This is a genomic window from Geomicrobium sp. JCM 19038, assembly GCF_000698125.1.
Taxonomy (GTDB): domain Bacteria; phylum Bacillota; class Bacilli; order Bacillales; family Marinococcaceae; genus Geomicrobium_A.
This window is the reverse complement of sequence record NZ_BAXA01000005.1, coordinates 1-57,671: the sequence shown is the minus strand read 5'-3', so window position 1 is coordinate 57,671 and position 57,671 is coordinate 1. Positions and strand designations below refer to the sequence as shown.

Annotated in this window: 62 protein-coding genes and 3 pseudogenes (1 of these 65 running past the window's edge); 15 read left to right on the top strand and 50 right to left on the bottom strand. The window is 42.2% G+C overall.

Annotated features, from left to right (window positions below):
• Window position 1: a 1-nt sliver of a cation diffusion facilitator family transporter gene (locus tag JCM19038_RS07950; protein ID WP_042416470.1), read on the bottom strand. It extends 875 nt beyond the left edge of the window; a 1-nt sliver of its 876-nt coding sequence is all that appears in the window; only part of the start codon is in view: it crosses the left edge, with 1 base visible at window position 1; the stop codon falls past the left edge of the window.
• Window positions 2-252: 251 nt separating this feature from the next.
• Here JCM19038_RS07950 and JCM19038_RS07945 point away from each other — a divergent pair, with 251 nt between their 5' ends.
• A complete protein-coding gene (locus JCM19038_RS07945) occupies window positions 253-450 on the top strand; it encodes a hypothetical protein (RefSeq protein ID WP_042416468.1) in 198 nt (65 codons plus the stop codon).
• 28 nt (window positions 451-478) lie between these two features.
• Here JCM19038_RS07945 and JCM19038_RS07940 read toward each other — a convergent pair whose 3' ends face one another.
• Together JCM19038_RS07940 and JCM19038_RS24985 are read right to left on the bottom strand one after the other, a co-directional pair.
• Entirely contained in the window at window positions 479-1,504 is a 1,026-nt protein-coding gene (locus tag JCM19038_RS07940) for an APC family permease (protein WP_307189994.1), read from the bottom strand.
• Window positions 1,492-1,881, bottom strand: coding sequence for an APC family permease (locus JCM19038_RS24985; protein ID WP_307189993.1), 390 nt, complete (start codon window positions 1,879-1,881; stop codon window positions 1,492-1,494). Before JCM19038_RS24985 ends, JCM19038_RS07940 begins: the two co-directional genes overlap by 13 nt.
• Before the next feature lie 120 nt (window positions 1,882-2,001).
• Here JCM19038_RS24985 and JCM19038_RS07935 point away from each other — a divergent pair, with 120 nt between their 5' ends.
• Together JCM19038_RS07935 and JCM19038_RS07930 are read left to right on the top strand one after the other, a co-directional pair.
• Window positions 2,002-2,640 (top strand): FusB/FusC family EF-G-binding protein, encoded by a 639-nt coding sequence (locus tag JCM19038_RS07935; RefSeq protein WP_193745080.1) that lies wholly within the window; start codon window positions 2,002-2,004, stop codon window positions 2,638-2,640.
• A gap of 286 nt (window positions 2,641-2,926) precedes the next feature.
• Window positions 2,927-4,267, top strand: a complete 1,341-nt coding sequence (locus tag JCM19038_RS07930) for an alkaline phosphatase (RefSeq protein WP_052361262.1) — start codon at window positions 2,927-2,929, stop codon at window positions 4,265-4,267.
• A gap of 98 nt (window positions 4,268-4,365) precedes the next feature.
• Here the strand turns inward: JCM19038_RS07930 and JCM19038_RS24980 are convergent, their stop codons facing one another.
• Complete coding sequence (locus JCM19038_RS24980; protein WP_307190000.1) at window positions 4,366-4,944, bottom strand: nucleoside hydrolase; 579 nt, start codon at window positions 4,942-4,944, stop codon at window positions 4,366-4,368.
• A 53-nt stretch (window positions 4,945-4,997) separates the two neighbouring features.
• Window positions 4,998-5,297: a nucleoside hydrolase gene (locus tag JCM19038_RS24975; protein ID WP_307189992.1), complete on the bottom strand. Its 300-nt coding sequence runs from the start codon at window positions 5,295-5,297 to the stop codon at window positions 4,998-5,000.
• Between the two features lie 270 nt (window positions 5,298-5,567).
• On the opposite strand from JCM19038_RS24975, the gene JCM19038_RS07920 reads away from it, so the two are divergent.
• Window positions 5,568-5,996: a hypothetical protein gene (locus JCM19038_RS07920; protein WP_042416463.1), complete on the top strand. Its 429-nt coding sequence runs from the start codon at window positions 5,568-5,570 to the stop codon at window positions 5,994-5,996.
• Between the two features lie 37 nt (window positions 5,997-6,033).
• Here JCM19038_RS07920 and JCM19038_RS07915 read toward each other — a convergent pair whose 3' ends face one another.
• From JCM19038_RS07915 to JCM19038_RS22720, 6 genes are all read right to left on the bottom strand, one after another.
• The gene (locus JCM19038_RS07915; protein WP_042360460.1) at window positions 6,034-6,417 is read right to left on the bottom strand and encodes a cytochrome c; all 384 of its coding nucleotides are present in this window, start codon (window positions 6,415-6,417) and stop codon (window positions 6,034-6,036) included.
• Window positions 6,418-6,729: 312 nt separating this feature from the next.
• Entirely contained in the window at window positions 6,730-6,879 is a 150-nt protein-coding gene (locus JCM19038_RS22725) for a hypothetical protein (protein ID WP_193745079.1), read from the bottom strand.
• 224 nt (window positions 6,880-7,103) lie between these two features.
• A complete protein-coding gene (locus JCM19038_RS07910; protein WP_042416461.1) occupies window positions 7,104-8,468 on the bottom strand; it encodes a hydantoinase/oxoprolinase N-terminal domain-containing protein in 1,365 nt (454 codons plus the stop codon).
• Window positions 8,469-8,479: 11 nt separating this feature from the next.
• A complete protein-coding gene (locus JCM19038_RS07905; RefSeq protein ID WP_042416458.1) occupies window positions 8,480-9,520 on the bottom strand; it encodes a DUF917 domain-containing protein in 1,041 nt (346 codons plus the stop codon).
• A 193-nt stretch (window positions 9,521-9,713) separates the two neighbouring features.
• The gene (locus tag JCM19038_RS07900) at window positions 9,714-11,318 is read right to left on the bottom strand and encodes a sigma-54-dependent Fis family transcriptional regulator (RefSeq protein ID WP_052361261.1); all 1,605 of its coding nucleotides are present in this window, start codon (window positions 11,316-11,318) and stop codon (window positions 9,714-9,716) included.
• A gap of 202 nt (window positions 11,319-11,520) precedes the next feature.
• Window positions 11,521-11,979: a collagen-like protein gene (locus tag JCM19038_RS22720; RefSeq protein WP_193745078.1), complete on the bottom strand. Its 459-nt coding sequence runs from the start codon at window positions 11,977-11,979 to the stop codon at window positions 11,521-11,523.
• Window positions 11,980-12,106: 127 nt separating this feature from the next.
• Here JCM19038_RS22720 and rbsK point away from each other — a divergent pair, with 127 nt between their 5' ends.
• Window positions 12,107-12,982, top strand: a complete 876-nt coding sequence (rbsK, locus tag JCM19038_RS07890; RefSeq protein WP_042416450.1) for a ribokinase — start codon at window positions 12,107-12,109, stop codon at window positions 12,980-12,982.
• A 191-nt stretch (window positions 12,983-13,173) separates the two neighbouring features.
• On the opposite strand, the pseudogene asnB reads toward rbsK, so the two are convergent.
• A pseudogene (asnB, locus tag JCM19038_RS25395) lies at window positions 13,174-15,061 on the bottom strand (asparagine synthase (glutamine-hydrolyzing)).
• A gap of 518 nt (window positions 15,062-15,579) precedes the next feature.
• Here asnB and JCM19038_RS07880 point away from each other — a divergent pair.
• Window positions 15,580-16,904 (top strand): annotated as a pseudogene (locus JCM19038_RS07880) (amidohydrolase family protein).
• Window positions 16,905-17,087: 183 nt separating this feature from the next.
• Here JCM19038_RS07880 and JCM19038_RS07875 read toward each other — a convergent pair.
• The 16 genes from JCM19038_RS07875 to JCM19038_RS07815 form a co-directional block, all read right to left on the bottom strand.
• Window positions 17,088-17,759, bottom strand: a complete 672-nt coding sequence (locus tag JCM19038_RS07875) for a hypothetical protein (protein ID WP_042416446.1) — start codon at window positions 17,757-17,759, stop codon at window positions 17,088-17,090.
• Between the two features lie 79 nt (window positions 17,760-17,838).
• On the bottom strand, window positions 17,839-18,132 hold the full coding sequence (locus tag JCM19038_RS23090) for a hypothetical protein (RefSeq protein WP_202963045.1): 294 nt from the start codon (window positions 18,130-18,132) through the stop codon (window positions 17,839-17,841).
• Window positions 18,099-19,100 (bottom strand): TRAP transporter large permease subunit, encoded by a 1,002-nt coding sequence (locus JCM19038_RS07870; RefSeq protein WP_202963044.1) that lies wholly within the window; start codon window positions 19,098-19,100, stop codon window positions 18,099-18,101. Before JCM19038_RS07870 ends, JCM19038_RS23090 begins: the two co-directional genes overlap by 34 nt.
• A gap of 23 nt (window positions 19,101-19,123) precedes the next feature.
• Complete coding sequence (locus JCM19038_RS24335; protein WP_193745076.1) at window positions 19,124-19,537, bottom strand: FAD-binding oxidoreductase; 414 nt, start codon at window positions 19,535-19,537, stop codon at window positions 19,124-19,126.
• Window positions 19,468-20,283, bottom strand: coding sequence for an FAD-binding oxidoreductase (locus JCM19038_RS07865; protein WP_052361258.1), 816 nt, complete (start codon window positions 20,281-20,283; stop codon window positions 19,468-19,470). The genes JCM19038_RS24335 and JCM19038_RS07865 overlap by 70 nt, the downstream gene beginning before the upstream one ends.
• The gene (locus tag JCM19038_RS07860) at window positions 20,270-21,493 is read right to left on the bottom strand and encodes an NAD(P)/FAD-dependent oxidoreductase (RefSeq protein WP_042416443.1); all 1,224 of its coding nucleotides are present in this window, start codon (window positions 21,491-21,493) and stop codon (window positions 20,270-20,272) included. The genes JCM19038_RS07865 and JCM19038_RS07860 overlap by 14 nt, the downstream gene beginning before the upstream one ends.
• 4 nt (window positions 21,494-21,497) lie before the next feature.
• Window positions 21,498-21,791: a (2Fe-2S)-binding protein gene (locus JCM19038_RS07855; protein ID WP_042416438.1), complete on the bottom strand. Its 294-nt coding sequence runs from the start codon at window positions 21,789-21,791 to the stop codon at window positions 21,498-21,500.
• A complete protein-coding gene (locus JCM19038_RS07850; RefSeq protein ID WP_042416436.1) occupies window positions 21,778-22,059 on the bottom strand; it encodes a (2Fe-2S)-binding protein in 282 nt (93 codons plus the stop codon). Before JCM19038_RS07850 ends, JCM19038_RS07855 begins: the two co-directional genes overlap by 14 nt.
• A gap of 138 nt (window positions 22,060-22,197) precedes the next feature.
• Window positions 22,198-22,512: a DUF3870 domain-containing protein gene (locus JCM19038_RS07845; protein WP_238554330.1), complete on the bottom strand. Its 315-nt coding sequence runs from the start codon at window positions 22,510-22,512 to the stop codon at window positions 22,198-22,200.
• A 140-nt stretch (window positions 22,513-22,652) separates the two neighbouring features.
• Complete coding sequence (locus JCM19038_RS07840; protein WP_042416433.1) at window positions 22,653-24,617, bottom strand: TRAP transporter permease; 1,965 nt, start codon at window positions 24,615-24,617, stop codon at window positions 22,653-22,655.
• 38 nt (window positions 24,618-24,655) lie between these two features.
• Complete coding sequence (locus tag JCM19038_RS07835) at window positions 24,656-25,651, bottom strand: TAXI family TRAP transporter solute-binding subunit (protein WP_042416430.1); 996 nt, start codon at window positions 25,649-25,651, stop codon at window positions 24,656-24,658.
• 23 nt (window positions 25,652-25,674) lie between these two features.
• Window positions 25,675-26,298 (bottom strand): 3-oxoacid CoA-transferase subunit B, encoded by a 624-nt coding sequence (locus JCM19038_RS07830; protein WP_042416901.1) that lies wholly within the window; start codon window positions 26,296-26,298, stop codon window positions 25,675-25,677.
• A 10-nt stretch (window positions 26,299-26,308) separates the two neighbouring features.
• Window positions 26,309-26,506: a CoA-transferase gene (locus JCM19038_RS24970; RefSeq protein ID WP_307189991.1), complete on the bottom strand. Its 198-nt coding sequence runs from the start codon at window positions 26,504-26,506 to the stop codon at window positions 26,309-26,311.
• The gene (locus JCM19038_RS07825; RefSeq protein WP_307189990.1) at window positions 26,506-27,003 is read right to left on the bottom strand and encodes a CoA transferase subunit A; all 498 of its coding nucleotides are present in this window, start codon (window positions 27,001-27,003) and stop codon (window positions 26,506-26,508) included. The genes JCM19038_RS24970 and JCM19038_RS07825 overlap by 1 nt, the downstream gene beginning before the upstream one ends.
• Before the next feature lie 294 nt (window positions 27,004-27,297).
• Window positions 27,298-28,077, bottom strand: a complete 780-nt coding sequence (locus JCM19038_RS23085; RefSeq protein WP_042416427.1) for a J domain-containing protein — start codon at window positions 28,075-28,077, stop codon at window positions 27,298-27,300.
• Between the two features lie 64 nt (window positions 28,078-28,141).
• On the bottom strand, window positions 28,142-28,528 hold the full coding sequence (locus tag JCM19038_RS07815) for a thioesterase family protein (RefSeq protein ID WP_042416426.1): 387 nt from the start codon (window positions 28,526-28,528) through the stop codon (window positions 28,142-28,144).
• A gap of 118 nt (window positions 28,529-28,646) precedes the next feature.
• Here JCM19038_RS07815 and JCM19038_RS07810 point away from each other — a divergent pair, with 118 nt between their 5' ends.
• From JCM19038_RS07810 to JCM19038_RS07800, 4 genes are all read left to right on the top strand, one after another.
• Entirely contained in the window at window positions 28,647-29,816 is a 1,170-nt protein-coding gene (locus tag JCM19038_RS07810; RefSeq protein WP_042416900.1) for an MFS transporter, read from the top strand.
• 196 nt (window positions 29,817-30,012) lie between these two features.
• The gene (locus JCM19038_RS07805) at window positions 30,013-31,284 is read left to right on the top strand and encodes a metal ABC transporter solute-binding protein, Zn/Mn family (protein ID WP_042416424.1); all 1,272 of its coding nucleotides are present in this window, start codon (window positions 30,013-30,015) and stop codon (window positions 31,282-31,284) included.
• A 207-nt stretch (window positions 31,285-31,491) separates the two neighbouring features.
• Window positions 31,492-31,665 (top strand): hypothetical protein, encoded by a 174-nt coding sequence (locus tag JCM19038_RS22715; RefSeq protein WP_193745075.1) that lies wholly within the window; start codon window positions 31,492-31,494, stop codon window positions 31,663-31,665.
• A 72-nt stretch (window positions 31,666-31,737) separates the two neighbouring features.
• Window positions 31,738-33,387: an FAD-binding dehydrogenase gene (locus JCM19038_RS07800; RefSeq protein ID WP_042416423.1), complete on the top strand. Its 1,650-nt coding sequence runs from the start codon at window positions 31,738-31,740 to the stop codon at window positions 33,385-33,387.
• A gap of 57 nt (window positions 33,388-33,444) precedes the next feature.
• On the opposite strand, the gene JCM19038_RS07795 is transcribed toward JCM19038_RS07800, so the two are convergent.
• The 7 genes and pseudogenes from JCM19038_RS07795 to JCM19038_RS07775 all read right to left on the bottom strand — a co-directional run bounded on the left by JCM19038_RS07795 (window position 33,445) and on the right by JCM19038_RS07775 (window position 39,816).
• Entirely contained in the window at window positions 33,445-34,104 is a 660-nt protein-coding gene (locus JCM19038_RS07795; RefSeq protein WP_042416421.1) for an ABC-2 transporter permease, read from the bottom strand.
• Window positions 34,104-34,957 (bottom strand): annotated as a pseudogene (locus tag JCM19038_RS07790) (ABC transporter ATP-binding protein). The gene JCM19038_RS07795 and the pseudogene JCM19038_RS07790 overlap by 1 nt, the downstream one beginning before the upstream one ends.
• A 255-nt stretch (window positions 34,958-35,212) precedes the next feature.
• Window positions 35,213-36,868: a penicillin-binding transpeptidase domain-containing protein gene (locus JCM19038_RS24330; protein WP_052361257.1), complete on the bottom strand. Its 1,656-nt coding sequence runs from the start codon at window positions 36,866-36,868 to the stop codon at window positions 35,213-35,215.
• Window positions 36,849-37,286 (bottom strand): hypothetical protein, encoded by a 438-nt coding sequence (locus tag JCM19038_RS24325; protein ID WP_052361256.1) that lies wholly within the window; start codon window positions 37,284-37,286, stop codon window positions 36,849-36,851. Before JCM19038_RS24325 ends, JCM19038_RS24330 begins: the two co-directional genes overlap by 20 nt.
• A gap of 326 nt (window positions 37,287-37,612) precedes the next feature.
• Window positions 37,613-38,470 (bottom strand): alpha/beta fold hydrolase, encoded by an 858-nt coding sequence (locus tag JCM19038_RS07780; RefSeq protein ID WP_152549369.1) that lies wholly within the window; start codon window positions 38,468-38,470, stop codon window positions 37,613-37,615.
• A complete protein-coding gene (locus JCM19038_RS22245; RefSeq protein ID WP_152549368.1) occupies window positions 38,433-38,663 on the bottom strand; it encodes a hypothetical protein in 231 nt (76 codons plus the stop codon). The genes JCM19038_RS07780 and JCM19038_RS22245 overlap by 38 nt, the downstream gene beginning before the upstream one ends.
• A gap of 157 nt (window positions 38,664-38,820) precedes the next feature.
• Window positions 38,821-39,816 carry a P1 family peptidase gene (locus JCM19038_RS07775; protein WP_042416417.1) on the bottom strand — a complete coding sequence of 332 codons (996 nt, stop codon included), beginning with the start codon at window positions 39,814-39,816 and terminating at the stop codon, window positions 38,821-38,823.
• A 55-nt stretch (window positions 39,817-39,871) separates the two neighbouring features.
• Between JCM19038_RS07775 and JCM19038_RS07770 the strand changes: the two genes are divergently transcribed.
• Window positions 39,872-40,459: a DUF3298 and DUF4163 domain-containing protein gene (locus JCM19038_RS07770; RefSeq protein ID WP_042416415.1), complete on the top strand. Its 588-nt coding sequence runs from the start codon at window positions 39,872-39,874 to the stop codon at window positions 40,457-40,459.
• 40 nt (window positions 40,460-40,499) lie between these two features.
• Here the strand turns inward: JCM19038_RS07770 and JCM19038_RS07765 are convergent, their stop codons facing one another.
• The 3 genes from JCM19038_RS07765 to glpX form a co-directional block, all read right to left on the bottom strand.
• Entirely contained in the window at window positions 40,500-40,694 is a 195-nt protein-coding gene (locus tag JCM19038_RS07765; protein ID WP_042358299.1) for a hypothetical protein, read from the bottom strand.
• Between the two features lie 91 nt (window positions 40,695-40,785).
• The gene (locus tag JCM19038_RS07760; RefSeq protein ID WP_042416413.1) at window positions 40,786-41,280 is read right to left on the bottom strand and encodes a hypothetical protein; all 495 of its coding nucleotides are present in this window, start codon (window positions 41,278-41,280) and stop codon (window positions 40,786-40,788) included.
• Between the two features lie 114 nt (window positions 41,281-41,394).
• Window positions 41,395-42,372 (bottom strand): class II fructose-bisphosphatase, encoded by a 978-nt coding sequence (glpX, locus tag JCM19038_RS07755; protein ID WP_042416411.1) that lies wholly within the window; start codon window positions 42,370-42,372, stop codon window positions 41,395-41,397.
• A 171-nt stretch (window positions 42,373-42,543) separates the two neighbouring features.
• Between glpX and JCM19038_RS07750 the strand changes: the two genes are divergently transcribed.
• Window positions 42,544-43,998 (top strand): 4-hydroxyphenylacetate 3-hydroxylase family protein, encoded by a 1,455-nt coding sequence (locus tag JCM19038_RS07750; protein WP_042416409.1) that lies wholly within the window; start codon window positions 42,544-42,546, stop codon window positions 43,996-43,998.
• Between the two features lie 28 nt (window positions 43,999-44,026).
• Here the strand turns inward: JCM19038_RS07750 and JCM19038_RS07745 are convergent, their stop codons facing one another.
• From JCM19038_RS07745 to JCM19038_RS07695, 11 genes are all read right to left on the bottom strand, one after another.
• Window positions 44,027-44,611 carry a GNAT family N-acetyltransferase gene (locus tag JCM19038_RS07745; protein WP_042416408.1) on the bottom strand — a complete coding sequence of 195 codons (585 nt, stop codon included), beginning with the start codon at window positions 44,609-44,611 and terminating at the stop codon, window positions 44,027-44,029.
• 106 nt (window positions 44,612-44,717) lie between these two features.
• Window positions 44,718-47,036: a ribonuclease R gene (gene rnr / locus JCM19038_RS07740; protein WP_042416406.1), complete on the bottom strand. Its 2,319-nt coding sequence runs from the start codon at window positions 47,034-47,036 to the stop codon at window positions 44,718-44,720.
• A 20-nt stretch (window positions 47,037-47,056) separates the two neighbouring features.
• On the bottom strand, window positions 47,057-47,806 hold the full coding sequence (locus tag JCM19038_RS07735) for a carboxylesterase (RefSeq protein ID WP_042416404.1): 750 nt from the start codon (window positions 47,804-47,806) through the stop codon (window positions 47,057-47,059).
• A gap of 7 nt (window positions 47,807-47,813) precedes the next feature.
• Complete coding sequence (locus JCM19038_RS07730) at window positions 47,814-48,482, bottom strand: carboxylesterase (protein WP_042416402.1); 669 nt, start codon at window positions 48,480-48,482, stop codon at window positions 47,814-47,816.
• A gap of 97 nt (window positions 48,483-48,579) precedes the next feature.
• Window positions 48,580-48,810, bottom strand: a complete 231-nt coding sequence (gene secG, locus JCM19038_RS07725; protein WP_042358296.1) for a preprotein translocase subunit SecG — start codon at window positions 48,808-48,810, stop codon at window positions 48,580-48,582.
• 158 nt (window positions 48,811-48,968) lie between these two features.
• The gene (gene eno / locus JCM19038_RS07720; RefSeq protein ID WP_042416401.1) at window positions 48,969-50,249 is read right to left on the bottom strand and encodes a phosphopyruvate hydratase; all 1,281 of its coding nucleotides are present in this window, start codon (window positions 50,247-50,249) and stop codon (window positions 48,969-48,971) included.
• Window positions 50,250-50,266: 17 nt separating this feature from the next.
• Complete coding sequence (gene gpmI, locus JCM19038_RS07715) at window positions 50,267-51,787, bottom strand: 2,3-bisphosphoglycerate-independent phosphoglycerate mutase (protein ID WP_042416399.1); 1,521 nt, start codon at window positions 51,785-51,787, stop codon at window positions 50,267-50,269.
• Window positions 51,784-52,542, bottom strand: coding sequence for a triose-phosphate isomerase (gene tpiA, locus JCM19038_RS07710; RefSeq protein ID WP_042416397.1), 759 nt, complete (start codon window positions 52,540-52,542; stop codon window positions 51,784-51,786). The genes gpmI and tpiA overlap by 4 nt, the downstream gene beginning before the upstream one ends.
• 13 nt (window positions 52,543-52,555) lie before the next feature.
• The gene (pgk, locus tag JCM19038_RS07705) at window positions 52,556-53,737 is read right to left on the bottom strand and encodes a phosphoglycerate kinase (protein WP_042416393.1); all 1,182 of its coding nucleotides are present in this window, start codon (window positions 53,735-53,737) and stop codon (window positions 52,556-52,558) included.
• 95 nt (window positions 53,738-53,832) lie between these two features.
• Window positions 53,833-54,840 (bottom strand): type I glyceraldehyde-3-phosphate dehydrogenase, encoded by a 1,008-nt coding sequence (gene gap / locus JCM19038_RS07700; protein ID WP_042358293.1) that lies wholly within the window; start codon window positions 54,838-54,840, stop codon window positions 53,833-53,835.
• Window positions 54,841-55,878, bottom strand: a complete 1,038-nt coding sequence (locus JCM19038_RS07695) for a sugar-binding transcriptional regulator (RefSeq protein ID WP_042416391.1) — start codon at window positions 55,876-55,878, stop codon at window positions 54,841-54,843. It abuts the gene before it with no gap.
• 187 nt (window positions 55,879-56,065) lie between these two features.
• Between JCM19038_RS07695 and JCM19038_RS07690 the strand changes: the two genes are divergently transcribed.
• The 3 genes from JCM19038_RS07690 to JCM19038_RS07680 are packed head-to-tail and all read left to right on the top strand — an operon-like array spanning window position 56,066 to window position 57,433.
• Window positions 56,066-56,395 carry a PadR family transcriptional regulator gene (locus JCM19038_RS07690; RefSeq protein WP_042358292.1) on the top strand — a complete coding sequence of 110 codons (330 nt, stop codon included), beginning with the start codon at window positions 56,066-56,068 and terminating at the stop codon, window positions 56,393-56,395.
• Window positions 56,392-56,811 carry a permease prefix domain 1-containing protein gene (locus JCM19038_RS07685; protein ID WP_042416388.1) on the top strand — a complete coding sequence of 140 codons (420 nt, stop codon included), beginning with the start codon at window positions 56,392-56,394 and terminating at the stop codon, window positions 56,809-56,811. The genes JCM19038_RS07690 and JCM19038_RS07685 overlap by 4 nt, the downstream gene beginning before the upstream one ends.
• A gap of 1 nt (window position 56,812) precedes the next feature.
• On the top strand, window positions 56,813-57,433 hold the full coding sequence (locus tag JCM19038_RS07680) for a hypothetical protein (RefSeq protein WP_042416384.1): 621 nt from the start codon (window positions 56,813-56,815) through the stop codon (window positions 57,431-57,433).
• 27 nt (window positions 57,434-57,460) lie between these two features.
• Here JCM19038_RS07680 and JCM19038_RS07675 read toward each other — a convergent pair.
• Window positions 57,461-57,671: IS3 family transposase (locus JCM19038_RS07675; protein ID WP_152549366.1), on the bottom strand; the 211-nt coding region annotated here is incomplete at its 5' end.

Genomic DNA, 57,671 nt, shown 5'->3' with positions numbered 1-57,671 from the left:
TATTTTTGAGGTTGTATCCCTATTCATTGTTTCTACCTCTATTTCTCATGACTGAATATCAGTCATTTTTTGTGAATAAATAGAGCCACCCCAAGCGGTCAGCGCCCAAGGTGACTGAATATCAATCATTATAGCAGATTTTCTACCCTTTGTCTAAAGTTTGTTAAACATTGAACAAACTAGTTTACATATCATAGTTATTTTGCAATTACAGATGATACAATGAACGTTACTGTTTTAGGAGGTGAGAAGGTGAAAACGATTCTACTTAACATCCCGTTAACTGTATATGTCATAACCTTATTGCTCATCATCTTCATTAGTCTTTTTTTGTCAACGTTAACGTTCATAGGATTAGGGAATTTCAACACAATGACAGTCATTCTACTTCCATTCGCAATGATGGTTGGGATTGCTTACAATTTCAAAAGTAAAAGCATGAGGAACTGACTGATCCCTCATGCTTATTGCAATACGATTAACTAATTCGCTCATCCAAATCATGAATATCATCTTCATACGTCAATGTTTTGTATTGATTGTAACGAGTAATAGCAAAGTATGCCCCGATTATCCACCAACCTAGTAAAATGACCCATTCATGCCACCCAAGACCAGCAGGCATTCCTGGTAGATATTGAACAGCGAAGAAAATACTCATGACGAGTGCCAGCCAACCGAAGATTGAAGAACGACCCGCTTTAAATGGACGAACCATCGCAGGTTCATTTTTACGTAAGAATAAAAACGATACCGCAACCATTAAATACGCAACGACAATCGTAAGACCGCCTGCATCGACAAGCCAACCGAGCATCGGTGCACCGAAAAATGGACTGATCGCCGACAGTATTCCGATAAACCAAATCGCATTGGATGGCGTACCGTATTTCGGGTGAACTTTCGCAAACCATTTAGGCAACATTTTTGTATCCGCCATCGCAAATATGATTCGACTTCCCCCAATAATAAAGGCATTCCAACTTGTCATGATCCCTGCAATCCCGCCTAGAACGAGAATCGTTCCAAATATTTCTCCGCCGAACAAGTTAACCATCGCATCTGCCGTCGGCAACACCGATTGCTCTCGTTCTGCTGAACCTAGACCGAAACCCACAGCATAGATAACTGCTAAGTAAAACACAATCGCACAAATTAAAGAAGCAATAAGTAGCTTTCCAATTGAACGCGGTTTAACGTTCATCTCTTCAGCCGCTTGTGGGATGACATCAAAGCCAACAAAGAGGAATGGCGTCATAATCATAACCGCCAATAGTCCCGTCGTACTCGTTACCCACAATGGATCTGCATTTGCAATGTCCCCATTGACAGCTCCCCCAAAAATTAACAATAAACCAACGAGCACTATCATTAGTGTGAGAATCATCTGTACGAATGAAGCGAATTTAATTCCGATATAATTGATCCAGGCGATAAACAAAGAGCCTGCTACCCCAACTAATACCCAAGTAAAGTACACATCGTATCCCGTCACGCTGTACATGTACCAACTTTATAATTCGGGAATAAGTACTCTACAACGTTAGGTAAAGCAACGGCCTCAAAAGCTACGACCGACACGTACCCAAGCGCAATCGCCCACGAAGCAATAAATGAACCTCTTGGACCTATTCCACGTAGCGCATACGAATGTTCTCCACCAACTTTAGGCATCGATGATGCTAATTCTGAATAAGTAAAACCAACACATAGCACGAGCACCCCACCGATTAAGAATGCGAGCATCGCGCCAATCACGCCGGCATCAGAAACCCAGCCACCAGAAAGGACAACCCATCCCCAACCGATCATTGCACCGAATGATAATACAATGGCATCCGTCTTGCTCAATACTTTTTTTAGTTTTTGCTTTTCTTCCATAATCTTGCCTCCTTTATATCAGTATAATAAATATTCGAAATAATTTGCATGATTATTTGTTGTACATCTATACAAAAAATGCGTTATACTCGCCTCGAATTCTAGAAAGGACGTATGCATATGGAAACTTTCATCCGCAACGATCAGTACAACGAATGGAGATACCAAGTGAACAAGCTTGTCTACAATCAAGCAACCTTAATAGACAACGATGTAATCAAAGCTGTCCAATCTCTAGCGATTGAGCGAATTACTGATCAGTTTGTATCGCTATCCACTGAACAGGAAAGATTAATTACGCTTACTACTCAACTAAACGATGAAGGGGATGCACAACTATTTTTGGACCAATTAGCCTTACTAATCATCCCATTTCCTGCGATTAACAACACACAAATTACGCAGTTATTCCCCAAAGCAAAGCTTGGTCGCATTTCCATTCAAGAGTCAGAACGGAAATTCTCTTCCTACATTAGCTGGGACGACACCGGTCAGCAGAGACGTTATATCATTGCCTATGTTGATCATAAACATGTCGGAATTGAAGGACGTTTACATACACGCATTGTGCACGGAGTCTGTTCAATTTGTAATCACCATGCACCAACACGGCAATTCACCACTTCGTACAAAGAACGTGGTGATGAAGGAAACTATACGTCGTATTCTCAATACGTCTGTTCCGACACGCGCGAATGCAACGAGAACATTCGTGCACTTGACCATTTGTACACGTTCATTTCGAAGATGACTAAATAATCGTAGCGTTTGAGAAACGAGGGGAGTCCTCCTCGTTTTTTCGTTTGAAATTCCTCCGTAAACAGTTGTTTGATGGGATCTCTCCCCCATTAAGAATAAAAACCCCTTAAATCTCCACATACTTGTCATTTGTAACCTTCTTCAAAAACCGTCAACAGATAGACTTCCCACCCCTTTGCATAAGCTAAACAGAGTTATTTTTAACACGGTTCTCATGCAATTCTCATGTTCTCATGCTACATTCATTTCATAATGGAGATTCTAGTTCATCGTGGAGGTGGTTGCTTTGAGATTTTCACTCATAAAAGCAGTAGCTTCACTGGCATTCATCGTAAGTTCCATCATCGGATTATCGTTCTTTCAAACCGATGATCAAGAAACAGAAACGGTTGATAACATTATTCTTATGATCGGAGACGGGATGGGGACAGATCAATTAACCGCTGCTTCGTATACGCTCGGTGATGGTAGTAGCTACGGCGAGCTTGCTGTCGATCAATTTCCTTCTATCGGTCTCGTTCGAACTCATTCCAACGACCATCTTGTCACCGATTCTGCAGCAGCAGGAACGGCACTCGCTACTGGTTATAAAACGGACAATGGTATCATCGGCAAAACACCGACCGAAGAAGGAAATTATGAAGAGGTGTCGTCCATTTTTACAGAAGCTAAATCGAATGGCAAAGCAACTGGAATGGTCACTACTGCACGTCTTACACATGCAACGCCTGCAGCATTTACAGCCCACATTGATCGTCGAAAAAGCGAAGAAGACATTGCACCACAATTGCTCGATGACGAGACTGATGTCTTATTTGGCGGTGGGCGAACCTATTTTGACGACCGCGACGATAATCGAGACTTACTCGCCGAAGCAAACCAACTTGGCTACGAGTTCATTGAAGATGTCGACGACTTGCAACGAATTGACGGGACAAATAAAGTATTAGGTTTGTTCCATGATAGCCACCTCTCCTTTGAACTAGACCGAGAAGATACAAAAGAGCCTTCGCTGGAATTGATGACCGAAGTTGCAATCGAAAAGCTTAGTAAAACGAATGATGGCTTTTTTTTAGTCGTTGAAGGTGGTCGAATTGATCATGCAGGTCACGATAATTCTCCAGCAGATATGATTCAAGAAACGCTCGCATTTGATCGAGCGGTTCAGGTTGCTTATGACTTCGCTGAACAAGATGAGAACACACTTATTGTCGTGACAGCTGATCATAGCACTGGCGGTATGGCTCTTGGTTATGATGACGACTATCATTTCTATCCTGAAGTTATTCAAAACGTCACACGTTCTGTAGATACATTAGAAGATTACATTAAAAAAGAGAAAATGGATGTTCAAGAAGTGCTAGAAGAATACGCAGGAATTGAAGATGTCACAGAGGACGAAGTTGAACGCGTGGAACAAGCTGATACGATGCATAAAGAAATCGCTACCCTCATCAGTGAACGAGCAGCGATTGGTTGGACGACTCACGCTCATGAAGCCGCAAATGTCCCTTTGTATAGTTACGGTCCCGGCGCTTCTCAGTTTGCTACAACGCAAGATAACACTGAGATCCCAGCAAAGATGCGTGAACTTCTACAGCTTCAATCAGAGAAACGTGACGAATAGCAACGCTTTTATTCTTGTATTGAAACGATGTGTTAGAAAAAGCGGCTATTGTGACGAAGGCGTAGTCACAACAGCCGCTTACAAAACCGTCGACGATTCTATTTGTTTAAGTTTCTTAGTGAGGAATAGAGCATATCCCAGAATATGTCTTGATTCAGTTCCATTGCTACGTGTGCATTTGGTTCTTTTTCTAACACATGATGATAATCAATGACCGTCATCCCGTATGTATGTTCAGCTTTCACTTCAATATCTACATGAAGTTGCTTCGTCGTGAACACTTCTGGATTGATGCAGTATGCAATGCAGCATGCATCATGGATCGGTCCCCCGTCAATCTCAAACACATCCAAATAGGTTGAACGGAAAAACTTCAATAATTCCACAGTAAATGCCGCAACTTCTCCATCAATGTTTTCGATTGCAGCAATTTCTCGATCTTGCGCCAACGCTTGATGAGTAAGATCTAAACCAACCATCGTCAGCTTCGCACCACTTTCAAAAACAACCTTAGCAGCTTCGGCATCGACATAGATATTAAATTCAGCAGCAGGTGTTTTGTTGCCAAATGATCCACCGCCCATGATCACGATCTCTTCCAATTTCTCAACAATCGACCGATCTTTCTTGATCGCTTGGGCGACATTCGTTAACGGACCTGTTGCAACGAGTGTGATCTTCTCTTCTTCACGGTGAATTGTATCGATGAGGTAATCGGCCGCATAGTGTTCTATTGCTTGCTTTTAGGTAGTCGAACGTCTGGACCATCCATTCCTGATGTTCCGTGGATATCCACCGATATGACTTGTTCTCGGACGAGCGGCTCACTTGCTCCTGCTGCCACAGGAACATCGTCAAGTCCAGCTAGTTCACAAGCAACGAGTGCGTTTCTTGTCGTATCCTCGATTCTAGCATTACCACTTACCGTCGTAATGGCTAGTAAGTCAATGGCATCATTTCCTGCCGCTAAAAAAATTGCAATCGCATCATCGTGTCCAGGATCGCAATCTAAGATTACTTTTTTCTTCATAGGAACCCCACTTTCTCAATCTCGTTCCTATTTATTCTAACATGCAACATGGTAGCGTTTACTTTTCATTGCAATACTGTATACGACTAGTGAGCTTATCTATTGTTTTTACAGACTTAAGGATGAAACAAAGTGACTACGCACAACAAAATCAGTAGAAAAGAATCAGGATCATGAGACTACTTTCATGCTATTATTTGTTATAAAGTCTCGTAAGCGAGATATATTAATTCGTTTTTATTTTTTATAGGTTTTACTTAGGGGGTTGCAATGAACAGTTATGAAGTGAATTACTATATGACTTCAGGTCATTCCATTGGTCATCTTATTCAAGCGGAATCAATTTTTACAGCTTCTGCAATTGCAAAAGAATGGCTAGATACAACTGACCGTTTTATCGAATTAGACGAAACCTTATACCTTGATAAAGATCAAGTCACCCATATTGAAATCTATGAAAGCGGCGTGCTCTATGAGCCGAGTGACCATGTGAAAAGTGATGTAACATTTAAGATGATTAGCAATGAAGAAGTGCTTTATCATAGTAAGGAGACCCAAGAGAATACAGCAAACATGTTGCGCCAGCTTCTTTCAGAACGCCGTGAAGGATTTATTCCGTTTTCGCCGAATTGTTTAGTTAATTCTAAATATGTTGTTTCCTACCGAATCTTTGAACGAATTCCGATGCGTACACATTAAAAAAAGCTTTCGCAATCCCTTTGCGAAAGCTTTCTATTTATTCTCCGCCTTCCGCTACGTATGCCGCAACGGCTTCAGCATCTTCGCCTTCAACGAGGTTCTCAGGCATACTACCCGGTCCTTCTGCAATGGCATTGATTACTTCATCTTCGCCCATTCCAGCAATTCCTGGACCAGATTCACCTTGCATATCTTGGCCGTGACAGCTTAAACAGTTCTCTTCATACAAAGAGGCACCTTCACCAGAGTCAACGGTTTCACCTTCACTACCTTCACCGTCTTCCCCTTCTTCACTTGCGCTTGATGGACCACCACTATCTTCAAATGAGTCCCCAACAGGCTCTTGAACGTCACCTGCATCTTCGTTACATCCAGCAAGCATAAATGCCGCTGCACCGAACACGATTAGCCACTTCTTCATAAGGTCCCTCCTCCTCTATTCCATAAATTAAATAAGTATCACTCCCATTGTATTTACCACATTCCGTATTTCTTTAAACGAATGTTTTAATTAACTACAACAAAAAAACCAACGTTCTGTTTCGTTGGTCTAGTTCTTATAATCAACACGATGTTTACTTCGTTCGTTTTTCAATCGATGTCTTGCTGTCTTCTTTAACCCTTCACTTCGATCACTACGAATCATGCAATTCATTTGGCTCACACTCACCACATTTCTACAAACATGAAAAGGTGAGCTTTTGACATAACTCATTCATCAAAACTTACTAGACTAAGCCATAACGATCATCACGGTTACAAAAAGCAAGAATAAGACGCCTCCACTTACTAAACCATACATCCATGCTTGTCCATAACGATCTTCTTCCATATCAAAGTAGCGATCAATTTTTAGTTTCCATTGTTTTATCATACTATCCACCTTCTTAACTCCTTGTTATATATAGAAGCTATGAAGTTACTACTCTATGTATTCCGCAAAATCTAGTGCAAATAACAACTAGTCTTGTCAGGAATTCTTTATATTGAATGGCAAATTACGTCTGATCATGACGCTTCTTTAAATCACTACATCTCTTGTTCTATACTAAAAAGCGAGCAAAAGGGGACGCCCTTTCACTCGCTTAGCTTAGCTGCAATGAACCTTTAACTTACTCGAATTCGGGATATTTCACCATCTAAATAACAAAACGGATACTCTTCTACTTCTTGATCACGAATAAGGAATCTCGCTTTTTCATTTAAGCAAATCTCAGCCTTACGCATTTCACGCTCAATAACCTCTTGTTTTGACGAATCTTTTAGATGATAGATTCCATCAGATTCACTTCCTACCATCGCAAAGCAAAGACCATACGCACAAGAATAATTGGATGCATCTGGGAGTAACCACGTCTCATACCTTGACTCTAAATGCGGGAACAGTGTTTCACTCCGACTTCCGACAAGCACAATTGGCAATTCATCGTAACGAGGTTGTACACGTTCAATAACGGATCGAACGTTCGAACAAAACAATTGAAAATCATCTATATAATTAGGATGCTGTATTTTTTGTCTCTCTATATCTAACCGTTCATACTCCTTGAGTCGTTCAGGTATTGCTTCTACATGTTCGTAACTAGGTAAAGAAATCGTCGTTCGAATGCCATCAATGCGCATCGCTAATGATGCTTCATCTACTTTGCCATTCTTAACGACGGCAACTCCTGCTTCATTCTCTCCTACGTTGACGACAACATAGTTCGTTAACCTAGCCAGCTCACCTGCTCCTTGAAAAGCCATCGCACGATTTGAAGCGATCGTCTTAATCGGCGAACCGAGCGCCTCACTCTCTGTCATGAGCGTTCCATCGTGTTTGGCAATCCAAACCGGTGCCTGTACACCGTAATCAGATAGAATCTCATGTAACAAGTTTTTTGAAAGTACCGTAGCTGGTCTAAGCATCGCGTTAAGTAACGTTGTGTTCTCTCGTTCAATAAAGCCAATGCTTCCGAATTGATGAGATAAACTAACCGCAAGTTCAGGCAATTTTACCGTGATTTTTGCGCCGAGGCGTCGTTCGGATTCTGCATCCATTGGTGAATTTACTCCAACGACTGCAATCGATTGCGCGTCGCTTTCTTTGATCTTTACAACCAGTTCTTCCCATTCTTGATCGTCTTCAGTTGAAGAAAAATGAGTCGTACCGACAATGTGATCTTGAAGGTCCTCTGGCCAATCAACTGCTGGCTGCAAAATTGATGGCATCGGTGAAATACGTACGAGGTACGTTTTCGCTAAACGCTCTACTTCATTAAGCGCCTGCTCGATGTGTGAAGAACATACAAATATTCCTTTTATACTGGCCTCGTTACCTTTGATTTGTCCAAAAATAGTTGATAGTGCCAATTTCGTATTCTCGACTGAATCTTCACCACGTGTACTTTTCGTTCTGGCAAAGATCCTTCCATTCTCTGACGTTAATACGGCGTCTGTATACGAACGTCCAACATCAATTCCTAGTCTCATGTGCACCTCTTTTAGTCATTACGCTTGTAAAGGTTACGCATTTTTTCCGTTTTTAAAATCGACGGACATGCAACCTTGGCAATCGTAATTTCAGTTCCTTTTTGTATCGTTGAAGCCATTAGTGGCCTAAGCGTCTCCATTTCACATACGACAATTAAATCAGGCGTTGTCGCAAGCCGGTCATGTTCAGATGCAACATAAACAAATTCATTTTCAAAAAATATGGTAACCATTCGATAATCTTGAACAGAGTGCTCGCGAACGAGGCATCTACCTGTAACGACACCATCATAAAAATCACGCTCAACCTGTTCAATAACGCCAGAAAGAATCCACTCTACCTTTCCATAAATCGAATTACCAAACATTTTCTGTAGCTGTTCTTGTTTATCAGAAGCGCTAATTTGCTTCTCTACAATCTCTCCAATCGCTTTTGCGACGGTTAACGTACCCGGAATCATCGCTGTTGAGATTTTTTTTGCATTTCCTACATAACTCGTTAAATGTGCAAAACCACCATTTTGCTGAACGACACTGTGCAAGTATTCACTCGCTTTCTCATTCGGAACGAAATCTATGACCTCTTGATAGTTATGTGTATACACGGCTGCTGGCGTTAAAGGTACCGCTAAGTTTAAAACACTCATCTTTAGTTTAGGGAATGCCCTGCCCATTCCATCACCATCTACGATTGGCAAACGACTTCTAAGTGCTGTCAAAATTGGACTAATACCATTTAGCCCACCAATTTCTAACGAAATTAAGGCTTGAGGCTCTGTACTTGTATACTCTTCATACAACTTTAGTGATGAACGACCTTCATCTCCTGAAGGTAATTGTTCACTATAAAACTCTGGAGAGCCAATAATCGCAATCGGTGCGATCCATTGATCTGTGAGATCTTGCCATTCGAGGACTTGAATACTCTCCTCATCATTCATCACAGATTTAATGAGCATTTCAACGATAAATGGGTCTCCTCCTCCCCCACAACCGAGAAACTTTGCACCTATGGCAACAGCGGATATGTCTCTTTTGTAAAGCTTCCACATTCCCCTGTCCTCCCTACATAGTAATAAGCAAGATTCATGCCAATTGTTTTATGAGTCTTAAGCCTGTGTTTTGGGCATTTTCTCAAACGTAGATGTCCATCTAAGTTGATAATGATAAACTTAAAATTAGTGAATATGGTTGATTTCTGCAATATATCTCTTGAATTATCATGTTTTCTCACGTTTTCTCACTTTATTTAATGCCATGCTTTTTCAAGCGTCGGTAAAGCGTCGGTAAGCTCATATTTAACTCAGAAGCGATTTGTTTTTTAGCTGCCGTATGCCGCCCGTATTGATCTAATAACTCTAATAACCGTTCTTTTTCATTGGCGTGCGTAGGGGTTGCGACCACATTCTTGTACCCTTTTCGCAACGCTACTGGCAGGCTATCGACAGTTAATTGATCACCAACTTCAATTTGCGTCGCATGGGCAATTACGTTCTTTAACTCACGAATGTTCCCCGGCCAATCATATTGTTGCAACAATAGCCACGCTTCTTCCGTGAAATGCTTGCTACGTCCGCCTTGCCTTAATGAATATTCTTTAAGGAAACTCTCTGTTAATAATGGAAGGTCATCAATTCGATCTCTTAAACTCGGGATGACGAGTTGAATGACATTTAACCGGAAAAATAAGTCTTGTCGAAACTTCCCTTGTTGAACGAGAACATCTAAATCTTGATGTGTTGCTGCAATGATTCGAACATCAACGTCAATGCTCATCGTTCCTCCCACCCGTTCAAACTTTCGTTCTTGAAGAAGCCGAAGTAACTTTGCTTGTAATGAAAGCGGCATGTCTCCCACTTCATCAAGAAAGATTGTGCCACCTTTGGCCACTTCAAACTTGCCTAGTTTTCCTTTTTGATTTGCACCTGTAAATGCCCCAGAATCATACCCAAACAATTCACTCTCAAGCAGCGCCTCTGGAATTGCGGCACAATTGATGGCAATAAACGGTTGGTCACTCCGTCTGCTCGCGGCATGAATGGATTGTGCAAAGACTTCCTTACCTGTTCCACTTTCTCCCCGAAGTAAAATCGTCGTCTCACTCGGTGCCACCCGCTCTGCCAATCGTTTCGTCCGCTCAACAGCAAGTGAAGTACCGATAATGTTCGAAAAACTATAGTTCGTATGAATTGGTGCCTGGCTTCGATCTTTCACTTGAAGGTACAACACGTAACGATCTTTAATTCCGCCTTCAATTACGGTCTGAACGATCACATGGACGTCATGATCATGAATTTTCACCTGGATATTCCCTGAGTACTCAACCTTTTCAAGTTCGTCCCATAAGACTTCCGACCAGAGACAAATCGATTTATTAATCATTGAAGATTCAGTTTCTTGGAAAATGCGACAACTAGGTAACGAAGCACTCTGAATTTTTCCTTTATGATTGACAACCATTACGGCTTCATTCGTTTCATTTATCATTAACTTTAGTTCTTTTTTCAATTTATGATTTTCAACTTTTAGATTTTCATAATCATACAGAAATCCTAAGTATTCTCCGGCATCAATAAAGCAGTCTAACGCTTCTTCGAGCCTTTTTGGTTTCCCTTTCGCGACTAACATTCCTTGTTTATTCGTTTTAACAATGAACGTCGAATCGCAAAGACAATGCTCTCTCAAGCAAGATGGGCGATCCTCTAAGAAAACGGTACGTCCCTCTTCTGCTTCTCGATAAACTGGACAGTCCACAAATGAAGCTAACTGTTCTTGCGAATAATGAGCAGTCGTAAGCTCGGTAATTAAGTCGACCATTTTGATAAGATTGTCCATCACATTCGCCTTCATTAAACCTCTCTCCTAAATAACGCATTACAATCCGCACTTGTTCATTTCTACTCTATTCCAGTATACTTGTATTTCTTTAAAAAGAATAACGTTCTACACAAAAGTTTACAAATTACATCTTTCTTATGTAAAAAACAAACACACAAACCGAAGTCTGTGTGTTTTTAAGATGATTTAATGCTTCACATTAGCTACGCTAGTATTACTGGCAAGTAAAAGAAGTAATTTGATTTGTATTGATACCAAAAATGACCCAATTGCGGCCATTCCAACGGAACCCTGCAACCGATCGTTGCCCTACAAAAATCGGATAGTACCAAAAACTCTGCCCATTTCTTAGCCAAATGTACGTAAAACGGAATTGGCAAAATGAAATAGCACCCGAGTCAACAAATGGCGTCGCCTGAGACTGCATCGGTATAAAGTTCGGTGGCGGCGCAGAAGGTGGCTGTGCACCTTGATTTGGTGGCCCTCCTGGCGGCCCAGGTGATTGCCACGGCGGGCCGGGTGGTTGCCATGGTGGACCTGGCGGTGGTCCCGGCGGACCAGGTGGTGGTCCTGGCGGTGGTCCCGGCGGACCAGGTGGTGGTCCTGGCGGGCCGGGTGGGAAAAAGCCTCCTCCACCGGGGAACGGTATACTAATAATTCGAGAGTTAGACATAAGAAATTCGCCTCCCATACGTTGTTATCCTATCGTATGGGTGGGCTTTTCAGTTGGTTACATGAAAAGGATATAATAAACTTAATCAGTCGACGAAAAGGTCGAGTACTTAACGGAGGCATGAACAATGATTACAGTCGTAGGAAGTCTTAATATGGATCTTGTCGTTCATACAAAGAACGTTCCTGCCATCGGTGAAACCATCCTTGGAGATGATTTTTTTACTTTTCCTGGTGGTAAAGGTGCGAATCAAGCGGTTGCAGCTGCACGCTTGGCGGGAGATGTGACGATGGTCGGCAAAGTAGGAGACGATTTGTATGGCAATACCTTAATACAAACGCTCAAAGACGAAGGCATCCATTCGTCTTATGTACACGTTACAGATCAAGCCAAAAGTGGCGTCGCAATGATTACCGTGACAAACCAAGATAATTCAATTATCGTCGCTCCTGGTGCTAATTACGCATGGAACAGAGAAGAGGCGGAGACATTTCGTGATGTGATTCAACAGTCAACAATCGTCGTCTTCCAATTGGAAACACCACTTCCTTTTATAGAAGAGATGATTTCTATTGCTCATTACGAAAATGTGGATATCATTCTAAATCCTGCGCCGGCTGTACAACTATCATCACGCATACTTGAACAAGCGACGTACATTACCCCTAACGAAACAGAATGTGACATTCTATTCGGTGTGAGCCCCGAGGAGGCTGTCCGAAACTACCCGAACAAAGTCATCGTCACGCTCGGAAAAAACGGGGCGATGTATTGTAACGGTCATTCTGTCGTTCGAATTGCCGGGTTTGATACAGAGGCCGTAGATTCAACAGGTGCTGGCGATACGTTTAACGGGGCGCTTGCCGTTGCATTGACCGATCAACTACCGCTAAATGAAGCGTTAGAATTTGCGAATGCTGCCGCTTCATTATCCGTCGAAAAACACGGAGCCCAACAAGGCATGCCAACACGCGAAGAAGTCCACAAAAGACTAAGTTCTTAACAACTTCATCCACAAATCAACAGGAAAATAAGAAATTTTTCTCTTTCATCCACTTACCCACATGTGGATAAGTTTTTCTAGTTCATTCCTTTGCAGTTGGGGATAACTTCCCTTTAACTTGTGCATACACAAAACGTCCAGTGCATAATGCACTGGACGTCTCTCTTCCTCATTTGATCACATGTATCCGATTATAACACTGCATGAACGGGACGTGACACGAGCGCTTCACGAGAAGTTCGTTCTTCTTCAAATACCCGGTGCCATATCATGAATGTGACCACTGCCCACAACTTACGACTGTGATCAGCCATCCCTTTTGCATGCTCATCCAAAAGGCTAAGTACATATGGCTTGTTTATGATCTTATCTGTATGACTTTGCTGAACAATTGACTGAACCCACTCATACATTTCATTTTGCAACCAATGTCGAATTGGTACTGGAAAACCTAGCTTTTTCCGATTAAAGACAGCTTCTGGTAAAATATCTTTTGCTGCTTCTCTCAGAACAAATTTCGTCGTACCTCCCGTCAGTTTCATGGACTGAGGGATCATGGATGCAACTTCAAACACTTGTTGGTCTAAAAAAGGCACTCGAAGTTCTATTGAATGAGCCATCGACATCCGATCTGCTACCGTCAGAATATCCCCTGGCAACCACGTGTGCAAATCAATGTATTGCATTTGTGTGCTTTCATCCCATTGTAAAGCTTGGTCATACAGTGGTTTTGTGACGTTTGTATATGGATAAATGCATCCTGCATCCGCTAGCAATAATTCTTTTTCCTCATGATTGAAAATTTTGGCATTCCCGACATAACGCTTAGCAAGTGGTGTTGTTCCACGAATCAGATAATTTCTTCCTTTTATTCCTTCAGGCAATTGCCTTGCTAACCATTGTACCCAACGATTAATTCGACGAGGTAAATAACTAAACCCTTTTAGCGCATTTGGCTCCTTGTAAATCTCATAACCCGCAAACAATTCATCGGCTCCTTCTCCTGAAAGAACAACTTTTACATGCTGACTTGCAAGCCGGGAAACGAAGTAATTCGGGATTGCAGCTGGATCAGCGATCGGCTCGTCCAAATGATAGACAATATTCTCCATCTCATTCATCACTTCCTCGGCTGTGATGATATACGCATGGTTATCTACCTAGATGATTGGCCGTTTCTTTCGCTAACTCAATCTCGCTATACCCCTCTCGTTCAAACCCGACCGTAAACGTTTGTAAACTTGGGTGATGTTCTTTCGCTAGCGCAACAATTGTACTAGAATCAATTCCACCTGACAAAAACGCACCTACACTCACATCACTGCGCATATGAACAGATACAGAACTTTGAAGTGCCTGCTGCAAAGTTTTAGCTACATTTTTTGTGCCTTCTAAACTAGAACAAAATTGAGCTTGAAAGTATCGTTCAACATGTGCTTCTTCCAAATCAAACGAGTACGTGAGACAATGCCCTGGCTTCAATTGTTGAAACGCAACGTCTGTATAACCGTCTGTGGAAGGGATATATTGAAACGTTAAATAATGATGCAATGCTTCTTTATCAACAGCTTTATGCTCTGCACCTAACAGCGGTAAACACTTCCGTTCAGATGAGAAGAAAAAACCATCTTCATTTTCAACATAATAGAACGGCTTAATTCCAAATGGGTCTCTTGCCGCAAACATCTCTCGCTCTGCACGATCCCAAATGGCAAAAGCAAACATTCCACGCAACTGATAAATCATTTGTTTACCGTAAACCTCGTAAAGCGCAAGAAGCACTTCCGTGTCACCTTCAGTTTGAAAATAATAACCTTCTTCTATTAATGATTGTCTCAGTTCAACATAATTATAGATCTCTCCATTAAAAACAATCAGGTATTGCTTGGATAAACTCTGCATAGGCTGGTGTGCATTTGATAGATCTTGGATACTCAATCTAGAAAAATAAAAATCAATGTCTGAGTCTTGAACATACCGAAAGTCATCAGGACCCCGGTGATGCATTCGTTCCTCTACACGATGTAACTCTACTGAATCCATGTAAGTACGCTTCACCCGACCACAAAAACCGCACATAATAGCCTCCCATACACTCAGCCCGCCAACACAGTATAGTTTAGCTAGAAGATTTTGTAAACAAAATTTCAGATTAGTCTGTTAGTATCTATAGTAGTACTTGCAAAGGTATGATGAATGGCTAGAAACCATATATGCTCGCACTTTTCAGCACTTTAATTGCATATTTTGAATGGCGTAATAGTGTGTAACGTTACATGTTTATAAAGAAAAATAAGCCATTGGGTTTATTTTGAAGAGTGGATAATAACGAACACGAGTTTTAAAGATTTGATAACTTCAAACGTAAAAGGTGTTCAATGTCAGGCAAGTTTTATGAGAGATTTTTATGGTTCTTTTTTCATGATCCCTTCTTAAGTTTCCTCCATAACACTAAATAACTTTCAAGTGCTCACTTACGAACATTTCATCAATCCATCATAATGATATAGAGGACAGCCCCTTTGCAACTAGTAAAGTGCAATGGCTTTTTTGTGCTTTTCTTATAAGTAATCTGACGTTAAGAAGGAGTGTTTTGCATGAAGCGACTATTCAAAAACGGAACAGTAATTACCATGGACAGCAACCTTGGGAATTTCAAAGATGCCGATGTACTAATTGAAAACGATAAGATCATTGAGGTTGGACCGAACATCTCAGCTGATAATTGTGAAGTTATCGACGCAAAGGACATGATCGTGATGCCAGGTCTAGTCGATACCCACAGACATACGTGGGAATCGGTCATTCGCAACGCTGGTGCGGACTGGTCATTACAAACGTATCTAGGCAATATTTATTATGGGAATATTGGGTCAAGGAGACGCCCAGAAGACGATTATGTCGGGAACCTATTAGGTGCGCTTGAAGCGTTGGAATCAGGAGTTACAACCTTATATGACTGGACGATGATTATTTCAAACGACCATGCGGAAGAGATGATCCGTGGACTAAAAGAATCGGGAATCCGCGCCATCTTCGGTTATGGGTCTCCAGGAGATGCTGAATACTGGAATTCAGATAGTAAGCTCGATACGATTGATAAAGCTAGGGCAATGAAAGAGCGGCATTTCAGCTCAGATGATCAATTGCTTACGATGGGGCTCGCGATCCGCGGACCGGAATTTAGTTCCTGGGAGACGAGTGTAAAGGAAATTCAGTTCGCACGTGAGATCGACGCAGTCTGTAGCATGCACTTAGGATTTGGAACGTGGGGCTCAACAGAACGTTCCATAGAGAAACTACATGCAGCAGGTTGTTAGGAGAACATTTGAACTTCGCCCATGCAAATGCCGTACAACCCGAGGAGGTACGATTGCTAGCGGAGCACGGTGGCAGTATCTCTGTAACGCCTGAAATTGAAATGATGATGGGTCATGGTTACCCTGCTGTTGGGCTTGCTTTGGAAAACGGGGTAAAACCAGCACTTGGCGTGGACGTTGTTACGTCTACTGGTGGAGACATGTTCACACAAATGAAGTTCGCCTTGCAAGCAGATCGTGCTCGAGTAAATCAAGAACAGTTATCTCAAGGCATCATGCCTGGACCAGAACTTCACCTCTCTGCACAAAGCATATTGGAATCAGCAACCATTGACGGTGCGAAAGCGCTAAAGCTCGATCACAAAATCGGATCGTTAACCCCAGGTAAACAAGCAGATTTCATTATGATCAGTAAGAACGACCTCAATATTTTCCCTGTTAATGATCCAGTCGGGACGGTCGTCCAATGCACAAACACTGCTAACGTCGACTCTGTGTATGTTGCAGGCAACCCAGTTAAGAAAGATGGAAAGATGATTGGTATCGATATTGAAAGAATAAAAAGACTTGCTACAGTTGCCAGCAGGCACTTACTCGGTTAAAGAAGAAGGATGATGGGATGCTCAATTCCCATCATCCTTTATATTTGATTTTATTTCACTACACAACACAACTTATTTTACGCTCACAGAAGCATAAATTTAATACTTAGCGTTAGCTTCAGCCAACTAAATCCCAACTTAATTCCGTAACGTCAGTACACCTCCAGGTTCTTTGTCATACGTTCACGAACTAGCCATAACATACAGACACAAACCACGGAGATCGAACACAGGTAATTTCGTTGCCTTTTCTATCGCTTCCCGGTATGGAGGTAAATTTGTACACTCTAGTACGATCGCTTTTATAAAAGGATTCGTAACTAGCAATTCTTTCGCTGCCTGAATGACTTCTTCTTGAATTGCGATCGCATCTAGCGGTATGCTTTGTTCCAAAATCGCTCCTCGAAATGACGGATAATGTTCGAGCCCAACGATTGCAGTGGGCATACGAGAACGAACTCCATTAAAATGCGCCTCAGTTAACGATGTCGCTCGGGCAGTCACAATACCAACTTCTCCCCTAACCACCTGCTCTATGAAAGGAATTTGCATTAAGCTTGAAGAAATAAATGGTACGGTAAGCATTCTCTCAATTTCTTGTTGTACACGAGAAAGAAAACCACAGCTTGTCGTTATGACGGTTGCTCCTCTTCCTTCTAACCGCTTTGCTGCTTCTATAAATGGTTGTAACAACTGATCATCATAATGATGGACCACTTTTGAAACAACGGCTCCTGTCACCGTTTCATAGATTACTGGAAATGAGAATGTATCTGGATTCCCAATGTCACCTACGATTCTATCAAAGGTGGTATCTAGCATAACCACTCCAAGCTTAGGTGTTAAATGAACCATGCGATTAACCCAACAAGTAGGAAGTAAAGTGAGTTTGGCAATGCGAGAATCATGACTTTAATAGGGTCAACTTTTGCATTCATCGCCCCGCCACAATACCGCAAACAACAAAAGCTGTTAGTCCGACAGGTGGAAAGTTTTGTCCTGCTGCAGCAATATGTGATGCTCCTAATGCAATGTTCGTTGTATGTACACCTAAAGACTCTAGCGCTGGTGCAATAAACGTAACCATGACTGTTTGAGCAGTCGTCTGTGAGCCTGTAATCATTCCAATTAATACAATTCCGAGCGTACCGCCAATTTTTAAAGCTGAGCTTTCGAGTGTTGCTGCGTACACCGCTACCGCATCAATCGTTCCTGATGCATAGAACACACCGACATAACCCCTGCACACAATTGAATTTGAACGGTTTTACTTACTTTAGTAAGTCCAGTCTTTACGACATCCCCACCATTTGACCGGACAGACGAGAAAAGAAAACTTACAAACAAGGCAACAACAATGGCTAATACGACTGGAAACGCTAATCCCTGAATGATTGGAACTTCTTGAATCCAGGCGATCATCGGTGCGATTAATGGCAACTCAAAAATGTTATAAGAAAAACCGGTATTCAATATGACAATAATCGCAAGTGTTACTAACGGAATCATCGTGTGCCATCGCTTTACAATAATTGAACCGAGTGTTTCCTTTGTCCTTAAATGCTCAGGTAACTTTTTACCTTTAACAAATCGAAAAGACTCGACAATCGCGAATAGTGAACCAATTCCAACTGTAATGTACGCCACATTTAATACATTTGTCGGTTCAATCCCGACAAGAGACGCAGAAAGGAAGACCCCTTGAGAGATCGGGGGCATAATTGAGCCTAGTGATGCGCCAATTAGAATAATCATGCCAATTTGTTCTGGTTTAAGCTTCAACTGGCTAAGTGCTGGAACAACGAGTAAACCGATCACCGTTGCGGCAGCAATGGCATCGCCGAGTAATGAACCTGCCAGAATTAAAGTTAAGAATACTGAAACGAGAAGGCCTTTTGAAGAATTTCCAAAGATTGATCGAAAGCTAGATAACGTCGTCTCCATTGCACCGATTCGTACTTGTGCTTCTGCATAAATACTACCAACCAGGGACAACATGATGACCCAAGCGAGACGATCAATGCCGTCGATCGTTGCTGTCACCATTTCTAATGGGGTAAGCTGGGCAAATAATGCACTCGCTACAGCCGCTGCCAATAAGGCGATTCGCACATCTCCTCCGATTATTGGAATGGCCTTCGTAAGTGCAATGACAAATAGTAAGAGCATCGGTACGAGTAACGCAGCGACTTCCATGAATAAGCCTCCTTATAGCTATGCTAATGCAATGTTTTTTCTTTAAAACGATCCAACGTTAAGTGAGGTAAGAAACGCGATGTTGAGCCCTTTCCATCCAATAAATCTCGAACGAGACAACCTGTAATTGGTGACAGCGCAATGCCATCTCCCTCATGACCTGCTGCGATTACGTAGCCTTGAAGTTGCTTAGATTGATCGATGATCGGTAATCCGTCTCCGGAAAATGGTCGAAACCCTACCATTGAGCGTATAATGCGTATATTCTTAAGAGCCGGGACAACCTGGCATGCGTGATGAGCAATAGCACGAAGCACATCTGAATGTACCTGTTTATTAAATCCTACGAATTCGCGACTTCCCCCAATTAATAGATTGCCAGAATCAGTTTGTCCAAGTGAAAGTCCAATCCCATATTCAGGCTGCTCACCAGACAAGTGTTTTGCTGCGATATACTGCGCGTCAAGTAAACTACCGTGAACAATCGGGCTACTTTTTCTGAGATGAGAATTACACCACGCCTAGGTTCAATATTCATTGGTACACCTGTGAACTGCGCGATTGCTGATGCAAACGGTCCTGTCGCATTAACGACTGTCTCCGTCAAAATGGTTCCTTTTGCTGTTTTAACACCTGTTATTTTTCCGTTCGACTTTTCAATGCCAATGACCTCTGTATGAGTTTGAAATTTCACTCCTATTCGCTTTGCAGCCGCAGCGAATCCTTGGCTTAGTTTCAACGGGTTTACTTCAGCATCATCAGGGCTGTAAGCAGCACCGATCACATCGTCAGCTAAAATTGGCTGACTTTCTTTAGCTTCTTGTTGATCAAGTAATGACACATCAATGCCAGCTTGGTTTTGATTGTTTATAAACTGCTTCATGAACTCCATTTGGGACTCTGTCTGAATGGCAACCGTACCACCCGCACCTTTGAATTCTACCGATTGTCCCAATTCATTTTCTAATGTGTCGTACATCTTCCTACTTTCTCGAGCGAGCTCCATATGAAGACCTGGCCGTTTGGATTGAAGAAAGATGGCTTTATCACAAGCAGATGACGTTGCAGCACCAATGCCATTACGATCAATCATCAGTACTTCTCTCCCGGTTTGAGCTAATCGGTATGCGATTGATGTTCCAATCACACCCGCCCCTATAACGACAACCTCAGCGGACTTCATACGTATCCCTGCTTTCTTGCTGGAATTTGTCCCACAATTGCTTCATTTTTTTACGTCCATCCAATAAATTAGGCATAAACGTTATTGCAGCGTGTTTCCTCACCCGTTCAACTTCATCAATTTGCATTTTGACATCACACATTGCCTGTTCGCTACCTGTCATTTTGTGCTCAATAGACATAGCTGCTAGCTTTCCTTGTTCCATGGCAATCTTTGCACCTTCAATTCCTGTGATGTTGCCACAAACATACAATTTTTCCTTTGAAGTTTCCATCTCTTCACTATGTAGTGGGACATAGCCTCCTAATTCATCAATATTGACCGTTTTACATGAAGAAGCTAATTCAACGAGAGGAAGAAGTCCTCCTGAGATGCATACTGCATCCACTAAAATGGACTCTTCGCTACCCTTAATTATTTTTCCATCACGATGTAGCTTAACCGTTTGAATTGCTTCTACTTGATTTGCTCCCTCAATGGCGATTAGCGCCTGTCTTAATCGAAGCGGTACGCCAAATACTTTCATACCTGCTTTAGGGTAAAAACGTGAACCCATCTTTTGGATTAGCTGGTGCTTGGCCATTGAACCTGCAAGGCGAAGCCAAGGGTTAGGCGCAAGATGCGCCATCGTAGATAAATAGCCAATTGTAGACTGTGGTTTTGCTTTCTCTGTTGCGAACAGTCCTTCTGGAGGTAAAAAAATCCCAACAACTTCAGCACCTGCTAGTTTTAGTTCTTGTGCTACAGTAAACGCCAAAGGATCGACACCCATAATTGCTATCCGCTTCCCCGGCCGGACACGCTCATAATTGTTTAATACTTGAGCGGCACCAATTGCCATCGTTCCTGGTAACGTCCAACCTGGAACAGGGGTCGGTTTTTCTTGCGCACCCGTTGCTAGAATAACGTATGATGCTGTGATATCTTGATGACCAGATGTTTTAATTGTCCAACCTGGTTCAATCGCCCACACTTCTCTTTGCAGCAAAAACGTGACACCTGCCTGTTCAGCTTCTCTTTGCATTTGTTCTGCAATCTGTCTCCCAATCCACCAGCCTTCTTTAGGGTCCTCATGAAGTTGACCAATTAATTTCCCGCCCGCTTTTCTTTGTTCATCAAGTACGACGACTGATCTTTGCTTTTTTGCTAACGTAATCGCAGCACAGAGTCCTGCTGGACCAGAGCCGATAATCGCAACATCAATGTGCATGTGTTTACCCACCTTGTGATTCAATCTTCATACCTTCTTGAATTTCAGTCATACATGCCCGTATACTTCGCTTTGACCCTACTGTTACCCGGCACTCGTAACAATGACCAATACCGCAATAAATGCCTCGCGGCTCGTTCTTTTCTTCCGAATAGCGCAATGTTCGAACACCGTTTGCTAGAAGTGCTGACGCAATAGACTCTCCATTTCTTCCTTCATAGTCCTTGCCGTTAAACTGGAAACGAACCACTTCCGTGTTTAGCGGACCGAGAATCGGATGTTGTTCAACTCTCATGATCTCCTACCTTTCCTTTTGCCAAGTCACCTAATGTAATTGGACGAATTGGCACATTTTGGACAAGTCCCACACGTTTTGGCATTGCTTCATTGCTAATAGATGTAATGATTTGATCAAGCAACGGCCGACACGTCCTACCTTGACAAATTCCCATTCCTGCACGTGTTTTTAACTTAATTTCTCGATGTGTCGAATAACCATCCTCCAATGCCTGAACAATATCTGAAAGCACCACTTCTTCACAACGACATATAACACAATCTGCCACAAAAATCCCTCATTTTTTATCATGATTAAAAGGTTTGGATTGCTCTACAACTACTTATGAAAAAACTCAACCACTATAGGCTGAGCATGTTGTTATTTAGTCATTATAGTTCGACTCATTTTGAACAGCAATACACTCTTATGATGCTTGCACCTGCTCCTTAAATCGCTGAAAGGCCGTTCGCAATGCAACATTAACGGAATTAACGGATGGTGCATAGTAGTTTTCATTAATCTTCTTCATTAGAGGGTCGATGCCTTCATTTAGGTTGTATCCGATGATTAGTCGTTTGAAATAGCTTTGAGCCAATGATGTCACGAGCGTGAGCTCAACATCGATAATTTCATAAGACTTACGATCAATTTCTAGTACAATACCAAAATGCTTATACACTTCATACATTGATGTTCCTTGAGGGGCCTTTGCATAACCCGTAACTAAAATCGTATCCAACAAAAATCCCTTCTTTCGTTAGCCTGTTCGCTAGGCTTGTCTACTTGCCTTACAACTTATTGAATGTTCTTATTATATAATAAAAGTGTCGCTCTTTTGTAAAAGAGCGACACTTTTTTAGGAGATTAGGACTTTAATTGTTATAGTGCTTCGTTATATTGGTGCTCTGAATGGTTTTTCTTTGGCGTAACCCATTTCTGTAAAACAAATACGATCGCGAAGATTGCAAAACCAGCGAGGCTGACGAGGAAGTCTGGTACAACGAGCATAATTGCTGCTACAAACAAAGCAATTCGCTCGTACCAGTACGTGCCTCGTAGCCACCAGCCTTCAATGGCAGCACTTAAGGCAAACACACCTACTAATGCTGTCGTTAATGTTATGACGACTTCTCCAGGTGTACCGATCCAAATGAGTGAGGGTCCGTACACGAACATGAATGGCACGATAAATCCTGCAATTCCTAGCCTTAATGCAACGAGACTCGTTTGCAGCGGATTCGTATTTGCAATTCCAGAAGCAGCAAACGATGCCAATGCAACGGGTGGCGTGATCGCCGATAAAATTGCAAAATAGAAAACGAACAAGTGCGCCGCCATCGGTTCTACTCCAAGCTGAACGAGTGCTGGAATCGTTAGTGGTACTTGAACGATATAAGCGGCAACCGTTGGTAACCCAAGACCGAGTAATAAGGAAGCTACCATCGTAAGCAACAACGTAATAAATAGACTATCACCAGAAATCGCAAGAATCATGCTACTAAATTGTAAGCCAATTCCTGTCATGCTAATAACCCCGATGATAAAACCTGCCGACGCACAAGCGATCGCTGTTTCAAGCGCTGCACGTGCCCCAAGATCTAACGCTTTGAACATCGTTCCAAACGAGAGTCGTGTCGCTGCTTTAAAGGCTGCGACAACGATTACACTCGCAATCGCAAACAATGCCGCACGCATCGGTGAGTAACCCATAACAAGCATGATGACAATAATAAGTAGCGGGAGTGAAAACATTCCACCTTCTTTAAGTACGGTTTTAACCTTTGGAATCATTTCTTTCGGCATACCGTCTAAGCCATCTTTTTTTGCACGTAAATCAACTTGGAAATACACACAAACGTAATACAGAATTGCTGGGATAATGGCAGCAATTGCAACTTCAATGTAAGGAACACCTAAGTAAGACGCAATAATGAATGCCGCCGCACCCATGATCGGAGGAATAATCTGTCCACCAGCCGAAGAGACGGCTTCAACAGCTGCTGCAAATGTTCCTTTATATCCAGTACGCTTCATAAGAGGTATTGTAAATGGTCCAGTCGTAGCTGTATTTGCGACCGCGCTACCTGAGATCGTTCCAAGAATGGCACTCCCGGCAACTGCAGTCTTAGCAGGACCACCGCGATATTTCCCCATTAAACCTACAGACAAGTTAATAAAGAAGTTTCCTGCACCAGATACTTCTAGAAACTTACCAAAAAGAATAAACAAGAAGATAAACGTTGCAGAAACCCCAAGTGGAGTACTGAACACACCCATCGTTGAGTAAAATAAATGATCGAGAATCCACATTAAATCAAACCCACGATGTTCTAATCCTCCAGGCAAATACTGCCCGAAAAACCCATAGCCTAAGAATGCGAGTACAATAATTGTGAACGCCCGTCCAACGACACGCCGCGTTGCTTCAATTAGAAGAATGCTTGCGATCACACCGATCACAATCTCCAAATTAGAGAGTGGTGTTACATACGTTAACCTGGCAGAAATATCAATCGCATTTAATGCAAAATATTGAAAAGAACCGAGAACGAGTAAGATGGCAACGATGTCATACCAAGGAATGCGTTTTCCTTCTTGATTCTTTGTCGGTCGATAAAGGGCAAACACAAGAACGAGTGCAAAAGCTAAGTGAATGGAGCGTTGTGCAATCGATTCAAACACTCCAAAGAAAGCCGTATACAAGTGGAATAATGACATTAAAATTGCAAGGAACGATACGACTTTACCCGTCACACCGACTAAGGTTCGCTGTTTATTTCCGAGCACTTCAGATTGTGCTTCATCCATGTCTTTCACATCTAGATTTAGATCTTTTTGGCTCATTTAAAACACCCCCCTGATCATTTGTAAAGCGTTTTCAATTAATCGTTTAAAACCCCAATCTCTTCGTAGTATCGCTTCGCCCCTGGATGAAGTTCACCAATACTATATTCAATAGAATACTCAGCATCAAAATCAGATAACGTACTAGAAACAGCTCTCCAAGTATCTGCTTTTTCAATAATCATTTTCGTTAATTCATAGCCTACTTCTTCAGAAATCATGTTTTCATTGGCTACAAGTACCGTTTCAGGTGCAAATGTTAAGATGTCCTCATGGTCGCCATAGGTACCGGCTTCAATTGTATAAGGGTTGTACCCTTCATTGATTTCTTTCAATTTCACTTGATCTTCTTCTGTTAATGGAATAACACGTACACCGAGTGTTGTATCAAGCTCTTGGATGAATGATGCTGGGATACCTAATCCACCTACCCAAGCGTCCAAGTGACCGTCACGCATTAAGTCGGCTGCATCAGACGTTCCGATATACTCAATTTGAGCTAAATCATCATAACTCATGTCATAAGCCGTCAATATATCCTTGAACATCACTTCACCACTGTAGCCCCGAATCCCAGGGCTCACCCGCTGACCTGCTAAATCTTCAACAGTATGAATGTTTGAACTGCTCGGCACGACGATGTGTAACACGTTTGGATAGAACGTTGCAATCGTTTTCATATTCGTGATTGGCTCTTCAAAATCGCCAACGGCATTCTCCGCCATAGGGATCGACTCACCATTTGAGAAACCGAGTGCAAAAATGTCGTTATGAATGCCGACTAAGTTGGCAATTGACCCTCCCTCTACAACGGTAGCTGTTGACTCAGGATAGATCTTCCTCATCTCTTCGCTCATGGATGCTGCGAGTGAGTGCCAAAGTCCACCCACGGTTGCAGCACCAAATGTGAAATCTTCAGGAGGTTCTCCTGTCGCCACTTCTGTATCTTCATTTGCACTTGACTCTGATTGCGAGCAACCGCTTACAATCACGAGTAACATCATGAATACGATCATGCTTTTCCAAAACCTCATGTCTTCCACTCCCACTTTAAGTCTTAAAGTGCGACAACAAATGATGCCGCTGTCGTTTCTTCAATGTCTTCAACTGTCACACCATCAGCTACTTCCACTAAATACATTTGATTATTTTTGAATGTAAAGACCGCTTTTTCGGTAATCAATACATCCGCTTTACGATGTCCACTACTCGGATACGTTAATGACTCAACAATTTTCACTTCTCCACTTTTGGATGTGTGTGTCATCGTTAAAATTACTTTTTGTACACCAGCAACAAGGTCCATCGCGCCACCAACTCCGAGAATATCCTTACCTGGAACTGCCCAATTCGCAAGCTCCCCTGTCTGATCAACTTGAAGCGCTCCGATTACAGCCGTGTCCACATGCCCCCCACGAATCATGGCGAACGATAACGCACTATCAAAAATTGCTGATCCTGGTAATTCGGTAACGGGTTGCTTACTTGCATTAATCAAATCGGGATTAATCTCACCATCATCTGGCGCAGGACCTGTACCGAGCAACCCGTTCTCTGAATGCAAAAACACATGCTTGTCTCCTAAATATTCCGGAATAAGTGTAGGAATTCCAACCCCTAAGTTAATGACCTCGCCTTCCCCTAGCTCATCTGCTGCACGTTTTGCAATGTCTTGTCTCATCGTTTTCACATTATTTTGTGCGTTCAACGAAAGTCCCTCCTTCAACTTCATAGTTTGTCTTAACAAGATAGTCGACAAATAAATGTTGAGTTTTAATTTCTTCTGGTTTTAATTCGCCAATTGGAACGATTTCATCCACCTCTGCGATCACAATTTTCCCTGCCATCGCCATCGCTGTATTAAAGTTTTCTTGTGTTTTGCGATACACTAAATTTCCATATTCATCGGCTTTATGTGCTCGTATAAGGCTACATCTCCTGGGATGCTTTTTTCCAACACATATTCTTTGCCATCAAATTCTCGCACTTCTTTATTATCAGAAAGTTTTGTTCCTGCTCCTGTCGGAGTATAAAAGGCAGGAATCCCTGCTCCTGCTGCACGAATCCCTTCAGCCATCGTACCTTGAGGCAACAATTCAATTTCAAGCCAACCTTCATTCCAAGCATTTACTGCCCCACGATGTGTTGTGAAATAAGATCCGATGGCCTTTTTAATCTGACCGTTATCTAGAAGTTTACCTAATCCTTTTTGAGGTTCACCTAAATTATTACTTACAATGGTTAGCTCCTTGACGTCAGTCTTTGCAATCTCGTCGACGATCGTCAATGGGCAGCCAGATAGACCAAAACCACCAACGAGCACTTGGTCACCGTCTTTTATGTACTTTGAAATATCCGTTAATGAGATTTCTTTCTTAGAAGTCATTCTTGTCTCCCCTTTTTCAACAAAATTCCAAAATAAAAACCAAACAATTATCATCGCTTTAAGGCGCACGGACTCCTAGCCTTAAACACTGATGATAGATCGTTTGGTTTATAATGGTTACCCAAGCAAGCGGGAACAAGCTTGGAGCATTATAATAACGCGTCTATCAAGTTCATTACTTAATAACGAAATAGTACCATGAGATGTAGACGCTTTCAATACTTTTTTCGGAAAATTTAAAAGCTTCTTTTCGAAAGTTCCCCTAGCAATAGATTTGCAAAGGGGGGCCTCTTTTCATATGGCAACGTGTTTCTTTTTGATTTGTTCATATGCTTCTTTGACTCGTTTGAATTTGACGATGTCACCTGTCGGCGAGTCAGGGTGATATCGTTTAGCCATTAAACGATATCTGGCCTTTACTTCTTCAAGACTTACTTGCTCATGTTGCTGAAATTCCAGCACTTGCATATGTTCATTAACACAGGAAACGATGCTTTTCTTCGGCAACTTGGTACGTTCAAACAGATAACTTTCTGCACTCTGTTGATGATGCAAAAAGGAACGGCTTACTTCACTAAATTCTAACGCATCTGTAAACACTTCATTAAAACGATTGGTTTTCCTTAGTTTATTATTCGCCATAAGTACACTACAAAGAAATAATAATGCTTTCTGCACATCACTTTCTAGCTCGCTCGCGCTCACAATGTATCGTGTAAATTGGCCTGGCTGATGAGAATATAAATAACGTTGATTGACCGTCATTGATTCAATATATAATTGCTCATACTGTCCACCGCTTGTTTTCGTTAGCTTAGACCCAATATCAAGCTCTAACTTCGTATTCTTACCCTGAATCGAAACCTTACCTTGAGGAACAGAATAATAACGTTGACGTTTGTCTTGACGAAGTTGATAAAACGAGACACCTTTGCCATTAAGAACAGCACCGTCAACTACAAACGAACGATAGGTTGTTAAAAATGATGTTGACTGCGTTTGATTTGAAGAATACAGCCAATAACAAAAACCAAAGCTGCCGATGATAAACAGTAAAACAAACACTTCCATCATCGAAAATCCTCCTTACATTACCTACTTGTCTCTATTCTTATACTATTTTATTCGTAGTATGTAATCAACGACTATGTTCCATTAATTTCAACTTAATCTCATTTGGAATCGTTTGCTTTCCACCTTTTCTAGCAACATTCACGTAAACAGCATGTCCTTTTGTACAACAATGATCGTTTTGATGAATTTCTTCATATAAAGTAAAGCTCGTATTCCCAACTTTCTCGACCCAAATGTTAACGACAACGTCTGAATGGTAGTGAATTTCGCTTACATATTGAATGTCAATTTTTAGTAAGATGCAACGCCAATCATGAAATGCCAAATCAGGATTAAACAACTTAAAAATCTCCTTACGTCCTGCTTCAAGCCATACTGGTATCGTCGTATTGTTAATATGACCAACGCCATCCGTTTCTGAGACTCTTGGTGTAATTGTTGTAGAATACATGAAAACGCCTCCAGTAAATCTTTTATATTTTTTTATGGATTTCGCTAGACATCCCTTTGATCTTATTTTAGTATGTTCATTCGTGATTAAAAAACAAAATCGAAGGGAGCGGTTTATGATGCGCCTTAACTTCTCTAGAAAAACAATCCTAGCTGTCTTTATGCTTGGGACATTTGCTGTTGGAATGACAGAATATGTCGTCACCGGATTGTTAACGCAATTTGCACGTGATTTGAACGTTGATGTATCGACGACCGGCTTGCTTCTTACTGTATACGCCATTAGTGTTGCGATCTTCGGACCACTATTACGAATTGCAACGCTCAAAGCTTCTCCAAAACCATTACTCGTTGCGTTTGTTGCACTTTTTATCATTAGTAATATCATCGCCGCAACCGCACCCAACTTCGAAGTGTTGCTCTTATCAAGGCTATTGTCAGCTGCGATGCATGCACCGTACTTTGGCTTATGTATGTTTGTCGCAGTTAGTATTTCAGAAGCGTCTAAAAAAACGAGCGCCATTGCCGCAGTTCAAGGTGGTTTAACCATTGCAATCATGCTAGGAGTACCCTTTGGCTCTTATTTAGGCGGAATCTTTGACTGGCGAATCGTCTTTTGGTTCATGGCTGTCTTAGGTGTTGTGACACTCATCGGTTTAATTGTCGTTACACCGAACGTAAAACCTACCGAAATTCCTAAAATCAAAACAGAGCTATCGATGCTCAAAAATAAAAACGTCTTGCTTACAATGGCGATTATCGTATTCGGATTTTCAGGTGTATTCACAGCTTACACGTTTAAAGAACCGATGTACCGGGAGTTTGCTGGATTTGATGTAGCCGGCATTACGATCGGCCTGTTCTTCTTCGGCCTTGGAGCAGTACTCGGAAATTTTGCATCTGGAACCGTACAACCATCTAAACTGACGACACGATTGATTTATGCCCTGCTAGCACTTGCACTTGTTCTTGCAACGTACGCTTATTTCTTACAATTTGCCCCGATGGCTATATTAATGAGTTTCTTATTCGGAGCGGGTACATTCGGCACGACGCCACTTCTTAATTCAAAGATCATTCTCGCAGCAAAAGAAGCTCCGAACTTATCAGGTACACTGGCTGCATCCGTCTTTAACCTTGCGAATGCGATTGGTGCGGCACTAGGATCGTTTTTACTGAGCATCGGATTTGGTTATCAAGCGATTACTTGGGTCGCAGCGAGTATGATTACGATTGGTCTCATCATTAGTATATTAACTAGAAAAATTGAAGATCCGATTCATGAATAGACCTAAAAGCAACGTCCAAAAGATGGACGTTGCTTTTCTTCGACAAAACTAATGGAACTCCTCTTTTTAAAGCCTTAAACAATTATCAGTGAGAAGAAATGCAAGCTCTTGACATTTCATTTATTTGTCGTTATTCTATAAATCGTAATCATTACGAATCGTAACCGTTACGGTTATTACTAAAGGAGTTACTTACATGCATAAATTTCGATTAGTGCCTTTATCAATAGTTCTTCCTTTCTTGTTAATCGCATGTTCTGATGACCAAACACCATCTGAGAATGGTGCTACTGACCAAGAAACAACAGAACCTTTACAAATATCTACAACTTTGTTTGCTCTTGAAGATTTCACATCACGAATTGGCGGTGAACATGTCGAGGTAGAAAGTGTCTACCCCCCTAATGCCGATGCACATACATTTGAACCTTCATCTAGTACGTACGTAAAAATTGCTGAAGATGATGCTTTTATTTATTCTGGCGTTGGCATGGAACCCTTTGCCGATACCATTCATGACCTACTCGATGAAGAAACAGTAGAAATTATTCCAGCAGGTGAACACCTCTCTTTACGAGGTGAGCACGGTCATGACAGCGAAAGTGACCATTCCCATAACCACGAGCACAATCATGATCATGATCATAATGAAGATCAGACGAGTGCAGTAGAACTTGAAGGCATCAACGATCATTACCATACCGGTGATACGATTGCCCTTACTGCTACCGCAGACGAAGACGTTCAAGGAGACGTTACCTGGTACACAAGAGATTCTGAATCTGATGACTGGATTGAAGCTTCAACAGGTGAATCTTTTGAAGACACTGCAGATACAGACGGACAACAAGTGTATGCAGCGTTTATTGACGACGAAGAGCAAACCGTCGCTGAATCACAAGTCGCAACGGTACACATCGATGATCATGATGGGGAGTCTGGTGCAATTGACCCTCACGTTTTCCTTGATCCCATTTATAGCATTGAACTAGCAGAAAACATTATGAATCAGTTAAGTGAATTACGTCCTGAACACGAAGAATACTTCGTACAAAACTACGAGTCATTAAAAGCTGATTTGGAACAACTAGACGCGTCACTTCAAAGTACGATTGACAGTGCAGATCATAATCAAATTATTGTTTCACATGCTGCTTATGGTTATTGGGAAGATCGCTATGGCATTGAACAATTAAGTATTCACGGATTGTCGTCTACTCAAGAACCTTCACAATCAGAGTTAACTTCAATTGTAGAAGCTGCACGAGAAAACAACCTTAGCTATGTAGTGTTTGAAAACAACGTTAGCAGTACCATTAGTGAAGTTATACAATCTGAGATTGGTGCAGAAAGTCTTGTTCTTCGTAATATGGAGAGCATTTCCCAAGAGGACTATGATGCCGGAGAAGACTACGTTAGCATGATGGAAATGAACATTGAAACACTTGAAACTGCATTAAATCACTAATCAAATGAAAAAGGGCGTAATCATGCGTCCTTTTTTTCGTACACTTGTCGATTTCCCGGGAAATAATTGACGTTTATTGTCCTATTGTATCGTTTGATGTACACGATCACTTCCTCTTCTCTAAAACCTATAAAAAAATAGACAAAATACATATGGTTAGTGAAGTATTTAAGAAAACAAGGTATACTTAAAAAAAGGGGACCCGAGGTGAATGCAATGAAAACAATACCCGAATTTATGGAAGAGTACCGAAAGCTCCCGGATGATGTTAAAGAAGTAGCGTTCCTATACGCGATGGCTAGTATCAAAAAGCGAGACCCTGTCGTCTACGACAAAACAACCGAAAAGATTGAACGTCTCATAAATCAATATAACCTCTAGAATAACTACATCCGTGTCGGTTTGAATCGACATGGATTTTTCTGGGGAGATCTGAATTGGAGCGTGATCTTCATGAAATTCGATACGATCGTTGTTGGTTCTGGCCTTTCAGGACTTGTTGCAGCAACTGAAATTGCTGAGCGAAAGAAACGTGTTCTATTAATTGATCAAGAAGGTAGGCAATCGTTAGGTGGACAAGCGTATTGGTCATTCGGAGGGCTCTTTCTTATTGATTCTCCCGAACAAAGAAAACTGAATATTCAAGACTCTGTCAATCTTGGTTGGCAAGATTGGCAAGGAAGTGCGAATTGGGATCGCTTAGCGGACCCTTATGATGAAGATATTTGGGCAAAAAAATGGGCGGAAGCTTATGTCAATTTCGCTGCAGGTCGAAAGCGCGAGTGGCTTCAATCTCTCGGCATTCGATTTTTCCCTATTGTTGGGTGGGCTGAACGAGGTGGATCTTTAGCGCACGAACATGGCAATAGCGTTCCTCGTTTCCATATTGCTTGGGGTACCGGCCCTGCGATTCTACAACCTTTTATCACAAAGCTGAACGATTTACAAAACCTTACTTACTTGCCAAGGCATCAAGTTGAACAATTGATTATGTCAGGCGGAAAAATCGTTGGGGTTGAAGGTTATCGGTTAGAAGAAACCAACGCGATGCGAGGTCGCGCAACAGGCAAGACTGCAATCGGTGAGTTCCGTTATCTAGCAGACACAGTCGTCATCGCAAGTGGAGGGATTGGTGGCAATCTCGATCTCGTTCGTAAAAATTGGCCTACTTGGCTCGGAAAAGCACCCAAAAAGATGATTGCCGGTGTTCCTGAATATGTGAACGGTCGCTTACTACAAGTTAGTGAACAAGTTGGAGCCCGAACTGTCAATAAAGATCGGATGTGGCATTACACAGAAGGGATTCGAAACTGGTACCCGGTGTGGAAATCTCATGGCATACGAATTCTACCCGGTCCTTCTTCCATTTGGTTAAGTGCAACAGGAGATCGCTTTTCCGCTCCAAACTTCCCTGGGTTTGATACACTCTCAACACTAAAAGCCATTCAAGACACCGGGTATGACTATTCTTGGTTTATTACGACGAAAGAGATTGTAGAACGGGAGTTTGCATTATCAGGATCAGAGCAAAATCCCGATCTTACGGGAAAAAATTTAAAACTTGTTTTAAAGCGCGCACTCCCTGGCCCTACTACTGCGGTTCAAAGCTTTTTAGACTTTGGAGAGGACTTCGTTACCGCTCAGACCTTACCAGAACTCGTTAACAAAATGAACACCCTTACTGACGAGTCGTTACTTAACCTCGACACTATCAAAGATACAATCGTAGCTCGAGATCGTGAGTTAAACAACACGTTTACGAAAGACGCACAAATGCAAGCAATTCATAACGCTAGACAATACATCGGAGACCAAAAAATTCGCGTCGCAAAACCTCATCAAATTCTTGATCAGAACCACGGACCACTTATTGCAGTCAAGCTCCATATTCTTAGTCGCAAAACCCTCGGAGGATTGCAAACGAACCTAGATGGTGCTGTTCTAAAAGACGGAATACAACCGCTGCCAGGACTTTATGCGGCAGGTGAAGCAGCTGGGTTTGGAGGGGGTGGCGTTCACGGCTACCGCTCTCTCGAAGGAACATTTCTAGGAGGCTGCTTGTTTAGCGGCCTACAAGTCGGCCACACACTCGGATCGAGCTAACAGACTTGCTTTCTACTCCTAAAACGCCTGCGAGTCACTCTCACAGGCGTTTTATCTTTAATATTCCTTACGATTGTAAATGCCCATTGTTACGAAGTAAGAGGTTACAAAGAGTACAAGACCGATGACTAGAAAGCTCCCATTAAATACGAGACTTCCATTCATTGACGCTACCGTTTCACTACTCATTTGTTCCAATAATCTCGCAAACCCTTGCTGTGCAAGTAGGAAAAGGCCGACACTACTTAGTGTTGCAACAAGAACAATCGTATCTGATTTTTCCGTACCAAACACATACGTTGCAGGATAACTTATCGCACCCATAATAAATGCTATGCCAATCCCCGTCATCATCGTGTACATTAATTCTTGGTTCATGGTACTTCCAAGCACCCATTCCGCAACGACAAAAGCCATAATTGTAATTGCGACGCCAATACTCATTAAGAATAGAAAGAATAGATATTGGCTTTGAACGATATTGCCTCGATTTACGGGCAATGTTAACACAAACTTATTCCAACCTGATTGTGATTCATGCTTTAATACTTCAAAAGCAGGGGACACGAGGAAAATAATCGGCATGTACATGGCGAAGAAGACAAGAAGTTCATTACCAATTCCAATTACGACAAGAACTAGAACAAATGCAGCCACTGCATAACTAAGAATCGTTTTAGAAACTGAGTAGTATTGATTTAGGAGTAATCCAACCATTATATGTCACCCCTCATAAGTAATAAACTAATGTCATCAATCGTACGATTTAGAATCAACTGATCTTCGCTTACTTCAGAACGGTCTGTAAGCAACACTTCAACATACTCCCCGTCAGCTTTTTTTGCGACGATGGTTGTTTTTGTTAATTGATGTACTTCTTCATTACGTATCCTTGCCACAACATACTCGTTTAACAACACCTGCTTACTTACACTTAAACGAATCTTTCCACCTTTAATGAATACTAACTGATCCGCAATTTTCTCTATATCGCTCGTAATGTGTGATGACATTAAAATCCCTCGATCTTGATCTTTAACAAACGCTTGTAATACTTCAAGTAGCTCCGTACGCCCTGTCGGATCGAGTCCTGCTGTGGCTTCATCCAAAATGAGTAGCTTTGCTTGATGAGACAGTGCGACTGCAACACTTAACTTCATTGACATACCTCTTGAAAAATGCCCCACAGCCTTATCCTTAGGCAATTGAAAGAAATCAACATAATGGAAAAATGTTTCTTCACTCCAATTTTTGTACACATGATTTAGTACTCGGTTGAGCTTCTTGACTGTTAGTCGCTTCGGTAGCTTTAAATCATCAAAAACGACGCCTATGTCCTCTTTTTCTGCTTTGTTCTTATGATCTACGTCTCTCTCAAACAGTTGAATTGAACCTGTATCAACGCGAAGCTTCCGAGAATGGATCCCATCGTAGTTGATTTGCCAGCTCCATTTTCTCCAATGAATCCGACAATTGAACCGTAAGGAATTGTTAAGGAAACATCCTCTAGTGAAAATGAAGAGTCTTTGTATGATTTATTTAGGCCAGTAACTTCTAAAATTGCTGCCATCGTCATCCACCCTTTTCGTTGTTTCATGTTAAAATTATCGACTGATCTTATCTTCTTAAAGCTAGTGTACGCCTTAATACCTCTTATCTCGGTACTTTTGATGCAAAAGGGCGTAAACCGGACTGTTTACGGAAATGATGTCATGAAACGGGAGAACACCGTCATAAAACGACCAGCGCTTCGATGAGAATTTTGGTTGTACACAAATCTTCCCAACAAAAAGCCGCTAATCAATTGATCAGCGGCTTGTACTATTTATCCTTCTGTATCGTCAGGGTCGATATCCATGTCTTCAACTTCCGCTAGTTCTGGTGCTTGGTGACTTTCTTTTTGTTCAAAGAAAATCTCCATTGCTTCTCTGGCAATATTATTCGCAATTCCTGCAAATTCTCGGTTACGACTAATGGTTACGTTTGGTACAACAACCGCTACGGCAACCTCTGGATTATCATAAGGAGCATAAGCAACCATCGTTTGGTTGTTAAGGCGAATGCCATTTTTTTGCACTTGGGCAGTTCCTGTTTTCCCAGCTGCTTGGTATTCGAAACTACCGAGCTCACGGTTTGCTGTTCCTCCACCTTGCCCTGAGACGCTAACCACTTGTCTCATCGCGGTTTGCATACGATTAATGTCACCGATCGGGTTATCGACCGTATTCAGCACTTCCGGTTCATAATAGCGTATGCTCCCACCTGCTTCTCCTGGAACTTCTCCTGGCTCAAGTACATCTCGGACGAGGCGAGTCCGCATCCGAACTCCGTCGTTTGCAAGCGTTGCCGTATACTGACCAAGTTGTAAAGGGGTGTAATCATCATATTGACCAAAACTTAGCAATAACACCATACCTGCAGTATTCGGCCCCGTAATACCTTCAGACTCAAATGGTAAATCAATTCCTGTACTCGCCCCTAATCCAAATTGAGCATAATGTTCACGTAACATATTGTAGGATTCAGAAAGAGTGTTCCACGTATTGTTGCTACGGTTGTAACCTGCAAGGCGCATCGCGATTTCTGCCATATACACGTTGGATGAGCGTCGAATCGCATCTATATCATTCACATAGCCCATATTCACAACGGATGAAATGGAGGGTGTATTCGGTAAATGAGTGATCGGGGAATCATGAATCACTGAACCATGTCCAATTGCGCCATGACGATAACCTGCTAACACCGTCGCCGGCTTAATTGAAGATCCTACGGTATAACTATTGTTTACTGTACCGAGGTGGCCTTGATACCCGACAAGCGCTAAGATGTCACCGGTTGATGGTTCAATCATGACGACATACGCATCACGCCCGGCAGGAAACGCATACCCACCGTACCCATCGATTCTGCGTGTTACCATCGCATCAACCTCTTGTTGCAAACGCATATCTAGTGTGAGTCGTAAATCATTTCCTCTGCGACCTTCTTGCATTTCTACATCACCACTTGGCAATGTCGTCATGATCGCTTTCTCACCACGCAACAGATCTTCATACTCTTGCTCTAGGTATGACGTTCCCACAGCATCACTACGTTCGTAACCTTTCCCTAAGTACCCATCAACAAGCTCTGCTGGGATCGATCCTACGCTTCCAAAAAACGATGCAAATTGTTCACCGTACGGATAAACTCGTTCAGCATCTCTCATTAAATCTGTCCCAGGCATTGTATGTAAGACTTCACCAATATGATGTGCTTGTTCTTCACTTAATCCACGAGCAATCCGGTTTGGTGAATGATTGTAACCGCTGAGCATCTCCCGCCAGATTACAACAGCTTGCTGTTCTTCCAGACTATAACTCTCGCGTATTTCCTCCGCATCTAAGCGACTAAGTTGTCTTGTATAAATATCACTTTGACTTAGGTCGTCTGTAGAAATCTCTTCGCTCGTCACGAGTTCATCTACAAATGCTGCCATCGGCGAGTGTACCATCTTCCTCACGCTCTTCAATCGAAGCTTCATATAAGAAATAGTCTTGCCACTCTCGGTCGTTAATTTCTTCTACGTCTTCTTCATCAACTTCTAAGTAATTGACAAGTTGATGCGCAATCTCATAACGCTCTTGTTCGTTGCCTGGGCGATTCGTATACGTAAGCGAGAGCTGCATGTCATTATCAACTAAAACATAATTATTGCGATCAAACATAATTCCACGCGGAGCATCTACAGTCGCAGTCTGCTCTTCTTCTTGACTTAACATTAAATCGTAAGAATCTCCTTGAACGATTTGCACGTACCCAAGACGCAATATAAGAATAGAAAATAAGACAAATACCCCAAAAAACAGTACGTTAAGACGATAAGGAATATGATTCTTACGTTTTGGCTGCCCCATCGAACTCTCCCCAATCTTGTGAAAATCGATTTACGAAATAATCTAAAACAGCAAAATCATCAGTTATCAATTCATCCTAATTGACTAGATCTAGATGCGTCCATCGTAACACAAGAAAAGGACATACACATCGTTCTTAATAAAACAGAAACGAAGAAAGTCGATCATCATTTACAGTATCAATTAAACCTAGTCTTTAAGTAAAGTGGCTTTGAGATGGAGTTAGGCGCAGTGAATCGTTTGGGTAACAACCGTAGTAAGTGAAGTCACTTAACTCATTTCTAGGTACCTCCGTTTATTCTTTTCACCGTTGCCTAGCAGCTTGTCTACTTAATAAATGATAAGATGTGTTGATTTACAAGTTCTGGCTGTTCAAGATGAACCCAATGAGTAGCTCCACCGATAAACACACCTTCACCGTTTCTTAGAAGTGATTGGCTTTCCTTTGCAAGTTTCGTTGATAGAAAATGGTCGCCGACTCCCCAGATCATTTTCGTTGGTACGGTCACCTCTACAACAAGGTCCATCGATTTAATGCTTTGTGGCATCCCACGATACCAGTTCAACATTGCTGTCATTGCTCCTGGTTGACGCCAGCTTGCTTCATACACCTCAAGGTCCGACTCTGTAAAAGTCCCCGGGTTACTCGACATTTTAAGTGCCTCACTCATGTACGAAAAATCACCTGCTTCTAGAAACCGTTCTGGTATTTCAGGCAATTGAAAGAAAGCCATATAGGAACTACGTAACCATTGCATCGGTGAGGTGAGTAGTACTTTTGGAAAGACCGCTGGATGAGGAATATTGATGGTAATTAAACGTTTGATTAACTCAGGATGAGTCGTTGCAAGATGCCAAGCAACAGCACCTCCCCAATCATGTCCAATTACAGTCACTTTCCCTTTCCCTATGCTCTTAATTAAACCAACAAGGTCGTTTCGTAGTTCATCCAGTTGATAGGCTCTACGTCCAGTCGGTTTATCACTTTCGTTATACCCTCTTTGGTCTGGGATAATGACGTGATAACCTGCCTTTGCTAACGGTTCAATCTGCTTTCTCCAGCCATACCAAAATTCAGGAAATCCGTGCAATAAAATAATCGGTTTACCATCTAGGTCTCCAGCACTTGCCACATTCAAGTTAATCTCATTTACTGTGATTGACTGAAACTGAATGTTCATTATGACTCCCCTTTCGGTTCATTTGGTAAACACCAATAACACTAAAGATTACACCTGCTCCACCACAAACAATGAGTAATTGCCAATTCGGTAGCCAAATTACACCTGACGATGAAACGACCCAAAAAGACAGTGTAGAAAACAACGTTAGCGCAATCCCAGAAGCCAGCGTTCGTACTGGCTCGTACTGATTCATTGCGTTATATAGCCATATGCTCACGAACATAAGATAAGGAAGTATACTTAACACTTGAACGATTAGAACGATAAGGCACTCATCCTCTCTATTTGAAACGCCTTTTGTCTATATTATTACACAAATTCCAAATATAAGGAGTTATTTTTCGAGTCAATCAAGAAAATCTCGCTCGAATCTTTTTCGCTTCTTCTGCTGTAATTGCTAAACGTTTGTTACCTTCTCTGCCGGTCATTGAATCCGCAGCAAACAACGAGTTCCATATCGCTTCTTCTGTGGCGCTCGCGGTCGCATCAAAAATTTCATTCATGATTGCATCGTTGTCTCTAAGAAAAGAATAGGTGTCTACTTGTTTGGATTGATCATGTGCCGTTCGGTGCGCTGTTGAAAAAGCAATTGCAATGTCACCGCTCCCATGATGTGCCGTCGATCCGGTTCGTGCAAGTCCAAATGCGGTTCGCTTCGCAATTCGTTTTAACTGCCTTTCATTTACTCGTAAATCTGTTGCAACGATCATCATGATTGAACCCGGAGGCTCCTGTTGATCGAATGATTGCGAGAAGTTTGAGACAACAAGCACGCCTAACGTACCGTCCCCAACCTTTCTTGAGCTTGTTCCAATCCCACCTTTGTATCCCATACAACTCATGCCTGTTCCTGCACCCACGCACCCTTCAGCGACTTCGAAACTTGCATTTTGAATGGCTCCTTTCGCATGATGAGATCTTACGTGCATTCCTCTTATATCATTTAGATACCCGTCATTACATTCTCCTACAACGACATTCACTGTCCCTGTCGACGTTCCAATGTCTTCATTACGTTCCAATAACCATTGAATTGTCCCTTCTGTTACGGCAGGCACACTAAATGTATTCGTTAGCATAATCGGACTTTCTAACGTACCAAGTTCTTGTAATTGGACGAGTCCCGTCGTTTTTCCGAAACCATTGATGACCGCAGAGCTCGCTAGAACTTTATGTTTGAACAGATTTTCTTGATGAGGCAATATCGCTGTGACTCCCGTTCGAATTGCCGCTCCTTCGACTAACGTTACGTGCCCAACTTTTACGCCTGGTACGTCTGTAATTGAATTTCGCGACCCCTTTGGCATTAAACCAAACTGCAAATAATGACTTGCACGTTTTTGCATGATTTTTCATCTCCATTTCTTGATCGATGACATACGTTATCTTAGGAGGGATACGATGTCATTAAATGAACAGTTACCACTCAGTGTCTCGTCACATCATATTGTACAGCCTCGAGTGAATGTCTACTACCCAACGATTCGGGAACATACCAACAAAAAAGCTGAAACGAGGATTAATCAAACGATCAAACAAACGGTGTGGCGTATGATGAAAGACCAAGGATACGGTCAAAAAGAAACCGAGCTAACAGGAACGTATGATATTAAAACAAATCAACCACACCTCTTAAGCTTAACTCTTTCGATTTATCAATTTTCTGGTGGTGCACACGGAACAACGCTTGAGAAGGGCTTAACGTTCAACACAGAAACCGGGCAACTTCTTGCTTTTAAAGATCTGTTCTTAACTACAAATGAAGATCGTTCGATCATAAATGAGCACATCAAAAGTCAACTCGATGAGCGCCATTTAACGAGTGATTTACTCGTCCCCTTTTCAGGAGTAAATGATGATACGAACTTTTACATTGCTGACCAAACACTCGTGATTTTTTTTAATCAATATGAACTATTACCTTACGTGTACGGGATTACCTACTTCCCGATTCCACTGTATTTGTTCCCTGACGTTTCATTGCCTTAAATTAAAAAAGTGAGTCGCAATGAACAATTGCTGACTCACTTTACATTAGAAAGAATAATATAATCGTTAAAATGACGAGTATGATTGGAACAATAATTAAATAATGGAGCGATAACAGATTAAAGCTACTTTCACTGCTATACTTCTCCGAACCAGGATTCTTAGCGATCGCTAACGTCCAAACAATTCCAATCGTTGTCCCAATTAAGAGCAACAAGAACAAGCCTAAGTTCATAAAATCCTCCCGAGTCATTCAAAGGTCATTCAATACAAATTAAGTTTAACATAGTTGTATCTTCTTTCATTTGTAAACGACTGATACATCGTTAGTTTCGTGAAATGTTGATAAGGTAAGAAGCAATTTCCCTCTCTTTTTCTTCATTTCGTAGCTGTTCATTCTCAATTGCTTCAATCTGTCTTTTTAGTTGAAGCACGTAGGACGGATAGAAAATTAAAGGCTCTCCGTGTAAATCACACCCTCGTATGATTACGTGAACGTGTGAATCACTTGATTCACAATGAACCATTGCAATCCAATCGAAATCTATCCTCAATTGACGTTCCAACCGCCACATCGCTGCTTGAATAACCTGTTTAAAGTCAAGTTCAAGATAACTAAATGAAATCTGCAACCGAAACGCCGGTTCAATTGCTGAAGTTTGTCTATCAATTTTTTGAACGAATGCTCGACGATCTGTTAACGATTTCCCAAAGAAACGCTGCTGTGGCTCTTTGTGTTCAATATAATTCAAATGATTGGCGATTGCAGTTATTGGTGGTGTGAGCCCATTTCTAAAATGCGACAATTGAACTTTTGCCATCTACATACACTCCTTATCCAATAAAAAAAAGGAGCCTGCCACCGAGACATAATTGTCCCTTAGTGGCAGGCTCCTCCTAAAAATCTCCGTATCTGATTAACTTCAGTGTATCATTTAGTCGTTACTTTTCAAGTAATAATTCGGTTTATGTTCTAAATTGTGAACCGTCTTGATGTAACGAACGGTTTTCGTTTTCGCACGCATAACAATTGAATCTGTTTCTACAAGACCGCCTCCTAGAAACTTCGCTTCATTTAGAAATGTTCCAGAAGTTACACCTGTTGCCGAGAAAATTGCATCGTCTCCAGCAACGAGATCGTTCAACATAAGAATACGATGTGGATCTTCAATTCCCATCTCTTTACAACGAGCAATTTCTCCATCGTTTTGTGGAACAAGGCGACCTTGCATATCTCCACCGAGGCACTTCAGTCCTGCAGCAGCAACAACTCCTTCCGGAGCCCCCCCAGTTCCTAAGAATAAGTCAACACCTGTTCCAGGAAGGGACGTTGCGATTGCCGCACTAATATCATTATCTGAGAAAAGCTTTACACGTGCACCTTTCTCACGAATTCGGTCAATTGTATCTTGATGACGTTCACGTTCTAAAACCATCACCGTAACGTCTTCAATCGCTTTATTATTCGCTTTTGCTACAATTTCAATTGTCTTTTCGACAGGGTCGTCAATGCTTACCTTACCCGCTGCGTTTGGTCCTACTGCTAATTTCTCCATATACATATCTGGAGCGTGGAGTAAGTTCCCGCGATCAGCAATTGCAAGAACAGTAATTGCGTTCGTATATCCTTTAGCAACAATTGTTGTACCTTCTATTGGATCGACCGCGATATCAACTTCAGGGCCATTACCTGTTCCTAGTTCTTCACCGATATAAAGCATCGGTGCTTCATCCATTTCCCCTTCACCGATCACGACGCGACCTTTCATGTTCACGGAGTCAAAAATCTCTCTCATCGCATTAGTTGCAGCTCCATCAGCTTGATTCTTATCGCCTCTACCTAACCATTTAGCGGCTGCAAGTGCGGCTCCTTCGGTTACTCTCGTTACTTCTAATGCAAGTTCTCTATCCATTTCATACCTCCGCATTTTCTTCAATCGATAGAATAAGTATATCACATTTTATATTTGTATAGCCTAATAATATTTTTACGAATACACATAGGCCCTTTTTCGTTTTATCCTGTGATTGTCGTTACCGTTTTTATGACATTGCATAAGGTAACTGTAAGGAGGGCGAATGCCATGGTAACGGTAACGGGTAAAGAGTATTTACATCGAATATCCAAGCTAAAAACTGAAATATGGCTTGAGGGATCACTGTTACATGGTCCTGTAACAGAGCATCCCGCATTCAAAGCGGTACTTCAAAGCAAAGCGAAACTTTATGATCTTGTGCATGAGAAGCAATACGAAGATATCTTGAGTGCCAAAGATCATCAAAGCAATTTCTCATATGAACCAATGAAAACAAAAGAAGACTTAGAGAAACACCGACTCGCGACACAAGTTTGGGCAAATCAGAATGCGGGATTACTCGGCAGATCCCCAGAATATGGCAACACGATCATTACAACGTTGGCGAACGCGAAAGATTATTTTGCAATGGAAGGAAGTGAATATGGTGAGCGGATTGAACGGATTCATAAAGAAGCACTCGAACATGATCTCACATTTACGCATACGTTTGTGAATCCAAAAGCAAGAAAACGATCGTCTTTCTTTTCTGAAGAAGAGGAACTGCCTATCGCTGCTAAAATTGTAGACGAAATTGACGAAGGAATCGTCATCGATGGTGCACGACTCCTCGCAACTCAAGGAGGCATCACCGATGAGGTCATCGTCTTGCCCGCAGGTTTTGAGAAAGACTCCTTATTTGCTTTCTCCATTCCTTCAGCCACACCAGGTCTAAAGTTTCTCGCCAGACCTTCCTACGCAAATGATTCCCTTTACGACGAACCGTATTCTTCTCAATTTGAAGAAGGCGATGCAATCGTTGTTTTCGATAACGTCCTTGTGCCGTGGGATCGGGTGTTTCTTTACAAAAGTGAACGTTTATCACAAGGCTTGTTCTTTGAGACAGGTCTAGAACCTGCACTATTGTTCCACGCATCAAACCGGCAAATTGTTAAAACGGAATGGCTCATCGGTATCGCTGAAGAGATGGTTGAAACGCTTAAGATCAGCCAGTTTCAACACATTCAACAAAAGCTTGCGGAAATGATCACAGCGCTAGAAGCGATGCGCGCGTTCGTGTATTCTTCCGAAGCGCAAGCAGGCGTCAATGAGTACGGCATGATGGTACCATTTGCACCACCACTTAAAGCGGCCGTGTCTTATTACCAAACGACGTACCCACGACTTGTCGAGATCATTCAATTAATCGGAGCGAGTAATTTCATTGCCGCACCGAACGAAAAAGACTTTCAATCTCCAATTGCTCCGTTGCTCGAACGCTTTATCGGTGGTTATGACACTTCAGCAAAAGAAAAAGTACAATTATTACGACTTGCCAAAGATTTGACGATGGGTGATTTTGGTTCAAGGCAAACGCAATTTGAACGCTATTTCTATGGAGATCCTGTTCGACTATCAACAAACTTATACAATCATTACGACACTCGTCCGTACCGCGACCGTGTAAAAACCTTTTTAGAAACACTAAGAAAGAATGACAATAGTCAAGCTCCTATCAACTAAAATCGTAGGACTCACTACACTGAACTTGTTACTGAACGGCCGATTCTGATTCTGAGCTTTGTACTGAGTCAGAATCGGCGCGCTTACCGATAAACTCTGTCTGTAATAATCCCATCTGTATGATATCGTGATAACACCCGTCTCGAAAGACTGCTTCCCGACTTCTTCCTTCTTGTTGGAACCCTATACGTTCATAAAGACGAATTGCTCGTTCATTAAAAGCAAAAACATTCAGAGATATGCGATGGAAATTCTGTTCTAAAAACGCGTATGTAAGCAGCACATTCACAGCTTCAAATCCGTAACCACTTCCCCAATAGTCTTTTTCACCGATATCGATAATCATTTCTGCATTGCGATTTTTTGTATCAATATGAATAAGTGATATGACGCCAATTGGCTTGTTCGATTTTGTATTAACGATCATATACGTCTTTGAATGCGAGTCACCAACAAGTACTTCTTGGACAAACTGCTTCGTCTCTTCAATTGTGAAATCGTCTAAGGATAAGCTCGTCGTTTTCATCACTTGCTCATCTGTACGCCATGCATGATAAATTTCTGCATCTTGGACTGTAAATTTTCTTAAGTGCAAACGTTCTGAATATAACATGTATACGCTCCTCTCCTAATCAATCAAATGATTTACGAAACCGTTCGATTAAACGTTTCACCAGAGAAAAGCCATTTGAACATACACCGTTCAAATGGCCTTAGATCTATTTCTTTTTCTTCTTGTTGTTTGAGCGGAAACCTTTATTGCGTGGGTTCTTTTGACCTTTACCACCCTTGCCTTTGGTTCCTCCGCTTTGACGGTTCTTTCCACGATTTTCGCGTTTGTCGCCAGGCTTCTTGCCTCGTTCACCTTGAATGACCTTTTGCTTTTGCGTGTCACGTCGCTTACGCTTTGGCATGCCGACAACTTCAAAATCAATGGTCGTTTCATCCAAGTTTACTTCAAGAACTTTCACTTCTACTTGGTCTCCAATGCGGAACATGTTCCCGCTGCGTTCACCAATGAGTGCGTACTGACGATCGTCATAATGGTAATAGTCATCGGTAAGGTGACTAACGTGGACCATTCCTTCAATCGTATTCTCTAAGCGAATAAACAAGCCGAAGTTTGCAGCACCGCTAACAAAACCAGTGAACTCTTCACCGATCTTATCTTTCATATACTCTGCTTTCTTGAGGTCATCCACATCACGCTCTGCGTCGACCGCACGCCTCTCCATTTCAGAAGAATGGGATGTAATCTCAGGAAGCTTCCCTTGCCAGTAATCAGTCGTTTTCTTACCTGTTTGCCCACTCACTAAATACGTTCGAATCAAACGATGAACGATCAAGTCAGGGTAACGACGAATTGGCGAGGTGAAATGAGTATAGAAGTCAGCCGCAAGTCCGAAGTGGCCAACATTCGATGGATCGTATTTTGCTTGTTGCATCGATCGCAATAGAACCGTTGAAATGACCGTTTCTTCCGCTTCACCTTTTACAGAAGCTAAGATCTCTTGCAATGCACGTGGGTGAATGGCGTCACCACGTCCTTTTACGACATAACCGAAGCTCGTAATGAACTCAAGAAACTTTTGCAACTTATCGTCATCAGGGTCTTCATGAATTCGGTAGACGAAAGGCAATTTCAACCAGTGAAAATGCTCTGCAACTGTTTCATTTGCACAAAGCATGAATTCTTCAATGAGCTTCTCACCAACAGAACGTTCTCGTATCTTCACGTCCGTAGGTTTCCCTTGCTCATCCATGACGACTTGGGCTTCTTTAAAGTCAAAGTCAATGGCCCCACGATCAAAACGTTTCTTACGTAAAATTGCAGCTAACTTCTCCATTCGCTCAAAAAACGGCACGAGCGATTCGTATTGCTTTCTCGTATCTTCATTGTGGTCAGCAAGAATTTCGTTCACGGCTTGATACGTCATTCTCTCCGTCGTACGAATTACACTCTCGAAAATCTCGTGATTTACGACTTCACCCGAAGGGCTAATTTCCATCTCACAAGAAAGTGTTAATCGATCTACTTTTGGGTTTAATGAGCATATACCATTTGATAATCGGTGTGGAATCATTGGAATTACACGGTCAACGAGGTATGAGCTCGTCCCACGCTCTTCCGCTTCCACATCGATTGGTGAACCTTCCGTTACGTAATGGCTTACATCCGCAATATGAACGCCTAATTTGTAGTTGCCGTTTTCAAGTTCTTCAACATTCACCGCATCGTCCAAATCTTTCGCGTCTGCGCCATCAATCGTTACGATTGTATCGTTACGTAGATCTCGTCTACGCTCAATTTCTTCTGGTTTAATGTGATCTGCAGTATCTGCAGCTTGTTGTTGCACTTCGTCAGAGAATTCACCCGGCAGTCCGTGCTTGTGAATAATCGCCAGGATATCTGTTCCAGGATCGTTTTTGTGCCCTAGAATGTGAACGACTTCTCCTTCAGCACCTTGACGACCTTCTGGATACTTCGTAATTTCAATGACGACTTTATGTCCTTCAGCAGCGCCGTGATTACGTCCTTCTGGAATAAAAACGTCACTCGACAAGTGTTTATCGTCTGGAATTACAAATCCGTATCGCTCGTAGTCTTCGTACGTACCCACAACTCTCGTCATTCCACGCTCTAGAATTCTCACGACCGTACCTTCGGCACGATCGCCTTGATTCCCGCCTTTACGTGACGATACTCGAACAAATACGATGTCCTTGTGCATGGCCCCTGCTAAATCACCAGGCGCTACATACACATCTTCTAGACCTTCATCTTCAGGAATAATAAACGCAAAGCCCTTTTGATGAGCTTGTACTCTTCCTTTAATTAAATTCATTTTGTCTGGAAGTCCGTAACGGTTATTCCGTGTACGAATTAATTCTCCAGCCTCTTCAAGCGTATTTAACGTCTTCATTAAATCTTTATGATTTTCTGCGTTATCTTCTAATTGTAATGCTTCTTGAAGCTCACTTACACTTAGTGGCTTCGTTGCTTCTTCTCGTATATAAGTTAGTATTTCGTCTCTCATACTAATCTCCTTTCTTATTGCTATCTAGCTTCAATTTCTTTTATAAATGATAGGATTCTTTCGTGAACACGCTCTTTATCTTTCCAAAGCGTAATAATATGCGGAGCATCTTCGTAGAGCTCTTTAGTTTTAGGTTCGGCTTGTATTTCATCATAAATAACATCTGCATTCTCAGGCGGAACAAGTTCGTCTTTTCCTGCTTGAATAACGAGGGTTGGTTGTTTAATTTCATGCAAATGGTCTCTTGCAGTAAAAATCAATTCATCAATTGAATAAAGCGTAGAAAGTGGAAGTGTTTCAAACTCATCCATTTCGTCTTCAATCGTTTCTTCGTCCTTTTTTTCAAATTGTTTATATTGTCTTGCATACTGACGTACACCATTATATAAGCGGTCATTCATCCCTTGTTGCATAATTGGAGCACACATCGGAATAACCCCTCTTACATCAAAAGTATAACCGACTTTTAAACTGAGCAAACCGCCTAGGGAAAGCCCACAAACGATAATTTTCTCGTAACCAAGGTCCATAAGGTGTTGGTAGCCTTCCTCGACGGCCCCCCACCAATCCTGCCAAGACGTCTCCATAAGTTGTTCTGGTGGAACACCGTGACCAGGAAACATTGGCGCATGCGACGTATAACCATGCTTTTGTAAAAATCGACCAAGCATTCTTACATCACTTGATGAGCCGGTAAATCCATGTAATAAGAGAACCGCGTGATCGTTCTCTCCCTCAAAGGTAAACGGTTGCGCTGGTTTGATTTTCATGGTGAAACTACCCTTTCAAAAAATGCTCAACATCTCGAATGACTAGTTCTTGTTCAACATCATGACATAGAAAATGATTCGAGTGTTCATACATCCTTAACGTTTTATTCTTAGAACCAATTTGCTCAAACAAATAGGTGGCACTTTTTTCAGGAACGAGAATATCCTTCATCCCTTGCCCAATCATCACAGGTGATGTAACACCTTCAACGAACGGACGCATGAGTCGGATCGTCTTAATAAATTGGTAAAAAGCCGTCATTGGGGTCTCCTTACGCTTGTCAATTACAAGATCAAGCCAAGGGTTCTCAGATCCTCGATAACTCGCCACTAAATCTTGAACCATTTGTGGTCTATTCACATAATAAGCCGCAGCATTTAAGAGAACGAGCTTCTTCACTGGGTACTTTGCTGCTAAGTAACAAGCAAGCATCCCTCCCATTGAAAAGCCGATCACATACAATTCATCCACGTGTTTTAGCATTTCTTTTGCGGCACGGTCAGCCGTATAAATCCATTTTGCCCCTTCTGCTTCGCCTATATCTTCCCCTACACCATGACCTGGGAGTACTGGTGTATATACGAGCCAACCTTTCTTTCTTTGCAGTCGCTCTGTAAGGGGCTGCAACTCTTCTGGGGAACCAGTAAACCCGTGCAAACATAAACATCCGATCATACTGTTACCCCTCCGTTCAATGCTAACGCTCGTAGAATTCCCTAATTTAATGTAATTCAAACAAAAAAACAGCTGGGAGAATACGCTCCCTAGCTGTTTAAATGAAGTACGCTAATAATATCGTTAGCACGAAGAAAAGTACAGCCAGTATAACTGTCGCTTTTGAGAGAAAAGCCTCGATACCCCGTGCTTTTTGCTTACCCATCAATTGTTCTGCACCACCGGAAATCGCTCCAGATAGCCCAGCACTACGCCCTGATTGTAATAAAACAACTGTGATTAAAGCGATCGCAGTTAAAATCAATAATACGATTAAAATGGTAGTCATCGTGTGCGCACCTCCCAAGTACGACAAAGGAAGCCGTCGGACTGCCCCTGTTTCACGTAATTATCCTTATTTTATCTTAGCACAAAAGGACAACATTAGGCAAACTGACCTTTTAGACATAGAAAAGGGGCTGAACCGATTGGACAGCCCCTTTAGAATTAGTCTAAGTTATAGAACGTTTCTTTACCTGGGTAAACACCACGTCCACCGAGTTGATCATGAATACGAAGCAACTGATTGTACTTCGCTACACGGTCTGTACGTGACGGTGCACCTGTTTTAATTTGACCAGCATTTACGGCTACAGCGATATCCGCAATTGTAGCATCTTCTGTTTCACCTGAACGGTGAGAGATGACAGCTGTATAGCCTGCACGCTTCGCCGTCTCAATTGCATCGAACGTCTCAGTCAGTGTACCGATTTGGTTCACTTTAATTAAGATCGAGTTGCCGACACCTTTCTCAATGCCTTCAGCAAGCTTTACTGTGTTTGTGACAAACAAATCATCACCGACGAGTTGCACGCGGTCACCGATGCGCTCAGTAAGCTTCTTCCATCCATCCCAATCGTTTTCATCAAGTCCATCTTCAATAGAGACAATTGGGTATTTGTTGACGAGGTTCTCATAGAAGTCGATCATTTCATCAACAGTCTTAACGACCCCTTCGCCTTTTAAATTGTACTTACCGTCTTCATACATTTCAGAAGCTGCAGCATCCATTGCAAGGACGACATCTTCTCCTGGCTTGTATCCAGCGCGCTCAATTGCTTCCATAATTGTACTTAGCGCTTCTTCGTTTGAATCAAGATCTGGTGCAAAACCACCTTCATCACCGACTGCTGTATTCAAACCTTTTTCTTGAAGTACTTTCTTCAATGTATGGAAGATTTCTGTTCCGATCATCATCGCAGAACGGAAATCGTCTGCACCAACCGGCATAACCATAAATTCTTGCAAATCAACAGAGTTGTCCGCATGCTCGCCACCGTTTAAGATGTTCATCATTGGAACTGGTAACGTTTTTGCGTTGATCCCGCCAAGGTATTCGTAAAGCTCAACACCTTGCTCTTGTGCTGCAGCATAAGCACAAGCGATTGAGACACCAAGAATAGCATTTGCTCCCAAGTTTCCTTTGTTCGTCGTTCCATCTAGTTCAATCATTAACTGGTCAATGCCGATTTGATCACTTACATCGACGCCAACAAGTTGTGGTGCAATCGTTTCATTCACATTCTCAACGGCTTTAAGAACACCTTTACCCATGTAACGAGTACCACCGTCACGAAGCTCAACAGCTTCATGCTCACCTGTGGAAGCTCCACTTGGTACGAGGGCACGTCCTAAGATGCCGTCTTCTGTTACGACTTCAACCTCAACTGTAGGGTTCCCTCTTGAATCCAATACTTCACGTGCCAATACATCTGCAATCATTGTCATGGCTCAACCAATCTCCTTTATCGCTTTAATAGGCTCTTGCCTGTCATTTCTTTCGGTTGCTCAATGTCCATCAGTTCTAACATCGTAGGTGCTAAATCTGCAAGAATACCGTCTTCACGAAGGGTGTACGAATCATTCGTAACAATGACCGGAACTGGATTTGTCGTATGCGCTGTCATTGCTTCTCCAGAAGTTGTCACTACTTCATCTGCATTCCCATGGTCAGCCGTCACAATTAGTGTACCACCTTTTGCGTGAATGGCGTCAGCGATTTTCCCTAATCCTTCATCTACCGTTTCAATTGCCTTGATTGTTGGTTCTAGTAATCCTGAATGTCCAACCATGTCAGGGTTGGCGTAGTTCAACACAATGGCATCGTGTTGGTCGTTTTCGATTGTTTTAAGAAGAGCATCTGTCACTTCAGGAGCGCTCATCTCTGGCTTTAAGTCATACGTCGCAACTTTTGGAGAGTCAATTAAAATCCGCTCTTCTAAAGGAAAGACATTATTTTGACCACCGTTTAAGAAAAACGTGACGTGAGGGTATTTCTCCGTTTCTGCAATACGAAGTTGTGAGAACCCTGCTTCACTAATCGTCTCACCCAGTGTATTCACTGGCCTCGTTGGTGGAAAAGCAATCTCTCCTACAACATCGTCATGATACTTAGTCATCGTCGCGTAGAAGATTTCTGGGTGTTTGCCCCCACGTTCGAATTCTTTAAAGCTCGGATCAGTCATTACTTTAGAAATCTGAATCGCACGGTCAGGTCTGAAGTTGTAACTAATGATCGCATCTCCCGATTGAATCGGCTTCGCGCCTGGCAATACCGTAGGTTCAACAAATTCATCAAACGTTCCTGCTTCATACGACTGATCAATCAAAGCAAGTGGGTCTTCTGCGACGTTTCCTTCATTGTGAACGAGCACACGGTAAGACTTCTCAATTCGTTCCCAACGATTATCCCGATCCATTGCATAATACCGACCGTGAAGCGTACTTAGTGTCCCTATACCTAATTCCTCAAGTTTCTCTTGTAACGCTTTAATGTAGATTTTAGCGCTTTTCTGACCTACGTCACGCCCATCGAGAAAACCGTGAATGAAGACGTTTAATACGTCATTCTCCTTAGCCATCTCGAGTAGTGCAAATAGGTGTTCAATATGACTATGAACGCCTCCATCAGAGAGAAGCCCATAAATGTGCAAATTAGATTTTTTCGCTTTGACGTGATCAATTGCCTCTTGGAAAACCGCGTTCTCAAAAAATGTTCCCGCTGCAATACCTTTATTAATGAGCGATAAGTTTTGATGAATTACTCGTCCAGCACCGATGTTCATGTGACCAACTTCAGAATTTCCCATCTGACCAGCTGGAAGACCAACATCCTCACCTGCAGCGATTAACGTCGCATGAGGGTACTCCTTCCACAATCGATCAAAATTAGGGGTATTTGCCTTCGCAACTGCATTGCCTTCTACTTCATCTCGAAGAGCAAATCCGTCTAAAATGATGAGAGCAACTGGCGGTTGCTGTCTCATCGTACTGTCTCCTCGATCAATGCAAGGTATGAATCAACATCTACGCTCGCACCACCAACGAGGGCACCGTCGATGTTGTCTTGAGCCATGTAGCTCGCGATATTCTCTGGCTTCACACTGCCACCGTATTGAATTCGAATTGCATTTGCCGTCTCCGGTCCGTACGTGTCAAAAAGAAACTCACGAATCGTTTTGCACATCGCTTCTGCATCTTCTGGCGTTGAAGATTTTCCAGTTCCGATTGCCCATACCGGTTCATACGCAACAACAACCTCAGCAGCTCGTGCAGATTCAATCCCCGTTAATGCTTGTTCTAATTGCGCCTTCACAACAGTATCAGCGCTTCCTGATTCTCGGTCTTCAAGTAATTCTCCAACACAGAGAATCGGTGTAATTCCGTGATTGAGGGCTGTTTTGACTTTGGCATTCACACGCTCATCTGTATCGTTGAACATTTCTCTACGTTCAGAATGACCAATAATCGCAAGCTTCACACCGATGGAAGTGAGTGCCGCGGCACTAATCTCACCAGTAAACGCACCCTTTTCTTCCTCATGAAGATTTTGAGCACCGATTTGTAAATCTGTGCCGACCGCTTTTTCCTTCATTCCCTTTAAGGAAATCGCTTGAGCACAAAGTGCATACTCCACTTTGTCTGATGAAGGCAATTTCTCTGTCACTTGTTTCACGAATTGAAGGGCTTCTTCATCCGTTACGTTCATTTTCCAATTTCCTGCAATAAATGGTTTTCTCATTGATTATCACCCTTTATTTATCTTGAAGTGCTGTCACACCGGGGAGGTCTTTTCCTTCCATAAACTCAAGGGAAGCTCCTCCACCTGTAGAAATATGGCTCATTTGATCCGCATAGTTAAACTTCTCAACTGCTGCAGCTGAGTCGCCACCACCAATTACAGAATACGTATCACTCTCTGCCATCGCTTCTGCAACACCTTTTGTTCCATCAGCAAACGTGTCCATTTCAAATACACCCATCGGTCCGTTCCAAACGGTAAGTTTCGCATCTTTTACAGCGGCCTTGAATTGTTCAATCGTTTTCGGTCCAATATCAAGCGCTTGCCAGTCATCTGGAATCGCATCGACCGTTACAATTTCAGTATTTGCATCATCACTGAATGCGTCTGCTACTTTCACATCAACAGGAAGTAACAATTGAACTCCGTTATCCTTTGCCTTTTGCATGAACGTTTTTGCCATGTCAATTTTATCATGTTCAAGAAGTGACTTGCCGACGCTATATCCTTGTGCACGAATAAACGTATAAGCTAAACCCCCACCTAAAATCAACGTATCAACTTTATCTAATAAGTGATCAATAACACCGATTTTATCTTTCACTTTCGCACCGCCAATGATCGCAACAAACGGTCGATTCGGATTTTCTAGTGCTTTTCCGAGTACATCCAGTTCCTTTTCAAGGAGAAGTCCTGCAGCTGACGGTAAATGATGTGCAATGCCTTCTGTAGAAGCGTGAGCACGGTGAGCAGCACCAAACGCGTCATTAATATAGACGTCCGCAAGCTTCGCCAGTTGCTCAGCAAGTGCAGCGTCGTTTTTCTCTTCGCCTGCTTCAAATCGCAAATTCTCAAGTAATAGAATTCCTTGTTCTTGCAACTGATCAACAGCTATTGTTACATCATCGCCAACGACATTGTCTGCTTTATGTACCGTTGTACCAAGCAGTTGTTCTAAACGCTTAGCGACCGGGTCTAATCGCAATTTCTCAACGACTTCGCCTTTTGGACGTCCGAGATGACTTGCCAAGATCACTTTCGCACCTTTTTGTTGTAAAAGTTGAATTGTAGGGATTGCTGCGCGAATGCGCGTATCATCAGTGACGGTCTCACCGTCGAGGGGTACGTTAAAATCAACACGGCAGAATACCGTTTGACCTGCTAGATCTACATCGTGGATTGTTCGTTTATTCATGGAAAAGGTCCTCCTTAACGCATTTATACGTTAATTTTCATAAGAAAGAAGGGAGCGAACGCGTACGTCTCTCCCTTTTCCTTTTTCATATCTTATTATAACCCAACTCTAGCCATGTGAGCGACTAAGTCGACAACACGATTTGAATATCCGTATTCGTTATCATACCAAGAAATAACTTTTACCATGTTTCCTTCCATAACCATCGTCGATTTCGCATCGATCGTAGAAGAAAGCGTACTACCGTTATAATCGCTAGAAACAAGCTCTTCTTCGCTATAACCGAGAATACCTTTCATTTCACCTTCAGAAAGCTCTTTAAGCTTTGCGTTTACTTGCTCGTCCGTTACATCTTGATTAAGTTCAACAACGAAGTCAACGAGTGACACGTTCGGTGTTGGCACACGCATCGCAGCTCCATTAAGCTTGCCTTCAAGTTCAGGAAGCACGAGTGCTACAGCTTTTGCAGCCCCAGTTGACGTAGGAATAATGTTCTCCGCAGCTGCACGCGCACGACGGTAATCTTTGTGCGGAAGATCAAGAATTTGTTGGTCGTTCGTGTACGAATGTACTGTGTTCATAATTCCACGGCGAATTCCAAACTCATCGTGTAGTGCCTTTGCTAATGGCGCAAGACAGTTTGTCGTACAAGATGCATTAGAAACAACCGTATGCTCTTCTGGGTTGTACGTCTCATGGTTTACTCCCATTACGAACGTTGCGTCTACATCTTTACCAGGTGCTGAAATAATGACGCGTTTTGCGCCACCTTCAATGTGCTTGCTTGCATCTTCTTTAGAAGCAAAACGACCTGTCGCTTCGACTACGACGTCAACGCCATATTGATCCCAACCAATTTGTGCTGGATCGCGCTCAGAAGAGATCGCAATCTTCTTCCCACCAATAAGAAGATTGTCGCCGTCTACTTCAATTTCTGAAGGGAACGTTCCATGTACAGTATCATATTTCAAGAGGTGTGCTAACATCTCTGCGTCTGTAAGGTCATTGATTGCTACGACTTCTACCTCTGGGTTGTTTAAAGATGCACGATACACCAAGCGTCCAATTCGTCCAAAACCGTTAATACCAATCTTCGTTGTCATTTATAAATCCTCCTCTAGAGTATCTAAAACAGCTTTCGCTGCTGCTTCGTCTGTAATCAATAAATCACTCGGTCGATGCGTCATATAGGATGCAATTGCTTTAGCTTTAGAAGCACCACCTGCAACCGTAATGACCATTTGTTCTTCATTCAAATCCGAGAGCTGTAATCCAATCGTTCGTTCTTTATGAACGATCTTCCCGTGATGATCGAAGTAATACCCAAATGCTTCAGATTGAGCACTTTTCGTTTCTAAACCTTTAAGGTGTTCTTCCGTTGATCCTCTTCGTGTCGCCATTGATAATGCATCACCAACACTATGAATGACCATACGAGGGTGACGGATTAGCTGTAGTAGTTCTCGTATACCCGGTTCTTCAATCAATGAATCATAGGCTGTTTCACTTAATTGATCTGGTACGTGAAGCAATCGATAGTTCGCTTCTGCTTGTTTCGCTAAATCAGCGCTAATCGTATTTGCTTGCAATTCCACGTCTTCTCCAAGTCCCCCACGGGCAGGAACAAATGTGACATTGCTAAGCCTGGCATGAGGATACACAGCAGCGGCCAAAGCGGCCAGCGTTGTTCCACCTGCAACTGCAACAACGTCTCCTTCACCAAGTGTTTGGATCATCTCGTCCACACATGCGCGACTCATCTCTTTTTTCACCCAGTCTTGTTCATCACTATTTCCTGGAGCGACGATGACTCGCTTCACATGAAGCGCGCGTTCAAGTTTCGCCTGCAAAGATGTTCGACCCGTAAGCACTTGAATTGAAGATTCTAATGCCTCGAGCAAATTCTTTCCATCTTCAGTAAGGCGCATACCTTGCGTCTCAATTAAAAGTAACTGTTCATTTTTAAACAGTTCAACTTCCCTTCTCAACACGCGTTCCGAAATGTCCATTTCTTGTGCCAATGCTCTTCGACCAACCGGTTCACTCACACGAATGTAACGTAAAAGATGATACCTCCTTATAAGGTTATCCATCAGATCTGGCTGCAATTTCTGCTGCCATTTTAGTAATGTTTCATCCATGATCTACTCAGCTCATCTTTCCGGGAACGAAAAAGTCCCGCGTTGACTTTTCCGTTCCCACTAACTTAATTATCATTATAAATTAAGATTGACGTTTTTGCAATTGATTCATCATTACTTTGACAGATAGAGTAATTAACGCTATGATTACTCTATCAGATAGAATACACAGAAAGGACCGTGCGTTGTGGTACGAAGTGACTTGTTACGAGGACACCTAGATAGTATTATTTTGACACTCATCCTCGAAAAAGATCGTTACGGTTATGAAATTTCTAAAGAGATTAGCTTGAGAACAAATGAACGATTCATGATTAAAGAAGCAACCCTCTATGCTGCCTTTCAACGGTTAGAACGAAAAGAGTTGATTCATTCTTACTTTGGTACTGAGTCACACGGTGGGAAACGCAAATATTATGCCATTACGATTCTTGGGAAAGCATACTTACAAGAATTGAAACATGAATGGCTCGAAATGAAAGAAATTGTAGATGTATTTTTGGAGGGAAACAAATGAAAGACATACGTGCGCATGTCGAACATCTTTTTCGTGACATCCCTAACAGCGAAGAAAAAGAAGCCATGCTTCATGACTTATGCTGGAACTTAGAAGAAAAGGTACGCGACTTAATGGAGACGGGTAAGTCAGAAGAAGATGCAATCAATAAAGCCATTGTGGAATTTGGAGATGCCGAAGAATTAAAAGCCGAATTACGTGAATCATACCCGACCAATCCATCACTTACAAAAAAGAAAAAAGCGAAATTGAATTTGCACTTTTCCTTATGGGGAAGCTCGCTTGTAATCTTGCTATTTCTTTTTATCAACTTTTACTACACACCAGACACGATTTGGTTCATCTACCCGACGTTCGCGATTCTTTGGTGGCCACTAGCGATGACGTTCGTTTACAAACGCACGGAGGACAAGTAACGTGAGCCGACGATCCGAATTGACTGCGGTACTACTCGCAACATCAATCATTGCTATCGTCTTTATCACGCTTGATTTATTGCTAAACCCTAACGTGAGTTGGTCCATTTATGTGACTTTGTTTTTACTACTCTGGCCTTTCTCTTTGTTGCCACATCCGGTTTACAGTACGATCGGGGCGATATGGATTGCAGGGTTGTTAACTGCAATAAATGTCATTGAGACACCGGAATATTTATGGGTTCTCTATACTGTTCCACTCATTTGGTGGCCTTTATCCGCTTGGTATCCTCATCAATTTAAAACAAAACCGTTTGCATGGATTAGCTTTCTAATTTTGGGTGGCTATTATGTAACGCTCAATTTTATTTACGATGATCGTTTTCCTTGGAGCATCTTTCTACTCTTCGCATTGATTTGGTGGCCATTTACGAGACAATGGATTGATCGCCCTATTCGTTATTCTTATCTAATGGCAACGACGACGAGTATCTTTTTTATTACGATCAATATCATCACAAGCCCCTATGAAATTTGGGCTGTCTACCCAATCTTTGCTGTGCTTTGGTGGCCGCTTTCAATGACTTACTTTTATAGACGAAACAAAGAAACGCACCTTTAGGTAGTGACCCCAAAAAGTTAGAGTTTGTTAAACAGCTGATTGGCTGGTTGATGTTCGATATTGAATCGGACTTTGACCAGCCAGTTTTAGTTTTATACGTTCGTGATTGTAGTAGTGGATGTACTCCTCAATTCGTTTCTTTAACTCTTCATAGGAAACCAAGGGGTCTCCATAGTACATTTCTTGTTTTAATAGACCAAAGAAGTTCTCCATTGGTGCGTTATCTGCACACGTAGCC

Bases quoted from the DNA above. Each gene is read 5' to 3' on its own strand.
- JCM19038_RS07940 (WP_307189994.1), bottom strand. From the start codon at position 1,504: ATGTACAGCGTGACGGGATACGATGTGTACTTTACTTGGGTATTAGTT.
- JCM19038_RS24985 (WP_307189993.1), bottom strand. From the start codon at position 1,881: ATGGAAGAAAAGCAAAAACTAAAAAAAGTATTGAGCAAGACGGATGCC.
- JCM19038_RS07935 (WP_193745080.1), top strand. From the start codon at position 2,002: ATGGAAACTTTCATCCGCAACGATCAGTACAACGAATGGAGATACCAA.
- JCM19038_RS24975 (WP_307189992.1), bottom strand. From the start codon at position 5,297: ATGAAGAAAAAAGTAATCTTAGATTGCGATCCTGGACACGATGATGCG.
- JCM19038_RS07920 (WP_042416463.1), top strand. From the start codon at position 5,568: ATGAACAGTTATGAAGTGAATTACTATATGACTTCAGGTCATTCCATT.
- JCM19038_RS07915 (WP_042360460.1), bottom strand. From the start codon at position 6,417: ATGAAGAAGTGGCTAATCGTGTTCGGTGCAGCGGCATTTATGCTTGCT.
- JCM19038_RS07910 (WP_042416461.1), bottom strand. From the start codon at position 8,468: ATGAGACTAGGAATTGATGTTGGACGTTCGTATACAGACGCCGTATTA.
- JCM19038_RS07905 (WP_042416458.1), bottom strand. From the start codon at position 9,520: ATGTGGAAGCTTTACAAAAGAGACATATCCGCTGTTGCCATAGGTGCA.
- JCM19038_RS07900 (WP_052361261.1), bottom strand. From the start codon at position 11,318: ATGAAGGCGAATGTGATGGACAATCTTATCAAAATGGTCGACTTAATT.
- JCM19038_RS22720 (WP_193745078.1), bottom strand. From the start codon at position 11,979: ATGTCTAACTCTCGAATTATTAGTATACCGTTCCCCGGTGGAGGAGGC.
- rbsK (WP_042416450.1), top strand. From the start codon at position 12,107: ATGATTACAGTCGTAGGAAGTCTTAATATGGATCTTGTCGTTCATACA.
- JCM19038_RS07875 (WP_042416446.1), bottom strand. From the start codon at position 17,759: ATGGTTCATTTAACACCTAAGCTTGGAGTGGTTATGCTAGATACCACC.
- JCM19038_RS07870 (WP_202963044.1), bottom strand. From the start codon at position 19,100: ATGGAAGTCGCTGCGTTACTCGTACCGATGCTCTTACTATTTGTCATT.
- JCM19038_RS07865 (WP_052361258.1), bottom strand. From the start codon at position 20,283: ATGAAGTCCGCTGAGGTTGTCGTTATAGGGGCGGGTGTGATTGGAACA.
- JCM19038_RS07860 (WP_042416443.1), bottom strand. From the start codon at position 21,493: ATGCACATTGATGTTGCGATTATCGGCTCTGGTCCAGCAGGACTCTGT.
- JCM19038_RS07840 (WP_042416433.1), bottom strand. From the start codon at position 24,617: ATGAGCCAAAAAGATCTAAATCTAGATGTGAAAGACATGGATGAAGCA.
- JCM19038_RS07835 (WP_042416430.1), bottom strand. From the start codon at position 25,651: ATGAGGTTTTGGAAAAGCATGATCGTATTCATGATGTTACTCGTGATT.
- JCM19038_RS07830 (WP_042416901.1), bottom strand. From the start codon at position 26,298: ATGAGACAAGACATTGCAAAACGTGCAGCAGATGAGCTAGGGGAAGGC.
- JCM19038_RS07825 (WP_307189990.1), bottom strand. From the start codon at position 27,003: ATGACTTCTAAGAAAGAAATCTCATTAACGGATATTTCAAAGTACATA.
- JCM19038_RS23085 (WP_042416427.1), bottom strand. From the start codon at position 28,077: ATGATGGAAGTGTTTGTTTTACTGTTTATCATCGGCAGCTTTGGTTTT.
- JCM19038_RS07815 (WP_042416426.1), bottom strand. From the start codon at position 28,528: ATGTATTCTACAACAATTACACCAAGAGTCTCAGAAACGGATGGCGTT.
- JCM19038_RS07810 (WP_042416900.1), top strand. From the start codon at position 28,647: ATGCGCCTTAACTTCTCTAGAAAAACAATCCTAGCTGTCTTTATGCTT.
- JCM19038_RS07805 (WP_042416424.1), top strand. From the start codon at position 30,013: ATGCATAAATTTCGATTAGTGCCTTTATCAATAGTTCTTCCTTTCTTG.
- JCM19038_RS07800 (WP_042416423.1), top strand. From the start codon at position 31,738: ATGAAATTCGATACGATCGTTGTTGGTTCTGGCCTTTCAGGACTTGTT.
- JCM19038_RS07795 (WP_042416421.1), bottom strand. From the start codon at position 34,104: ATGGTTGGATTACTCCTAAATCAATACTACTCAGTTTCTAAAACGATT.
- JCM19038_RS24330 (WP_052361257.1), bottom strand. From the start codon at position 36,868: ATGGCAGCATTTGTAGATGAACTCGTGACGAGCGAAGAGATTTCTACA.
- JCM19038_RS24325 (WP_052361256.1), bottom strand. From the start codon at position 37,286: ATGGGGCAGCCAAAACGTAAGAATCATATTCCTTATCGTCTTAACGTA.
- JCM19038_RS22245 (WP_152549368.1), bottom strand. From the start codon at position 38,663: ATGAATCAGTACGAGCCAGTACGAACGCTGGCTTCTGGGATTGCGCTA.
- JCM19038_RS07775 (WP_042416417.1), bottom strand. From the start codon at position 39,816: ATGCAAAAACGTGCAAGTCATTATTTGCAGTTTGGTTTAATGCCAAAG.
- JCM19038_RS07770 (WP_042416415.1), top strand. From the start codon at position 39,872: ATGTCATTAAATGAACAGTTACCACTCAGTGTCTCGTCACATCATATT.
- JCM19038_RS07765 (WP_042358299.1), bottom strand. From the start codon at position 40,694: ATGAACTTAGGCTTGTTCTTGTTGCTCTTAATTGGGACAACGATTGGA.
- JCM19038_RS07760 (WP_042416413.1), bottom strand. From the start codon at position 41,280: ATGGCAAAAGTTCAATTGTCGCATTTTAGAAATGGGCTCACACCACCA.
- glpX (WP_042416411.1), bottom strand. From the start codon at position 42,372: ATGGATAGAGAACTTGCATTAGAAGTAACGAGAGTAACCGAAGGAGCC.
- JCM19038_RS07750 (WP_042416409.1), top strand. From the start codon at position 42,544: ATGGTAACGGTAACGGGTAAAGAGTATTTACATCGAATATCCAAGCTA.
- JCM19038_RS07745 (WP_042416408.1), bottom strand. From the start codon at position 44,611: ATGTTATATTCAGAACGTTTGCACTTAAGAAAATTTACAGTCCAAGAT.
- rnr (WP_042416406.1), bottom strand. From the start codon at position 47,036: ATGAGAGACGAAATACTAACTTATATACGAGAAGAAGCAACGAAGCCA.
- JCM19038_RS07735 (WP_042416404.1), bottom strand. From the start codon at position 47,806: ATGAAAATCAAACCAGCGCAACCGTTTACCTTTGAGGGAGAGAACGAT.
- JCM19038_RS07730 (WP_042416402.1), bottom strand. From the start codon at position 48,482: ATGATCGGATGTTTATGTTTGCACGGGTTTACTGGTTCCCCAGAAGAG.
- secG (WP_042358296.1), bottom strand. From the start codon at position 48,810: ATGACTACCATTTTAATCGTATTATTGATTTTAACTGCGATCGCTTTA.
- eno (WP_042416401.1), bottom strand. From the start codon at position 50,249: ATGACAATGATTGCAGATGTATTGGCACGTGAAGTATTGGATTCAAGA.
- gpmI (WP_042416399.1), bottom strand. From the start codon at position 51,787: ATGAGACAGCAACCGCCAGTTGCTCTCATCATTTTAGACGGATTTGCT.
- tpiA (WP_042416397.1), bottom strand. From the start codon at position 52,542: ATGAGAAAACCATTTATTGCAGGAAATTGGAAAATGAACGTAACGGAT.
- pgk (WP_042416393.1), bottom strand. From the start codon at position 53,737: ATGAATAAACGAACAATCCACGATGTAGATCTAGCAGGTCAAACGGTA.
- gap (WP_042358293.1), bottom strand. From the start codon at position 54,840: ATGACAACGAAGATTGGTATTAACGGTTTTGGACGAATTGGACGCTTG.
- JCM19038_RS07695 (WP_042416391.1), bottom strand. From the start codon at position 55,878: ATGGATGAAACATTACTAAAATGGCAGCAGAAATTGCAGCCAGATCTG.
- JCM19038_RS07685 (WP_042416388.1), top strand. From the start codon at position 56,392: ATGAAAGACATACGTGCGCATGTCGAACATCTTTTTCGTGACATCCCT.